Here is a 57,671-nt window from a genome sequence, read left to right on the forward strand (position 1 = left end):
TGTGGTGGCTGGTTGCCCATTTATTTAGATAATCAGGATGTTGAGGTCATCAGTTCCAACCTTGCAAGAGATATTTTGAAGCATAACAAGCAGGGAGAACATTTATGTGGTTGGAAAGATGGCTAGAAAAAACACAAAACGATACAGAACTTATAGAAGCAGAAAAATGATGTCACGTTATACCAAACAGATTGTATTCATTATACTCTTATTAGCGCTTGATTTTTTGCATCTCATAGAGGCATTGGAAAATATTTTTACACAAAAATCAAATATCCAACTCTAAATACACTCTGGACGTGCAAAATTTTTTAGCAAATGGATTATTAATTTTGCTTGTTTTATGGATGCGACAGATAATATCCTCTCACACTTAAAAAAGCGGATAATCAAAAGCCGAATAATAGAATGCTTCACTGGTTTTCTATGATCGATGGCATAACAAATCCTGTTTAATAATATTCATAAAAGTGCTATTTCGTGATTTTGCGTTACTTAAAATAGTATGTAGAGAGATAACGTGTAAGCATTTAATGTAGGCCAATAACGTCGATAATATTTTCCTTCTGGAGAAAAAATTTTAGTGAAATTATTTGTAACAAGTAATACCTTTTCGTAAGCATCATCTACTTCAGCAATGAGATAGAGATACATTTCTTTAACACCGGTGCTTTGAAGTTTTTCGGCATAATACATTAATTGAAAAACACCTGAATTTTTGTAATCTGCTGTAGGACCTTTAAACTCTATTAAGACAGCACGGTTCCCATTCTCAGAGTCAAAATACACAGCTATATCAGGTCGACTCCGTAATTTTTTATTACTTTCCTCAGAAGTCGATAAAAGCAAATTAACCTTAGTAATAAAGGACTTTATTTCCTTTTCACTTTGTAAATAGCTGTAGCTCATTAAGTTGTCATCAAGTATCCACAAATTATTCTCTTTTAATGGTAAAGATAAGGTTTTATCAGCAGTGCATTGTTGTGGAATAAATAAATTATGAATTTCTTTCTCTAAGGTATTAGGTTTTAATAATTTAGAGAGCTCATTCAAAATATCATCTCGGAATTGAATATATTGAGTTAACTCCAGACTAGCAAAATTTCGTGCTTCTTGTAAATTCTTTTTCGGTGTTCCTTTACCTTCACGAAGAATCTTTCTAAATGTCAACTTCCTTTTTGAATATTCTCTTTCTGCTTTTTCAATAAATGAATCTTCTTTTGAGAAACCACCAATTACATACTTTGTGTCTAGAAAATCTACTAAATAAGGATATTCTTCAGAAATTTTTTTGAGAAGAGCGCTCTTTTTTTCTTTAATTTCTGGAAATCTTATATTAATTGTTTCATCCAAAATACTCTCTAGTTTTTGATTAATATCATACCAAGATAGTTGCGTTTCTAAGTCAGGATTTGTTTCATTAATCTCAAACTCATTTCGTTCATCGTTAACATATTTGTCAAAAACAGGAGATTCCAATAAAAATATCATAATCATATCGTTTATTGGATTGATATTTATAAACTTTGAAAAAGGCATGACAGTACGATTATTAGCACAATAGAAAGCTTCTATTTTAGCTTTAGAGTTTACGTTCTGTTCGAAATAATAAGAAAGGGTGAAGGGAATCTTTACAAAAATTTTATTTTCTAAGTAAGGTCAATCTTGCGTATTTATTGTTCTTTTCTCTAAATTTTCTATGTCCTTTAAGTTATTTAAATCTTCTAAATTTTTTACATCATGTACATAAAAGTTAATTTGAATATTTTTTTACTTTCAGTAAAAAAAGTAAAGGAAGGAGATGATAATAAATTTCGTTACGGACTAAATTTATATCTAAATCAGTTTGTTCATGAGTTTCTTGTAAATGCAAATGTGTAGTCCACCATTTATAGTTTTCGCTATTTTCCTTTTTAAAAGAATCTTGTGTAAACTGCGGAGTGAAATTTAGTGAAATTTTAGTATGATGTTCATTTTTGCTAAAACTAACAATTTTAACTGCCTTGAATATTTTCAAGTAAGTAATACGTCCAATCCCTTTACATCCTTCTTGAATTTTATAATCACTTTTGTAGGTAGAGAAAGATTTGATATTTTCTTTTGTAAATCCATCTCCATTATCAAAAACACTTATAGAAAAAACTGGTTGATTCTTCCATAAATCCGTATTGCCATAAAGTTGAAATAAAATATCAATTTTTGTCGCATGAGCTTGTATAGAATTAACTATAGCTTCCTTAAGAACTGTAACGATATTCGTTTTTGGAGAAAGATCGCGAATTATAGCATTAAGCTTGACAAGCATGAGTACACCAATATATTTTATTTATATATCTCGTTGTAATATTTAAATTTTATGATGATATTAAACGCACTGTGCCTGATGAAAATTAATAACTTCTTACCATAATAGATATTGTATATGCTTGATAATGGTTTTTGTACAGTGATCGTGGAAAATATTCTACTTGTAAAAAATAATGTACCACTTTTGTCTTTTGTCGAGATTGACAAAAGACTTGTTCTTGTGGGGATGAAGGAAAAGATAACTGAACTCTATGCTTTAGATCAGAAAGCAGCAGAACATTAAGGATTTATCAGAATTCAAAAAATTATTAGAGAAAGTCGGCAAAAAAGAATGCTCTTTGTAAAAGCAAGTTTGAAAATCCTATTCCCTAACTTTTATCCACGTACCCCGTACTTTAAAAAAGATATATAAAATCGATAGATTATGTACAGTAAAAAGAAACATGGTACGCCCAAGGGGAATCGAACCCCTGTTTCCGCCGTGAAAGGGCGATGTCCTAACCGCTAGACGATGGGCGCAAACCAATTATGAGGCTTATAGAGAGGATCTTTTTACTTCGCAAGCCCTCTGTGTCATTTTTTTTGAAAAAAGTGTGTTTTCTTGAATAATTTTTGAGAGACTCTTGGTTGGATCATTTTATTTTTTAAGATTTTTTATAGAAAAAATATAGAGTTATCATGATTGATAGAAAGTTGTGATGTGAGATTTGTCCCAGTGAATGATATTTTCGTTTATTTTTGGTTTGAGGCGTAGGTAAAACGATCAAGACAACATTTTAACAGCATTTTAAATATGTTTATTTTTTGCATATTTTATTGTTTGTTATCTTATGCTTGCACATGAGAATATTATTTAACTTGCTTGAGAGAGCTTTTATACAAAACTTGCTTGCTTGAGTTTATCATAAAATAAAAACTAAAAAGTTGTATATTTTATGAAGTAGAAAGCCGATATTTATTACCAAGGTAACAAATAATACGAATCATACAAAAGTTTCTTTTGAAGCATAAGCTACAGAATCCTGTCAGTTTAGCAAAATATAAAATAAAAAAAGTCTGTATGATCAAAATGAAAATTATTAAAGTAAGTTTTACAGAATATATTAAAAATTGTTTTTTATCATCTTTAATTTTATATGGTTGTAAGAAATTTAAAATTAAAAGCTCTTTTATTTGTTTCATTCTTTTTGCGTCTCATATGAGAGAGTGTTTTTTGTTTAATGTTTGTTGATTTAGAAGAGATGTGTGTGTGTTCTTTCCAAGTTTTCAATATTTTTTCGCGTGTTATTGATTGTTTTTTGAGAGATTTTTTTACTTTTGAAAAAGCAAAGCAATTTTTTATGGTAACTTGCATTTATGAGTTTTGCAGGTTTTCATTCTGAATTAGATATTTTATAAAGATTCTGAAATCTTTGAAGACAATAAATATTATATTTTTAGGAATGTTGATTGAACAAGCGGGGATAATTCTATTAGAAAAAATGAAATGAATAGAGCAGGGTATTTCTTTTGTTTTTATGAACATAAGTACTTTTTGTGTTGATTGGCACATCATTTAAACGATTTTTCAATGAAGATAGGGATCAGTGGTTAATAATGGCAGAAGCTTTAAAAGTTGGTGTTGCGGGACTTGGTACAGTTGGTACTTCAGTTGTTCGAACTCTATGTGAAAAAGCGAATAGTTTAGCTTGTCAATGTGGACGATTCATCAAAGTTGTTGCTGTTAGTGCGCGTGATAAAGGCCGCAATCGTGGAATTGATCTCAGTAATATAAAATGGTTTGATTCACCTGTGGAGTTGGCTGCTTCTGATGAGATTGATGTTTTTGTAGAGTTAATTGGTGGTGAATTGGATGTGGTGTATACCGCTGTTAAGAGAGCGCTTGAGGCGGGACATCATGTTGTAACAGCCAATAAAGCTCTTCTTGCTCAACATGGAGTAGAGCTCGCTATAATTGCAGAAAAAAAAGGTGTTTTTCTTCATTTTGAAGCAGCTGTTGCTGGGGGAATTCCTGTTATCAAAGCGATGAGAGAATCACTTGTTAGTAATCGCATATCGCGAATTTATGGTATTCTCAATGGAACCTGTAATTATATATTAACACGTATGTTTACGGAAGGTCTTTCATTTAAAGATTGTTTAGCAGATGCACAGAGACTTGGGTATGCTGAAGCAGATCCAAGTTTTGATATTGAGGGAAATGATACTGCTCATAAATTAGCTTTGTTGACAAGCTTGGCATTTGGAACTGCTGTTTCGTTAGATAATGTTTATGTTGAAGGAATTCATAATATTTCGCAAATTGATATTCGAGCAGCTGATGAATTGGGGTATCGGATTAAGCTTTTAGGGGTTGCATTAAAAACGGATTCTGGAATAGAGCAACGCGTTCATCCAACAATGGTACCAACATCCTCGATGATTGCACAGATAAATGGTGTAACCAATGCTCTTTCTATTCAAAGTGATTTATTAGGTGAATTACTGTTTTCTGGTCCCGGTGCCGGAGGAAAGGCAACAGCATCAGCCGTTATTGGTGATTTGGCTGATATAGCAAAAGCACGTTCTGGTTTTCAGTATGCACCTGTTTTAAGACGCCCAGCATTAGAACTTGCTCCTCATAAAAAAGCACGTATTTCGCATCATGCAGGTGGTTATTTTATTCGTTTAAATGTTCATGATCGTACTGGTGTTTTTGCCGCGGTCGCAAGGCATATGGCTGATAATCACATCTCATTGGAGTCGATTGTTCAAAGATCTTTTGTAGAAGATCAAATTGAAAAAACAATTATTTTAATTACGCATGAAACAACAGAGGTGAATGTACGACAGGCACTTGCAGAAATTGAAAAAGATGGACATCTTGTTGCAAAATCTCAATTTATTCGTATTGAACCTATGGCAGAGAATTGATAACTTTCTTGATAATGACAAAAAGGTAAGCTTGAGTTCTTTTGTCTCTTGTGGAAAATTTTCATCTTTGCCAAAAACTTTATTCTTAGTATTTAATAAGGACTCATATTTTTTCTGGTATTCATTCGGTAGGATTTTTTCATATGCCCACAACTCAGAAGATTTTAAATGGACTTGATCGTATTTTGACACTTGAATTGGTACGTGTTACTGAACGTGCTGCTGTTGCTGCTGCACGCTGGCGCGGACGTGGCGATGAAAAGGCTGCGGATCAAGCTGCTGTAGATGCAATGCGGCAGGAACTTAATCGATTGCCTATTGATGGTACAGTGGTGATTGGTGAAGGTGAGCGGGATGAAGCGCCTATGCTTTATATTGGAGAAAAAGTAGGTCTTCAAAGTGGATTGGCGATCGATATTGCACTTGATCCACTAGAGGGAACAACACTTTGTGCTAAAAATATTGCCAATTCTTTGGCTGTGGTTGCAATTGCTGAAAAGGGTAACCTCCTTTATGCTCCTGATGTTTATATGAAAAAAATTGCTATTGGTCCTGGTTATCCAAAGGGAATAGTAGATATAGATGCTTGTCCTGCCGATAATATCCATGCTCTTGCAAAGGCTAAAGGAGTAGCCGTTAATCAGATTACTGTTTGTATTATGGATAGACCTCGTCACGAAAAATTGATTGATGAAGTACGAGCAACAGGAGCAGCGATTCGCTTGATTGGGGATGGAGATGTGGCTGCTGTTATTGATACAACTGATCCAGAAGAAACAGGTATTGATATCTATATGGGGATTGGTGGAGCTCCAGAGGGGGTCTTAGCTTCTGCTGCTTTGCGCTGCATTGGGGGACAGATGCAAGGTCGTTTGCTGCTTGATACAGAAGAGAAAATTGCTCGTGCAGCTAAAATGGGGATTAGTGATCCCAATAAGGTTTATACAATGGAAGAAATGGCAAAGGGTGATGTTTTGTTTTCAGCAACAGGGGTGACAGATGGTAATATGCTTTCTGGCGTTAAATTCACGCCTCGCTATATTCAAACAGAAACTCTCGTAATGCGTTCCCATACGGGAACAGTCCGCAATATTAAAGCACAGCATAAAGATTATTCAAAATTTGATTAATATTTTTTGTAGTCGCTAAAAAATAGAGAAACTTTTTAGTGAGCACGTACGCTTCCATGAAGGTAGATATGTATTCATGGAAGCGTTATAAATATAAAAATATCTCATTATTATGAGAGCTGGATAGAATGTACCCAGCCGTTTTTGTCTTCTATGTCCCCTTTTTGAAGGCCAACCAATTGTGTACGAAGCTGCTTTGTAATTTCTCCAACTGTTTCATTTCCAATAATAAACTCTCCCCCTTTATATTTAAAACGACCAATTGATGTGACAACGGCAGCTGTACCACAAGCAAAGACTTCTTTAAGATGTCCACTCTTTGCATCTTCTTGGAGAGATTTAAAGGAATAAGGACGCTCTTCTATCTCTAATCCTATTTGTTTTGCCAATTCTAAGAGCGAATGACGTGTTATTCCTGGAAGGATTGTTCCATTAAGTGGAGGAGTTACGAGTGTATTATTGTCCATAATAAAGCAGACATTCATACCACCAAGTTCTTCAATCCATTCATGTTCAACCATATCGAGAAAGAGCACTTGGCTACAATTGTTTTCAGTTGCATTTTTTTGTGCAAGTAAGCTCGCTGCATAGTTTCCACCACATTTGGCAGCCCCTGTCCCCCCTGGACCGGCTCGACTATAATCTGTTTCAATCCAAACGCTGACAGATTTTTCTTCTCCTTTGAAATAGGATTCAACTGGAGAGGCTATGATACAAAAAAGATATTCTTGAGAAGAGCGAACACCCAAAAAGCTTTCATTGCCAAACATAAATGGACGTATATAGAGGCTAGCATTGGGATGGTCGGAAACCCATTTTTGATCAATTTTTACTAATTGATGAACGGCATCTAGAAAAATATTTTTTGGTAATTCTGGCATCGCTAACCGTTGTGCTGATTCTATAAAGCGTTGTGCATTGGCATCAGGACGGAAGAGCAAGATGCGTCCATCTTTTGCACGATATGCTTTTAAGCCCTCAAAAATTTCTTGTCCGTAATGCAAAACGGTACTTGCAGGATTAATTTCTAAAGCTTTGTATTGAGAAATGATGGCATTATGCCAGCCTTTGTCTTCAGTCCATTGAATAGTACACATGTGATCTGTAAAAAACTGACCAAAACCGGGACTTTGTAGAATTTTTTCACGTTTTTCTTCTGACAGAGGAGATGGGTGTTTTTCTATTTTAAAGGGAAGCGATGATATGGGAGATTTCATAAAAAACCTTCTGAGTATGTTTCATTTTTATTAATAAAAATAATGAAATATTTTAATTATAACTCTATTATTAACAAAACCTTTGTGTCAATGTTTTATTATAGAATACAAAGGGGTTTATTATAGAATTCAAAGGCTAGGGTAGGGTGGATATTTTAATTCTATCCCTGCCTCTTCTCCTCAACTTTATGAAGTAAGCTGGAACTTTTGTCTATAATTATCGTTTTCTCACAATAAGTATCTGAATAATTTCATATATGCATATTTTCTAGAAATTTAAAGGTAAGGGAATTGAGAAAAGGAATCCACTATGATTGATAAAAATTATCACACATATGAAGAACGTATGGCCGCAGAAAGAAGAGGTCGTGAACAACCTGTTTCAATCGCTAAGGGTATTTTTGCTATTCTTCTTGCGATGGTTATTATCTGGTTTATTTTTGGTTTTTTAGGATCTTTTTTTGCAAAATCTCCTGAACATAGTTCGCGTTATAATACCCCAGAAACAAGCCAAAGCGTAACAACGCCCAAAAAAGATTTAAATTCGCCTCCCCTTGTACCTTATACTTATAAGGGTACGGAGTGATTTTTTCATAAATATAATCTTTTAGATAGAGCAAAAATCGACGTAGATTAAGGAATAAAGTCAGCACAAAGACATAAGCGAAAAAGATTGAGGGAATTGTAATTTCTAACGTTTTCGATAAGTAATGAGCTGGTATGGAAATAAATAATGCAACGGTTGTTAAAACCGCTGCATTATTGGTTTAGCGTGTGATGAAGCAGCTTCCACCAGAACTTTTAATGGATTCACAAAGGATTATGGCTTCATTACGGTCTTGCGCTTGAATCCGAACACGGTAATAAGTGCCTTTTCCTGGTATAAAAGCGGATTGAATATTTAAAGGACGGGCACCGATAAGGAACCCAAATTTAGATTTCATATTTTTTAAAGAATCTCTAGCTAGCTCATGCGTTGGTTGAGATGCAAGTTGTACATAATAACTTTCTGAATTTTGTGGTGCAACTCTGTTTGATGAGGTGGGGCGAGATGCAGTCTCTGTTTCGACTTGTGCATTTCTCTCTGCATGAGAAGGAATTGGGATAAATTTTTCTTCAATATTTGAGCTAGAATTATTTTCTGCGATTATTTTATCAATATTATTTTTGAGATCATGATCTCTTTCTTGGTCGTTTATATCAGAATCATGGGACGAATCTTGAAGTTCATTAGAAGCTTGATCAATGCTTTCTTCAGATTGAGCAGCAGTTTTGCTGTTTGTTTGATGCGCGGGGGCTAGTGTAACTGTACCATCTTGATTGACAATAACAGTTTGTACTTCTCGCATTGGAATAGTATGATTTATGGCTTCTGTGACTGCATCTTCAACATCAGATTCATTTAAAGACGATAAGGAAACGCTTGAAGATTCTTCAGGGTTTAATTCTTTTAAATTTTCAGGTTGTTCAGAGTTATCAATAAGAAATTGTTGTGTATTTTCTTGTTTCTCATTTTGTTCAGTTGTTTGTTTATAGATATCTAAATTATGTGCAACATCATTTTTCGTTTCAGTTGTTTCTGGTTTGAATTTAAAAGGCGTATTATCAGCGTGGATAATGACCGTTTCTTGATTTTTTTGTGATGGCATAAAAAAGTGAGAATAACCAGCAAACCCAATTCCTATTAAAATAAGTATAAAAAAACCTTTAATGAAAGTTTTACCAAAAATAAAACTTTTTAAGGGAGGAGGAGCTGATGGATGCGTGGGAACCTCATCTGAGCTTGTGTATGATGAATTCTCGCTAAAAGAGGGAAAATTATATTCCATATTGGCAGAAGAAAAATAGTCGGAGTTTTGTTCTTTAGAGTTTATATAAACACCTTCTTTTGAATTTTGCATAGACTGATGAAAAATTTCACTAAAAACCTCATTTTTCTGTTGTTTTTGAGAAAAATTATCCGTTGGGACATTCCCTACATTGAGTACATCAGCAAATTCTTCTTCTAAACCACCATTAGTTGGCACATCATATTCTGGCGCTTCATACGGAACTTCTGGAACCATAATAGGGCCAGTTTTTTCTACGATTTCCTCTGAAAATTTATAAGTATCAACATTGGGAGGGGGAGTATCTCTGTGCGTATAGTTATGGGTAAAAAAGTCATCCGTTTGTTTTGTATTTAAAGAGGGGGATGAGGAAAGAAACTCATCTAAATTATTTTCATTATATGAAATTTCTCTATTTGGGTTAGACGCACCTTCGGCGTTATTGATGTATTGGGCTCGAGCCTCATCATATATCGGAACTTTTTCGCTATAAGTTTCTTGTTGTGAGGGGTTTTCTTCAAAAAAATGGGGATAATTGGTTTTATGATCTTCTTGTGAAGCTCCCTTTAAATAAGATTGTCTATCAACTGGTGGAGAATCTAAAGGTGAGGAGAAGGTACTTGTTGTTTGATTTCTTGTAGTGTTTTGTCTTTCTGACACAAGATTAGAAGATGAGAAAAACTCATTTTCCTCTGTAGAAGAGGAGGAATCAGGATAATCTTTTTTAATCCAATTTTCTTGATCAGCTGAAATTTTATAGGGATGGTTTATAGGAGTGTCATAGAGGTTTTGATTGTCATCATAAGTTTTTTGTATATTCGTAGCCTCAGGTTGTTGTGAATTTATTTGTGAAAAACGATTGGTTTGTTCAACATCTTCTGGTGTCTCTCTCTTATTTTCACGCCTTTCAGATTTATCAAAAAAGAAATTTTCTGATTCTGATTGTGACATAAGATTACTTTTTTCAAGAAAAGGATCAGCACTGGTTGCTGTTGTTTTCTGTTGATGTGATTGATTTTTGGGGATTGGTAATGGAGAAAGCGCATCTAAAATTTGTTCTTCATCATGATTGTTAGATGAAGAATATTTCTCTTCAGATAAATTATTTTGTTTTGAATGGTTGAAAGAAGCAGCTTGTGCAATATCTGAGGCTTTTGCGTTGCTGGTTGCATGCAAGCCCCATTGTTTTTTTTGATCATCAAACGGTAAGTCATGTGCTAAATTATTTTCAAGTTCCTCTTCTAGAAAGGACAAATCAAAATCATCATCATGGGATGATATTTCGGGGTGAGATGTTGATCGATCTGTTTTTAAAGAAGATTGCCCATTTTGGTTTCCGCTTTGTTTGTGCGGATTAAAAATGCGCGTAAGCCTTTCTAAAGGATCATGGTGTTCATGATCGTGTTTTGTTTCGTGTAGATTTTTGCGATCGTTATCGCTCATAGCTTTTCTCACATGATGGTTTGCACTTACGTGCAATCAATGGTTGATTTTGATTTGTTATATTAAAATTATAAATTTTCCCCCTCTCATGCAAGGATACATGAAAAAGTTTATCAATAGAGTACCTATTGTATGTATTTATAGAACTTTTTCAACGCATTTCTATGGGTGCTTCGACTCCTATGATGGTAAGCCCTGATGATAAAATATTGATAACAGCTTGTATCAATCCTAATCTTGCAAAGGATAACTCTTTATCATCGGGTTGAATAAAGCGTAAATTGAGATTTTCACTCCCTTTATTCCAATGGGTGTGAAAGCTGGAGGCAAGGTCATAAAGATAAAACGCTAATCGATGCGGTTCCTTATGAACTACGGCCTGTTCAATGATACGTGGATATTCAGAAAGTTTGCGTATTAACAATATTTCATGGTCATCTGTTAATCGATGAAGATAGGTAATCAATGTATCATTTGAAAAGCTTTTAATATGAAGCGCTTCTTGTGCTTGACGAAAGACTGAGTGACAACGTGCACTTGCATATTGTACGTAAAAGATGGGGTTATCTTTTGATTGTTCTGTTACTTTTGCAAAATCAAAATCAAGAGGCGCTTCACACTTACGGTATAACATCATAAAACGCACAGGATCACGACCAACTTCTTCGACAACATCCCGTAGAGTGACAAATGATCCTGCTCTTTTTGACATGCGGACAGGTTGACCGTTGCGAAAGAGTTTTACCAATTGACATAAGAAAACACTTAATTTGGCTTTATCACCAGAAATCGCTTTTGCCATTGCCTCTAGTCGTTTTACATAGCCAGCATGGTCTGCGCCTAGAATATAAATCATTTCATCAAAATGACGATTAAATTTATCCCGAAAATAAGCAACATCAGCAGCAAAATAAGTGTAAGAACCGTCAGATTTGACTAAAACACGGTCTTGGTCATCACCGACATTTGTTGAACGGAACAAAGTTTGTTCGCTTGGTTCCCAGTCTTCTGTGTTTTGTCCTTTGGGAGGGGGGAGTTTTCCTTTGTAGATATAACCATTTAAAGTGAGGTCGTTGATAGTGTTACGAATGGCACGTGCATTATCTGCATAAAGCATTCGCTCAGAGAAAAAGATATCATGATAAATATTAAGAGCAGCCAAATCTTCGCGAATCATGGACATCATTGCATGAATTGCACGTTCTTTCACAAGAGATAAGGCTTCATCTTTATCCATTGTGAGGAGTTGGTCACCAAACTCTTGAGCAAGCGATTGACCCAATGGTATCAAGTATTCTCCAGGATAGAGTCCTTCTGGAATTTCATTAATTTTTTGCCCAAGAGCTTCACGATAGCGCAATAGTACCGAATGGGCGAGGACTTCGATTTGTTGACCCGCATCATTGATATAATACTCTTTTGTAATGTTATAGCCCGTAAATTGTAGCAAATTGGAGAGAACATCCCCAACAACCGCTCCGCGGCAATGTCCTACATGCATTGGTCCTGTCGGATTTGCTGAGACATATTCAACATTGACGCATTTTCCTTGTCCCATTGGAATACGACCATAAGAAGTGCCTAATTCAAGCATAGATTTTATAGCATCTTGCCAAAATAATTTTGTAAGCTTTATGTTTATAAAACCAGGACCGGCAACATCTATATTTTCGATAGAGGAATCATTTTTAAGAAGTTCTATGATTTTATCTGCAAGTGCACGTGGATTGATTCCAATAGATTTTGCAAGCACCATAGCAGCATTGGTTGATAAATGACCATGGGAGGAATCACGCGGAGGATCAACAGTGATTTTTGATAAATCTAGATCTTCTCCATTTTTTCCTTTTATATCAGATAATTCAATTGATCTCTTAATTTTTTTTTCGAAGTTTTTAAAGATATTCATATTTAGCTTCCATGATGATGCCAAAAGCCATTAAACGAAATTATCTGTATGGTCAAATAAACGCTGATATTCACGTAGAGCGTAGTGATCCGTCATGCCTGAAAGAAAGTCAGCAATCAAACGTGCTAACTCTTGATTTTTTAAGTGCACTGCTTTGCTCTGCCAACTTTCAGGCATTGTATTTGGATTTTCATAATAACAATTGAATAATTTTTGTACAATGCATTTTGCTGCATTGCGACGACTAAGAACCTGTTCATGGTAGTAAAGATTTTTAAATAAAAAGTTTTTTAGTTCTTTTTCATAAACGGTCATTGTCGGTGAAAAGGTAACAATGGTTTGTTTTGCTTGGTGAATATCGTTTATGCTTGTTGGTTTGATGCGTGCTAAATTTTTTTGTGACTGTTTGATAACATCTTCAACCATGGTTGTTATTTGTCTTCGTACAAGTGTGTAACCGCGACGCGTTTGGTCGAGGTGGGGATGCTCATCTGTTATATCTTTTAATATTGCTGCTGTTAGTGAAACATGTTCAAATTGATCGAGTGTTAAAAATTGCGAACGTAGACCATCATCAATATCATGCGCATTGTATGCGATATCATCTGCAATAGCAGCACATTGCGCTTCTAATCCTGCAAAACAATCGAGTGCAAGATCTTGCTTTACATTGTATTGTAAAATATCGATAGGAACCTCCTTATTCTTCGCGTAAGGCCCTAAAAGGGGACCATTGTGCTTTACAAGTCCTTCGAGGGTTTCCCATGTAAGGTTAAGTCCATCAAAATTTGCATAGCGCTGTTCTAGTTTTGTTACAATGCGTAATGCTTGTGCATTATGATCAAAGCCGCCATAATATACCATGGCTTCATTAAGAGCATCTTCTCCAGCATGGCCAAAGGGTGTGTGTCCAAAGTCGTGAACAAGGGCAATGGCTTCGGCAAGGTCTTCATCAAGACACAGGGCACGGGCTAATGTTCTTGCAATTTGAGAAACCTCTATGGAATGGGTTAGGCGAGTACGATAATGATCGCTTTCATCAGCAATAAACACTTGCGTTTTATGTTTAAGACGTCGAAATGCATTAGAATGGATAATACGATCTCTATCTCGTTGAAAAGGTGAGCGTGTGGTGCTCATCGTTTCATGGTATAATCGACCACGGCTTGTTTGTGGATGAGCACTGTATACTGCTCGAGATTGGTAATTGAAGTCGATATTTCCTATATCCATTGCAAGCTGTCTATTATCATCTTAAAATTGAGAGTGGTTTATGACAAATAAACTGCTCTTTGAGTGTAGGATACTCTTTCTTGATGGTTTAATGCAAGGATATATAAAATGAATGTGAAAATTTCAGATGTTGCTGCCAAAAAAATTGCACAGATACTTTTGCGTGAACCCGATAAAATAGCATTACGTATTTCTGTTGAAGGTGGTGGGTGTTCTGGTTTTTCTTATAAATATGACTTGGTTTCTGAAATGTGTGAAGATGACCTCGTTCTCAAAAAAGACGGGGCAGTTGTGTTTATTGATTTACTATCACTTCCTTTTATGGAAGGAGCTGAGATTGATTTTGTTGATGATCTTATGGGGCAGTCTTTTCAAGTCCACAATCCCAATGCTGTTTCATCATGTGGTTGTGGTGTAAGTTTCTCAATTTAAAATGATGGCTGTGTGATATTGTTTCTTGAAAAAAAGATCATGTTGGTCAACAATGCAAAAATGGGTATTCTTATAAAAATAGTGCACCGATGTGTATGGTTGTGCGTGGTGCTTGCTTTATTGACTTGGAGTCACTGTGCTTTTTCTGAAGCAGGAGAAGGGCAAGATCAGCAGCAGAGACAATCAAGGAGTTTTATTGTAAAGACTCAAGAGCAGGAAAATGAAAACTTAGCATCTCAAACACAACTCATTTTGAATGCTCGATTAACAAATAGTCATCCGGATATTGAAAAAGGGCTTGTCTGGCGGGTTTATGCCCCTATTCTAGGGATTGATAATAAATTACCATTAGTGGCAACCTATAAGGGGGGAAGTGCACGTTTTAATCTCGAACCAGGAAATTATCTTGTTCATGTCTCATTTGGTCACACGAGTGCTGTGCGCCATATTCGTTTAGAAAATGGGCAAAGTCTTGTAAAAAACTTTAATCTTAAGGCTGGTGGTGTTATTTTAAATGCAACACTGCTCAATGGCGTAATGAATGAAAAGGAACTCCGTTTTACCATTTATGAGGATGAAAAAGAAAATGATGATACGGGAGTGATTATATCAAATGTTAAACCCCACTCAGTTGTGCGTTTAAAAGCTGGCCGCTACCATGTTGCTTCCCATTATGGTTCTATTAATGCGACGGCTCGTTCGGATATTCAAGTGGATGCTGGTAAAATAACAGAAGCTACTCTTGAACATCAGGCCGCTCAAATTGTCTTAAAGCTGGTCCGACAAGAAGGAGGAGAAGCACTTGCAGATACAAGTTGGTCTCTTGCCAATGATTCTGGTGATATCGTTTATGAAACAGTTGGTGCGTATGTTTCACTCGTGTTAGCGGAGGGAGAGTATATTGCAATTGCTAAAAATAAAGATAAAATTTATCAAAAAGTTTTTTCAGTTGTTTCTGGTCATGATGAAGATATAAGTGTGGTGGCGAATGAACAAAATATGCAACGAATTGATGAAGATGTGGATTGATCGTTGTTCATGGGGGTAAACTATGATGAGAGATGGGGTATGAATTTTGATTGAAGTTTCAACAGTTGGTGTGTTTTTTGCTGGGGCACTCTCTTTTTTGTCACCATGCGTTTTGCCGTTAGTTCCTCCCTATTTGTGTTATATGGCAGGGATTGGTATTGATGATTTTCGTTCAGAAAATCGTGATGAGAAAGTCTTTATACGGTGGACTTTATTGTCTTCTGTTATTGCTTTTGTTCTTGGGTTTACGACTGTTTTTGTTGCTTTAGGTGCCAGTGCTAGCACAATTGGGAAATTCATCGGTTATTATCGTGATTGGTTTGCACTTGCTGCTGGAATTGTCATTATTATTTTTGGTTTAAATTTTTTGGGGATTTTCAAGATCGCTTTTTTATTTCGTGAAGCGCGTTTTCAGACCCATAAAACACCTGCTGGTCCTTTAGGCGCGTATATTATTGGTTTAGCTTTTGCCTTTGGTTGGACACCGTGTATTGGCCCCATTTTAGGGCCTATTATAACGCTTGCTGGAACAAAAGAGACGGTGGGCGAGGGAGCTATTCTCTTAGCAGTTTATGCATTAGGTCTTGCTGTCCCTTTTGTGTTGGCAGCTTTATTTTCGAGCAGTTTTATGCGATTTTTAGGCGCTTTTCGTATTCATTTAGGAAAAGTTGAAAAAATTATTGGTATTTTTCTTCTTCTTACAGGGATTTTGTTTTTAACAGGTTCTATGCAGGATATTTCATTTTGGCTTTTAGAACATTATCCTTCGTTGAGTTATATTGAAGATATTCGTTGGCACAATATTATGAATTTTTTTGGATTTTCTCGTTAGTCTTATGTGTTTTTATGGTTAGAAGTTGTCTTTCTATTGTTCTTGCTGCAGGTGAGGGGACGCGCATGAAATCGCCTCTGCCTAAGGTACTTCATAAAATTGCTGGATTGCCTCTTATATGCCATGTTTTAAAACAAATAGAATTGGCTGGCTCTTCGCAATTAGCCGTTGTTGTGGGATGTGGTGCTAAGGAGGTTACGCACGTTGTTCAGTCATTTGTAAAAGATGTAATGATTTTTGAACAAAAAGAGCGTTTAGGAACTGCCCATGCTGTTTTGTCTGCTCGTTTAGCTTTGCAAAAGGAAGTGGATGATGTTCTCATTGTTTTTGGGGATACGCCTCTCATTCAGCAAGATTCATTGCACCAAATGCGTGCACAGCTTGTTGATGGAGCAGATGTTGTTTTTGCAGGTTTTCATACCCAAAACCCAACAGGTTATGGGCGTCTTCTCGAGAAAAATGGTAAATTGATCGCAATTGTAGAAGAAAAAGACGCTAGCGATAGAGAAAAAAAGATTTCTTTTTGTAATGGTGGAATACTCGCTATGCGCGGAAAACATGCGCTTTCTCTTTTAGAGAAGGTTGATAATAACAATATAAAAAAAGAATATTACTTAACAGATGTTGCTTCTCTTGCAACACGTGAAGGATTAGATGTACGCGTTGTTGAAGTTCCTTTTGAAGATATTGTAGGAATTAATAATTGTTTTGAGCTATCGAGGGCTGATTCTTTATGGCAGAAACGTAAAGCATACGATTTAATGTTATCAGGTGTTACACTCTTAAAACCAGAAACAGTCTATTTTTCTTATGATACAGAAATTGAACCAGGCGTGGTGATAGAGCCAAATATTTATTTTGGGTTAGGCGTAAAAATACACTCTGGTGCGGTTATTCATGCATTTAGTTATCTCGAAGGTGCTGTGGTTGGTAGAGATGCACAGATTGGTCCCTATGCACGTTTGCGTCCTGGAACAGAGTTGGCGAAGGCTGTAAAGGTTGGAAATTTTTGTGAAGTTAAACAAGCTAAGGTAGGAGAAGCTTCTAAAATTAATCATTTGAGTTATATTGGTGATGCCGAAATTGGTGCACATACCAATATTGGAGCCGGTACGATTACGTGCAATTATGATGGATTTAACAAATATAAAACGATGATTGGTGATCATGCTTTTGTTGGATCTAATACGGCGCTTGTTTCTCCATTGGTGATAGGGGATGGTTCTTATGTTGCTTCAGGAAGTGTTATTACTGAAAATATTCCTATGAACAGTATGGCTTTTGGGCGTGCACGACAGGTTATAAAAGAGGGCTATGCGACAAAATTTCGTGCGCGCTTGTTAGAGAAAAAATTGTCAGAAAACAAACAAAAAAAATGATCATTTTCAGTCTATTTCTTTGTTTAGTGCTGATCGAACGATGGAGAGGCGATTTATTTTTAAAGATTGCCGTACTCCATGTTTGAATTATTTTATTATTTACAGTTTTAAATAAAGGTTGTTGGATTGTTTTATAAGATTTAAATCTTAAGATGTGGGTTGGAGCTTTTTAATGTGTGGAATTATTGGAATTCTTGGAAAGAGGTGTGTTACGTCTTCTTTGGTTGAGGGTTTAAAACGTCTTGAATATAGAGGGTATGATTCATCTGGGGTGGCGACAGTCCATAATGGGCATCTTTATCGTGTACGTGCTGAAGGAAAACTTGTTCGTTTAGAAGAAAAATTAAAAAAAATACCTCTGGAGGGAAGTTTAGGGATTGGCCATACCCGTTGGGCTACGCATGGAATTGCTGTTGAACGCAATGCGCATCCCCATGTAACTAAAAAGCTTGCAGTTGTTCATAATGGTATTATTGAAAATTTTATAGAATTACGAAAGGAACTCATTGAGGATGGTTATATCTTTGAAACAGAGACAGATACAGAAGTTATTGCACATTTAATAACGCGTGCATTAAAAAGTGGTCTTTCTCCGCAAGAAGCCATGCGTACAAGTTGGAAACGGTTGCAGGGGGCTTTTGCTATTGCTCTTATTTTTGAAGGTGAAGATAATCTTATGATTGCGGCTTGTTCTGGTCCACCGCTGGCAATCGGTTATGGAAAAGATGAATTTTTTGTGGGATCAGATGTCATTGCTTTAGCGCCATTCGTTGATCATATTAGCTATATGGAAGATGGGGATTGGGCTGTTATCACACGGGAGGGTGTCACAATTTACGATGCCAACAACCAACTGATAAAACGTCCTGTGACACCATTACTTGAAGGGGCTTTATTGATCTCTAAGGGTAATCATCGTCATTTTATGCACAAGGAAATGTTTGAACAACCTGAAGTGATCTCTCATAATTTGGCGCATTATCTTGATCTTGGGAATTATGCAGTTCGACCACTTGAGAATTTGATTGATTGGAAAAATATTCATCGGCTTCTTTTTGCGAGTTGTGGAACGGCTTATTACTCAACCTTAGTTGCGCGCTATTGGTTTGAAAAATTTGCCGCTTTAAGTGTTGATAATGATGTGGCTTCGGAATTTCGTTATCGCGAACCTCCTATAACGTCTGATGCGTTATCATTGTTTGTTTCTCAATCTGGTGAAACAGCGGATACATTGGCTTCTTTGCGTTATTGTCGTGAACGGGGTATAAAAACAGCAACAATTGTGAATGTTGAACAATCAACAATGGCAAGGGAGGCTGATTTTATTCTCCCAACACTTGCCGGACCAGAAATTGGTGTTGCTTCAACAAAAGCCTTTACCTGTCAATTGGCAACGCTTGCTTCACTTGCTCTTAGTGCTGCTAAACAACGTGGTTATCTTACAGTTCAAATGGAACAGCAATTGGTTCAGCAGTTGGCAGAAGTTCCTCGTATTTTAAATGAGGTCTTAAAATTAGAAGGCAAAGTTGAATCTATTTGTCGTGATTTGGTGAATGCAAAAAGTGTTCTTTATTTAGGACGTGGAACTTCTTATCCGATTGCTTTGGAGGGAGCCCTTAAATTGAAAGAGCTTTCTTATATTCATGCTGAAGGTTATGCGGCGGGTGAGTTGAAGCATGGACCAATTGCGTTGGTAGATGAGACAATACCCGTTATTGTTGTGGCGCCTTATGATCGATGGTTTGAAAAGACTTTTTCTAATATGCAAGAAGTAGTAGCGCGCAATGGTCGTATTATTTTAATAACCGATAAAAAAGGAGCAGAGGTAGCGTGTCTTAAGACTTTATCAACGATTACTTTGCCAGATGTTTCAGAATTTATTGCTCCTATTATTTATGCTCTCCCCATTCAGTTAATCGCTTATCATACGGCTGTTTTATTAGGAACAGATGTTGATCAACCCCGTAATTTAGCAAAATCAGTTACGGTTGAATAAAAGTATATTTCTGAATCTTTTGGAGAATAATCAAATGTAAGAAATTGATTTATAATGAAATTTATTTTTTCATTTTTCTCTGTTGAACGAGAATACTGAAGAAAGTTTTTTCTTTCTCAATCTTTACAATAAAACAAAAAATATCTTCTTACCTATCAAAAACAGATCAGTTATGTGAATATAATAGTAAAAAAAGACGCAATATTGCTTCTACTGTTTTAATACAAGAATAATTCAGATTGAGAGAGAAGATAGTGCTGTTGATTTATTATTCCTTCATGAAGCATAAAGATGGTAAGAGACTGCGTAGATCATTTATGGGTAATTCTAAGAGAAAAAACCATATTTGAGCAGAGAGATAGTTAAGTTTTTTATTAGAGGGTCTTTGTTATCCTGCTCGTAAGAGGCGTGTAGCGTCATTGTGTCCGAAAAGATAAAGTAGCAATCGTAAAGCTTGTCCTTGCTCAGAAGAAAGATGAGGATCGCGTTGTAAAAATAAATGAGCATCTTTTCTTGCCATTGATAAAAGATCGCTATGAATTGCAAGGTTTGCTATATGAAATTCAGGGACTCCGGATTGTTTTGTACCTAAAAGCTCTCCTTCGCCTCGTAGGCGCCAATCTTCTTCAGCGATTTCAAAACCATCTTCTGTATTGCGGATAATATTAAGGCGTGTTGCTGCTGTTTTAGTCAGTGGATCTTTATAGAGCAAAATGCAGGAAGATTTTTTATTGCCTCGTCCTACACGTCCACGTAATTGGTGCAATTGAGAAAGACCAAAATGTTCCGCGTGTTCGATGATAATGATCGAAGCATCTGGAATATCTACTCCCACTTCAATGACGGTGGTTGCAACTAAAATACGTGTATTTCCACATTTAAAAGATGCCATAGCGGCTTCTTTTTCTGCTGTAGACATTTTTCCATGGATCATACCAACGTGTGCTCCAAAGCGCTCATAAAGAAATACAAAGCGGTTTTCAATTGAAGTGAGATCAAGAGCTGTCGATTCCTCCACTAAAGGACAAATCCAATAGAGCTTTTCTCCTTTTTCTAATGCAAATGCGATTCGCTCTATAAGTTCATGAAGACGTTTTAAAGAAAGGGTTGCTGTTGTAATGGGGTGTCGCCCAATTGGTTTTTCTGTAATTTTAGAGACATCCATATCACCAAAAGCTGTTAAGACAAGTGTGCGCGGAATGGGCGTGGCGGTCATAACCAGCATATCAGCTTTATTGCCTTTTTCTGTAAGAGCAATACGTTGATGGACACCAAAACGGTGTTGTTCATCGATAATGGTTAAAGCGAGATTATTATAAGTAACGCTGTTTTGTATGAGAGCATGAGTTCCGATAACAATAGAAACTTGACCTGACAGAATATCATTTAAGATATTTGTCCGCAATTTTCCTTTTTCTCGTCCTGTTAAAAGCGTTGTTTGTAATCCGATTTTTTCGGCAAGAGGGGCAATAGTGGCAAAATGTTGCCTGGCAAGCACTTCGGTTGGTGCCATTAAAGCTGATTGTCCTGAATTTTCAGCAATTTGTGCCATTGCCATTAATGCAACGACAGTTTTTCCTGCGCCTACATCACCTTGGAGTAGTCTTAGCATCGGTTCTGGTGAAGCAAGATCATTTGCGATATCTTCTACTGCTTTTTTTTGTCCGGTTGTGAGTTGAAAGGGGAGGATATTGAGTAATTTGTTAGTATAAATTCCTGTTGCTGGTCGAGAAGTGCCAACAAGAGATTTAGTTTTCAAACGCACGAGTCCTAGCGCCAATTGACAAGCAAACAATTCATCATAGGCAAGGCGTTTGCGTGCTGTACTTTCTAAGGATAGATCATCGGGGTTAATGGGCGCATGGATACGGCGTAAAGAAACAGAAAAAGAAGGAAAATTTTGCTGCTTTTTTACATTTTCATCTATCCATTCCGGTAGAAGAGGAATAAAATCAAGAGCGTTTTGTATGGCGCGTCTTAGTGTCTTGGCCGCTAGTCCTGCAGTAGATGGATAAATCGGTTCGATGAGAGGTATCTGATTTGATTGTTCGCTTGGGGCAATATAGTCTGGATGCGCCATTGAAAGCTGTCCATTAAACCATTCAACTTTTCCTGATATAATGACTTTTTTTCCTTCGGGAAGTTGTTTTTTTAGCCAAAGAGGTTGAGCATGAAAAAAGACTAAATTTATTTTTCCTGTTTGATCATGCGCAATAACACGATAGGGAATTCGGTTATGACCACGTGGGGGTGGTTGATGTTGATCGATGACAATTTCAAGCGTAATAGTATCTCCTTCTTTTGCACAAGCAATGCTGGGACGCATTCTGCGGTCTATAACGGAATGGGGCATTAATTTAAGGAGATCAATAAGGGTTGCTTCCCGTTGTGTAGGATTAACATTTAAGAGTTTGGTCAGTAAGCCATAGACTTTAGGTGTAATACCAGAAAGGGTTCGAATAGAGTTGAAAAGAGGGGCAAGAAGACTTGGAGGCATGAGAAAATTTAACCTGCTCTTTTTGTTTTTTCTAGACCTTTAGAAGAGCTTTTTGGGGATAAAGTCATTAAAGAAGATGATATTTTATTTACACATTGCGTTGTAAAAAGAGAAATTGTCTTTAAAAGAGAAATAAAATAAAAAAATGAAAGTACTTATGGCATATTTTGCTTCTTTTTATTTTAGGCGTTTATTTGCTGTGAATAGAGGCACTTTCTTGATAGAACTCTCTTATAAATATCAATAAAATTAGGATATTTTTTCTATGTGGGATGATAAAATTTATAGCTTTAAAGTTATGCTAGCCTGAATTTTTTTCTTTAAGGGGGCTGTTTGGCATTTAGTTTATAGTAGGAAATTGTGAGAGTGGTTAAAGATAAAAATAAAATGCAAGAGTACAAAAATTCTCTTCCTCGCTTTATTCATTTGAGAGTGCATTCAGCTTATTCCTTGCTCGAAGGAGCTTTAAAAATCCCACAAATTATTCAACAGACGATTGTAGATCATGCTCCAGCGGTTGCTATTACCGATACCAATAATTTATTTGGTGCTTTGGAGTTTTCGCAGTATTGTCTTTCTCATGGGGTTCAACCCATTATTGGTTGTCAGCTTACCGTTGATTTTTGTGATGAAAATGATCATTCACATTTGGTTAAAGGACGTAATGCTTCTGATTTCTGCTCTATTGTTCTGTTCGCTTCTAGCGAAACCGGTTATGCTCATTTGGTTCGTCTTGTAAGCCGTGCTTATCTTGATAAATGTGATACTGATCCTCCTCATATTAAAGCTGATTGGTTGTCAGAATACAGTGAAGGTATAATCGCTTTAACGGGTGGAAAGGGAGGACCTATTAATTGTTCTTTGTTAGAAGAAAAAAAAGAACGCGCTGTTGAGCGCTTAATTTATTTAAAAAAAATTTTTTCTGATCGTCTTTATGTGGAATTACAGCGACATGGCTCTTATGACCGAAGAGTAGAAGCAGACCTTATTGAATTGGCTTATGCACATGAAATTCCTCTTGTTGCAACGAATGAAGCCTTTTTTCTGAAGAGAGAGGGGTATGAAGCGCATGATGCATTGATGGCTGTTTCAGAAGGACAAATCGTCTCTAATCCAGATCGCAAGCGAGTGACGCCAGATCATTACTTGAAGTCACAAGATGAAATGGTTGCGCTGTTTTTTGATCTTCCAGAAGCTTTAGAAAATAGTGTTGAAATTGCATTGCGTTGTCATATTGCCACGCCTCTTCGAAAACCGATATTGCCTCGTTTTATAGAACAATCTTCTAATTCAGAAAATACTTTAGAAGCAGAAGATAGTGAATTGTTAAATCAAGCTAAAGCTGGTTTGAAGATGCGCCTTGAAACAATTGGATTGGCTGAAGGGTATACGATTGCAGATTATGAGCAGCGGCTAGATTATGAGATTTCAGTTATTACGCGTATGCAATTTTCTGGATATTTTCTTATCGTTTCAGATTTCATAAAATGGGCGAAGATTCATGATATTCCTGTTGGTCCAGGGCGGGGATCTGGTGCTGGTTCACTTGTTGCTTATGCATTAACGATTACCGATGTTGATCCATTGCGTTTTTCCCTTCTTTTTGAACGTTTTCTCAATCCAGATCGTGTTTCGATGCCAGATTTTGATATCGATTTTTGTCAGGAGCGGCGTGAAGAAGTTATTCAATATGTTCAAAAAAAATATGGACGTGATCAAGTTGCTCAAATTATTACCTTTGGTAAGTTACAGGCACGTGCAGTTTTGCGTGATGTGGGGCGTGTTTTAGAAGTTCCTTATCGTCAGGTGGATTATCTTACAAAATTAATTCCTGCTACGCCAGGAAGTCAGGTAGAATTAGCGGATGCTATTAAGGATGAATCCAAATTTGAAGAGGAAAAGAAAAAAGATCCCGTCATTGGACGCGCATTAGATATAGCACTTCAGTTGGAAGGACTTTATCGTCATGCTTCAACGCATGCTGCTGGGATTGTTATCGGAGATCGGCCGCTTTGGGAGCTTGTCCCGATGTATCGTGATCCTCGTTCTGATATGCCTGTTACACAATTTAACATGAAATATGTAGAACAGGCAGGGTTGGTAAAATTTGATTTTCTTGGACTAAAAACACTGACTGTTTTGAAAATGGCTGTTGATTTTGTTGCCAGAAAGAAGATCAAAATAGATTTGTCAAATATCCCTCTAAATGATGAAGCAACCTACGCTATGATGGCATGTGGTGAAACGGTTGGTGTGTTTCAGGTGGAAAGTTCTGGTATGCGCAAGGCGCTGATTGGAATGAAGCCAGACCGTATTGAAGATATTATTGCGCTGGTTGCGCTTTATCGTCCTGGTCCAATGGAGAATATACCAACCTATAATGCACGTAAACACGGGGAAGAGGATATAGCTTCTATTCATCCTAAAATAGATCATCTGATTAAAGAAACACAAGGTGTTATAGTCTATCAAGAACAGGTGATGCAGATTGCTCAGGTGCTGGCTGGTTACTCGCTTGGAGAAGCTGATTTATTACGGCGCGCTATGGGGAAAAAAATTCATGCAGAAATGCAAAAACAGCGTACGCGTTTTGTCAATGGCGCTGTTGCTGGTGGTGTTGATAAAGAGCAAGCTGATATTATATTTGATCTTTTAGCAAAATTTGCCGATTATGGTTTTAATAAATCACACGCTGCTGCTTATGCGATTGTTTCTTATCAAACAGCGTATATGAAAGCCAATTATCCCGTTGAGTTTTTAGCTGCTTCAATGACGTATGATATGACGAATACCGATAAGCTCAATGATTTTCGGCGTGAAGCGTTAAGGCTGGGTATTGAAGTTATTGCACCTTCTATACAAACATCTCATCGTATTTTTGAGGTTGGTGATAACTGTATTTATTATTCTCTTGCGGCCATTAAAGGTGTGGGAGAAACGGTTGTAGATCATATTGTCACTTGTCGTGGAAATGAGATTTTTAAGGATTTGGAAGATTTTTGTGCGCGTGTTGATCCTCGTATTGTTAATAAGCGTGCGATGGAAAGTTTAGTTTGTGCTGGCGCTTTTGATTGTTTTAACATTGCACGCGAAGTTTTATTAGCGAATCTTGGAACCCTTCATGCGCGAGCGCTTCGTATTCTCGATGACAATTCTAGCGGGCAGGTTGACATATTTGGAATGGCAGGCGGATTAAAAGAGCCCTTGATTTTATCGCAAACGACTCCTTGGTTGTTGGCTGAAAAACTTTATCGAGAATTTCAAGCTATAGGTTTTTACTTTTCAGCTCATCCATTGGATGAGTATCAAGCCATTCTCGCTAAAAAACGCGTTCAGACTTGGGGTAATTTTTCCAATGCCGTTAAAGGAGGAGCAACGGCTGCACGGCTTGCTGGAACTGTTGTGGCAAAAAACGTGCGCAAAACAAAATCTGGTAAAAAAATGGGAATTATTCATTTTTCTGATACAAGTGGACAATATGAAGCAGTTCTCTTTTCTGAGGCACTCTCGGATTATGAAGAGATGCTAGAACCCGGAAAATCTTTTATTATTACGGTGAGCGCAGAAAATCGCTCTGAAGGAGTTAGTTTGCGAATTGAGACAATTCAGTCTTTGGAAAAAGAAGCGTTACAGCAGCATAAAATGATGCGTCTTTTTATAAAAACAGTTGATATGCTTCCACAAATTGAACAAAATTTAAATCTTGGGGGAAATGGAGAGGTTGGACTTATTTTAATTCAAGAGGATGGATTGCGAGAAGTTGAAATTGCGCTTCCTAAGCGATATAAGGTAAATTCACATGTCGCAAATGCTATGAAATTAATTCAGGGTGTTGTTGATGTAGAATTGAGTTAAAGAAAGATTAAAGATGGGAGCTGATTTTGAGCGGTGTTTTTGCTTTTAGGAGAGTTAAAAATTGAGCTTTTAAAATCGGATTGTAGGTTTAGAAAAATATTGCTTTTATTTGAGTAAATTATGATATTTTTTTAGTGTCATAGAGTCAAAAAATCTCTTTCTTTCATAATATTCAAAGTACGGGAAAAATTTTATAAGTTTTTATCACGATTTTTTATAGAATTCATCGCATCATACATATAAAGCCAATTGAGATTTGACATAATACTCTCTGGTGTACGAATTTTCATCATGAGATTACGTGCAATTGCTATGGGCCCCGTTGCATGATAGGTTAATCTATTGAAATCTCCGCGTTTTTTTACTGCTGCAATACGGGTGGTACGTGTTTTTTCGTAAAGCGAAAGTGCTTTCGTTAATGAAAGATTTTTCAATGAAAGTACTTCTGCTAATGTAGCAGCATCTTCGATTGCCATAGCGGCACCTTGTGCTGCAAAAGGTAAGGCAGCGTGTGCGCAATCGCCAACAAATACTTGTCTCTCTAGGCCTAGAAAACGATTTTGTTTCATCTGAAAGAGTGGCCAATATCTCCATTCATCAATATGATCAAAGATTTGTAAGATTTTTGAATTCCAAGCTTTAAAAAGAGATTTAAGTTTTTCTTTATCTCCTTTATAGGCCCATCCCTCTTTTGAATTATCCCCATGTGTAATAGCGACAAAATTTACAATTTTTTCTGACGATTTAATGGGATAAACAACAAGATGATTTTGAGGCCCCATCCAAGCCGTAATTGTCTTCATATTTTGCAATGAAGAACGAAAGTCTTGAGGAAGATTATCAAGTACTGTTGTTGCTCGCCAAGCAATAAAACCACTAAAATTTGCTCTTTCATGAAAAGGAAATTGTTGCCGTAGTGTTGACCAAACGCCATCACATCCGATCAGGAGAGGGGTTGAATAAAGCTGTTGTTGTGTTGCTGTATCTGTTTTTATTGTGGTTATTTTAATGTTGGTTGCCGATTGGGTAGAAGATACAATCGTTTCGCCTGCTTTGTATTTGATCAAAGGATTTTCAATCACTGCATTATATAAAATTTTTTGTAAAGCCGCGCGGTGAATCGTCATATAAGGGGCTTTCCAGTATTTTTCTGTTAGAGTGATAAGATGAGCACGTAGACGTATTTTTAAAGATATTCCATCTTTTAACTCAAGAAAATGTGGGATTGTCGCAACTTCAGTGAGTTTGTTAAGAAGTTCCCAGCGAGCAAGAATAGATGTTGCATTTGGTGTCAGTTGAATACCAGCGCCTATCGTTTCAAGTTTTTTACACTTTTCAATAATGATGCTTGCAATTCCTTTATGAGCGAGTGCTAAAGCGGTACTTAAACCAGCGATTCCTCCTCCAACGATGATGGGTGATTGTTCTACAAACGATTTCATATTAAACAAGCAGAATTAAAAGAGTAGTTATTTAAGAAAGCCCTAGAACACATTATAATAGCTTGTCTGGATGATATAAACATCCTGTTGGGTTTGTTTGATCGTACGATAACGAGGGAACATAACGATAAAGGGTTGAGCAGTAAGGGCAAATTTTCTCATCAGCAGCGCCCATATCAATAAAAATATGAGGGTGATCGAATGGTTGTGTAGCGCCTACACACATAAACTCTTTCACACCAATTTCGATTGTTTTATATCCAAGGTCATTTTGAAAATGGGGAATATTGTGATCAGCCATGGCGTACAAACTCCAGAATAAATTGTCTCATTAGTTATGATAAGGCTCTTCTATTTTATAAGTGTGAGTTTGTAATAAAGCGTATCATAATGCAAGATGCTTTTTAAGACAAACTACTCCTCTTTTATGCTATAATCAGAATAATTGTCTTACTTTTAGCGCTTTGCGCATAGAACCTCGTTCCAAGTATTTTAAAATATTAAATGGAAACATGACAAGAAAAATGGGGCATTGATGTATTATTATGATGATAACATATTATAAAATATTATGTGAGATATTTCGTCAAGGATTTTAGAAAATATAAAAGAAGCTTAGTTAGAATATATGGAAAAGAGGGTGAAAGATAAAATTTCTATATCAAATATAACAATGAAAAATCCGGTACGGTTTATTAATCGAGAGTTTTCATGGCTACAATTTAATAATCGTGTTTTGATGGAAGCAGCTAATTCGAAACATCCTTTATTAGAACGTCTACAATTTCTTTCTATTTCAGCTGCAAATCTTGATGAGTTTTTTATGGTTCGTGTTGCAGGACTAGCAGCTCAAATTCGTGCTCGCGTTACAGCGTGCAGTGCAGATGGGCACACTCCACAGGAACAACTTGATATTGTGCTCGCTGAGATTTCAAAGCTGCAGGCTCACCAACTACGAGAATTGAATGTTTTACGTGATGAATTAAAAAAGAATGATATTGAAATTATTTGTTCTGATGATCTTTCAGAAATTGAAAAATCATGGCTTGAAAAATATTTTCTTGAGACAATTTTTCCTGTTTTAAAACCTTTGCCTGTTGATTCTACTCATCCTTTTCCATTTATTCCTAATTTAGGGCTTTCTATTGGGCTTCAATTGTCTGGAGAAGCTGATCAGAATTCACACACAGTGTTGTTGTCTATTTCAATGCTTTTAAGGCGTTTCATTCTTCTTCCTCAAGAAGGTAATCATTTTCGTTTTATCGCATCTGAAGATGTTATTTGCCTTTTTATTAAACATGTATTTCCTAACTATGAGATTAAAGGAATTGGTACATTTAGAATAATCCGAGATAGTGATATTGAAGTAGAAGAGGAAGCTGAAGATCTTGTTCATTTTTTTGAAACTGCTCTTAAAAGGCGGAGACGTGGACAGGTTATTCGAATTGAATTTGACGCAAAAATGCCAGAGAGTTTACGCCAATTTATAGCGAATAGTCTTGCTGTTCCTGATCATTGTATTAATGTTCTTGATGGATTTTTGGCGCTTAATATGGTATCAGAGATTGTTTCTATTCCCCGTGATGATCTCAAATTTATTCCTTATATTTCTCGTGTTCCGAAATGTATTCGTGAACATCATGGGGATTGTTTTGCAGCTATTCGTGAAAATGATATTGTGATTCATCACCCCTATGAGACATTTGATGTTGTTGTCCAATTTTTACGTCAAGCTGCTTGCGATCCTGATGTTGTAGAAATAAAACAAACACTTTATCGTACATCAAATGATAGTCCAATTGTTGGCGCTTTGATTGAGGCAGCTGAACAGGGAAAGTCTGTGACTGCTTTGGTAGAACTTAAAGCACGTTTTGATGAGGAAGCAAATATTCGTTGGGCCCGGGATCTTGAATGTGCTGGGGTTCAAGTTATTTTTGGTTTTATTGCATTAAAAACACATGCTAAGATGTCATTGGTTGTGAGACGTGAGGGAAAACGTCTTCGCTCTTATGTTCATCTTGGAACAGGAAACTACCATCCCATTAACGCTAAAACTTATACCGATCTTTCTTTTTTTTCCACAGATGATGTTATTGCTCATGATGTTGCGTTATTGTTCAATTATATTGCGCAATATGAGCGTCCAAATGAAACAATAAAGATTGCTTTTTCACCCTTAACATTGCGTGGTCGTATCTTAGAGCATATTGAGGGAGAAATTGTTCATGCACAACAGGGAAGATTTGCTGCTATTTGGATGAAAGTTAATGCATTGGTTGATCCTGAAATTATTGATGCTTTATATCGTGCCAGTCAAGCAGGGGTGCAAATTGATTTGGTTGTGCGGGGGATATGTTGTTTACGTCCTGGTATTCTAGGAATTTCGGATAATATTCGTGTAAAATCAATCGTCGGGCGTTTTCTTGAACATAGTCGCATTTTTTGTTTTGGGAATGGTCAAGATTTGCCTAATGAAAATGCACTCGTTTACTTAGGCTCTGCTGATATGATGCCTCGTAATTTGGACTATCGTATTGAAATATTGGTTCCAGTTTTTAATAAAATAGTGCGTCAAAAAATTCTTTTACAGATTATGTTAGCTAATATCATTGATAATCAACAAAGCTTTGATATACTTAAGGATGGAACATCAAAACGTATTACACCGCAGAGAGGTGAAAGTCTATTTAATGCGCAGGAGTATTTTATGGCCAATACAAGTTTTGCGGGGGAAAATGAGTCTTTTGAGTCTTCTGTTTCGCGCTTGGTTGCGTTGCATCGGCAACAAGCCGAAATACATAAAGACTAAAATCCAATGACATATAGAGATGCTCAAGGTCGGTTAAAAGGGCGTAAGCCTGTTGCTGTTATTGATATTGGCTCAAATTCTGTTCGGTTGGTTATTTATGAGGGGCTTGTTCGATCACCAACGGTTTTATTTAATGAAAAGATTCTTTGTGGTCTCGGTCATGGTGTGGCGAAAACGGGATTTTTAGAAGAAAAATCGATGAAGATGGCGTTGCAAACACTGAAACGGTTTCGTACGCTTTGTCGACAGATTGGGGCAGATGAGGTCTATACTTTAGCAACAGCAGCAGCACGAGATGCACAGAATGGCGTAGCATTTATTCAGCATGCTGAAGATATTTTGCAAAATAAAATATATCTTCTTTCAGGAAGTGAAGAAGCTATGTATTCAGCCTATGGAGTTGTGTCTACCTTTTATCAACCAAAAGGTATTTCTGGGGATCTTGGTGGTGGAAGTCTTGAGCTGATTGATATTGATCATTCTGATGTTGGTGAAGGGATAACGCTCCCATTGGGTGGTTTAAGGCTACAGTATATATCAAATAACGATAGTGCTGTAGCTACAAAAATTGTACATGAGCAATTTTATAAATCGTCTGTTGTTCGTGCTCGTAAAGGTATAGCACGTTATTTTTATGCAGTAGGGGGGACATGGCGTAATTTGGCAAAACTCCATATGGCAATGAAACACTATCGGCTTCCTGTTATGCATGGCTATGAAGTTGATGCTGTTGAAATGGAGAACTTTTTACGTCTTGTAGCGCGTGGCAATATTGATAATATGAGAGGGATTGCAGCGGTTTCTCAGAACCGTCGAAAACTTTTATCTTATGGGGCAATAGTTCTTATTGAACTCATTCAGTGTATGGAGTTTGAAAAGATAATCTTTTCTGGTGCTGGCGTTCGTGAAGGTTTTCTTTATTCACGATTGCCGCAGGCGATTCGACTTTCTGATCCTCTCATTGCAGCATGCACAGAAATGGCTATTTTACGGGCACGTTCACCAAAACAAGCAGAAGAACTCATTGATTTTACGACGAATGCTTTTGAAGTTTTTGGAATTTCAGAAACTGAAAATGAATGCCGTTATCGTCAAGCCGCTTGTCTTCTTGCGGATATTGGTTGGCGTATACATCCAGATTATCGAGGCAATGAAGCAGCAAATCAAATAGCTTTAGGATCTTATCCAGGAATTTCTCATGAAGGGCGCCTTTATGCGGCGCTTTCTGTTTTTTTTCGCAATACGAGTTTATTGGTTGATAAAGAATCTCTTCCCATTTTTCAATTAGCAACTCAAAATATAATTGATAAAGCACGTATTCTTGGTGAAACTATGCGTCTTGCTCATCTTTTTAGTGCTTCTGTTGCAGGAATTTTACCTCATTTATTGTGGCATAAAAAAGCAGATCATATTATCTTGCAGATCCCAAAGAATTACGCTGGATTATTAGGAGAACGTCCTCTTGGACGATTAAAGAAGTTATCAACAATAATAAAACAACCTCTCGCTTTTGAAATTTTTTGATTTTTTTCCTAATTTATTCGTGTTTTATGTCTTATAATAAAGCCATTGACGAGGGATAAGCTAGGTAGCCTGTCATCATGAGCTGAACAACTGGTTGTTTCATAATGCCTGATCCAGACTCTACGCAAGGCATTTTTAATGCCCTGAGCATTCATAAAAGAAAATATAATTTTTTATTCTGTTATTTGCGTCACAGGATGTGATTTGCATTTCATAAGCTTCATGTAAAAATAAAAGCCTTGTCCGTCTTTACGTGACAAGGTTTTCTTTTTATGCTGCGTCGTTATAACGTTTCTGTTTAGCTTTCTTGATTATATTGATAAGATTTGATTGTAGCCAACGCGATAAAAAAACAAATTTTAAAGATTTTTGGAGAGATCCATTGGTTATATGACGCCGGAATGTTGAACCACTTATATGAAGTAATTTTGCACTTTCACGGTTTGGCAAAAGAATATCATTTTCTGACTTTATAAAATCCTTTCACTATAAAAAATAGAAACAAATCATAACTATTTATTAATCATATTTTTGAATCCTTTGTAAGATGCTTAATCTATAAAAAACAGCGCTTTATCATATAATTTCTTATGTGATACTTTATGAGTCTTATTGAGATAAAATGAGAGAATCCTACGATATTCGGAGTTCTAATTCAATATAAATAACGCTAGATTATCTTTATAAATCAATATATTGCCTTTGTTAGGTATTTTAGTTGTTATGCTGGCTCGTTTTTGATTGTTAGATTGCAATCTCGGTAGTTTTTTTATACGATATGGTGACGTGAGGCATTATATCTTTGTTTTTTTCTATTGCTAGGCTGCTATTTTTGTAATGAATGCGCTTTTATTATCAGAGCTTTTTCTTTTTAAAGCTTTTAAATAAGGAGCGGTCTGTTTTTTTAGATTATTTTTAATAGGATTGCTATTTGATTGACCTGATAAAGATTTAGCTGTCATTTTTAATAAGAGTTCACTATTTAATTTTTTAACTTTATCAGAAGTAGGCTTTATTTATCCTGTTTGCATTGGCCTATAAGGCATACCAATTGATGTAGATAATGAGTAGCGTAATGGATTTTTTAAAATAAAAATGTAAATGTAAATTAAAGCTGTTTTGTGCTTATTTTCCCATCGTGAAAGTAAAAACCTATCTGGCCCTTTAGCAGTTGTTCGGCTTTTTGACCAAATATTTCATAGCGCCAGCCATTCATAGCGGGAATATTTTTCTTTATTCCTCCATTGGCAATTTTTTCTAAATCATTAGATGTTGCAATAATTTTAGGGGCAATGCTGTTTTCATTTGCAACAATTTTTAATAACACTTTGAGCAGATCGATAACAGCGGCTGTCGTATCATTGAGTGGATTATGTTTAGGAATGGGGGGTAAAGTGGAAAGATCCACCTCTAATCCTTCGTGGACAGCTTTGATTAATGATTGAGCAATTGAGAATTTATCCCAATTCTTATTAAGACTGCGCAACCGTTTTAATGCAGATTCATCTTTTGGTTGTTGGATTGCTATTTCTATAAGACATTCATCTTTTATAATATGACGACGTGGCATATTGTATTTTCGTGCTTCACGTTCACGCCAAGCTGCTATCTTTTGTAATACAGCAAGTTCACGTGGCTTTTTAATTTGTCCTTTCACTTTTTTCCATGCTTCATCTTCTGGCATGTCATAGGTTTTAGGATTTAAAAGGATTGTTATTTCATCGTCCATCCAGTGAGCACGTTGATTTTTTTCTAACCGTTTTTTCAATAACAGGTAAACATCTCTTAAGTAAGTTACATCGGCAAGTGCGTAGAGCAGTTGTTTTTCAGATAAAGGTCGGCAACTCCAGTCTGTAAAGCGGGAGGATTTATCAAGATGATGCCCTGTGCAGCGTTGTACAATTTGATCATAGGAGATAGAATCACCAAATCCACAAATTGATCCTGCTATTTGCGTATCAAAGAGAGGGGAGGGAATAACACCTCCAAGGTGATAAATTGTTTCAATATCTTGGCGCGCAGCATGAAAAACTTTTACAACTTTTTTATCGACCATAAGGTCAAAAAATGGTTGTAAATCAATATCTGGTGCTATGGGATCAATCAAAACTGTGACATCTGGTGATGCGAGCTGGATTAAACACAGTTGAGGCCAAAAAGTTGTTTCGCGGATAAACTCAGTATCGACAGTTACAAAATCAGAGGTACGTAGAGCGTTAAGTGCAATTTTAAGATCTGTTGTTTTTGTAATAAGATTCATCATTTTATTATAATTCGATAAATTAAATTTGTGCTTTATTGACTTTATTTCTGAGTTTTTATTCTCATATCTTGACAAATGGTTATTAAAAAGCGTTTGTAGCGCATGTGAATATTATAATCAAAGGCAAAAAACATGCACCGTTATCGCAGTCATCATTGTGCGGCTCTTCGTAGATGTGATGTAGGAACACAAGTTCGTCTTTCAGGATGGGTTCATCGTGTTCGTGATCATGGAGGGATTCTTTTTGTGGATTTACGTGATCATTTTGGAATCACACAAATTGTTGCTGACCCTGCTTCACCAGCTTTTAAAGTTATTGAAAAAGTGCGTTCTGAATGGGTTATTCGTGTGGATGGGGAGGTATGTGCTCGTTCTGATGAGGTTATTAATGCAACGCTTCCAACAGGTGAGATTGAAATTTTTGCACAAGAGGTAGAAATTCTTTCAAAATCTGATGAGCTTCCTTTACCGGTTTTTGGTGAGCCTGATTATCCAGAAGATATTCGATTAAAATATCGTTTTCTTGATTTGCGTCGGGAGACTATGCACAAAAATATCATGCGTCGGACTGAAATTATTGCAGCTATGAGACGGGCTATGCAAAATAATGGTTTTACGGAATTTACGACGCCACTTTTGACAGCTTCATCGCCGGAAGGGGCGCGTGATTTTTTAGTTCCAAGTCGTGTTCATCAGGGAAAATTTTATGCGTTACCGCAAGCGCCACAGCAATATAAACAATTGTTGATGATGTCAGGTTTTGATCGTTATTTTCAGATTGCTCCATGTTTTAGAGATGAAGATCCAAGGGCCGACCGTCTTCCTGGTGAATTTTATCAATTAGATGTTGAAATGAGTTTTGTTGAGCAAGAAGATGTTTTAGCAACTATGGAACCTATTATGCGTTCTATTTTTGAAGAATTTGCGGATGGAAAAACTGTGACACAAAGCTTTCCTCGCATTTCTTATGATGAAGCAATGCGAAAATATGGTTCTGATAAGCCTGATTTGCGTAATCCGATCATTATGGAAGATGTTTCTCAGCATTTTTATAATTCTGGTTTCAAAGTCTTTGCTCAAATTTTAGCGAATGATGAGAATGCACAAGTGTGGGCTATTCCAGCTAAAACGGGTGGAAGTCGTGCTTTTTGTGATCGTATGAATGTATGGGCACAAGGCGAGGGGCAACCAGGACTTGGCTATATTTTCTGGCGTGAAGAAGAAGGAAAATTTGAAGGAGCAGGGCCTATCGCCAAAAATATTGGTGAACAGAGGACTGAAGCAATCCGTATACAGCTTGGGCTTGAAAGTGGGGATGCCTGTTTTTTTGTAGCTGGAGACCCTAAAAAATTCGCATCTTTTGCTGGAGCAGCACGCACAAAGGTAGGGGAAGAATTAGATCTTCTTGATAGAGATAGTTTCTCTTTGGCGTGGATTGTTGATTTTCCATTTTTTGAATGGAATGAAGATGAAAAAAAGATTGATTTTGGACATAATCCTTTTTCCATGCCTCAAGGGGGAGAAAATGCCCTTGCCTGTCAAGATCCTCTTACTATTAAAGCTTTTCAATATGATCTTGTTTGCAATGGTTATGAAATTGCATCAGGTGGAATTCGTAATCACTTACCAGAAATGATGCTTAAAGTTTTTGAACTTGTAGGACTTTCTAAGGAAGTTGTGAAAGATCGTTTCGGTGGTCTTTATCGTGCATTCCATTATGGGGCTCCGCCACATGGTGGCATGGCTGCGGGAATCGACCGCATCATTATGCTGTTGCAAGGTGTTAAAAATTTGCGTGAAGTTGCTTTATTCCCTATGAATCAACAAGCACTTGATCTTTTGATGAGTGCTCCGTCTGAGGTTTCTCCTACACAATTACGTGATTTAGGAATCCGCATGGCTCCTACTCATAAAAATAGTTCATAAAGTTGGTTGTGGATTGTTGTCATCTTTCTACATAAAGTGAAGCGTTGATGCTTCTCTATGGGGTCAGTGTGTGTACTATTTGTAAAAATTGAGATAAACAAAAAATGCTGTTGTTTTGATTTTTTATGAGGGTATTATTTTTAAAAAAATATCTCTCAATGCTGTCAATTGTGTTTTACGATGCTTTTTCGTATGAAAGGTATAACTATAAAAGCCTCATGAGTGATATAAAAATCGTTGTGTAGCACTATCTTTACTAATAATCACCGTTTTACTTTCTAGATTTCAATTATTGATAGTTCTTGTAAGCAAATGGGTTTATAAGAGGTATTTTTCTTCCTTTCTTCATATAGAAGCTTTTCCGCTTATGATAAGCGGGGAAATGTTTGTGATTGATTGATTGTAAGAAATGAGAGAATTCTACAATATTCTGGAGTTTCATTTAAGTTGTAAAAAAATTAATTATCTTTATATATCAATATATTATTTATTTTGAAAATGTCAGTTTCTCTATTTAACACTGAAAAAATGATTTACTTTCTTTGTTATTTATCACTTAAAGAGGATATTTAAAAAGTTTTCGATAATGTATGAAGTATTTTCATATACTGCTTAGGACAAGAGGGAAGAACATGTATAAATTTTTCAAATTGATATAATTTTCTGTTCATGTTTTAATTGCAGCACTTATTTTTATGTCGTTGACTTTTAATAAAAAAGTCGACTCATAAAGGGTTGTTTTAAATAAATCCTATAAAATAACTTTTTATTATTGTGGGAACTTTTGTTCTAATATTATGTCTGATAAAATGAATTTACCTTTTGATAAAGAACATATTGAGCCAATAGAATTACGTTCTGCTTTACAGGAACGTTATTTGGCTTATGCGCTTTCTACGATTACGCACCGTGCATTGCCTGATGTGCGTGATGGGTTGAAGCCTGTCCATCGGCGGATTGTTCACGCGATGCGGCTTCTCAAACTAAATCCTGGACAGTCTTATGCGAAATGTGCGCGGATTGTCGGTGATGTCATGGGAAAATTTCATCCTCATGGGGATGCATCTATTTATGATGCTTTGGTGCGCTTGGCTCAAAGTTTTGCAGTTCGTTATCCGTTGGTTGATGGACAAGGCAATTTTGGCAATATTGATGGTGATAATGCTGCTGCCATGCGTTATACGGAAGCACGGATGACTGAAGTGGCAGCATTGTTGCTTGAAGGTATTAATGAAAACGCCATTGATTTTCGTTTAACTTATAATGAGGAAGATGAAGAGCCCGTTGTTTTGCCTGGGGCTTTTCCTAATCTTTTAGCAAATGGTTCATCAGGGATTGCTGTTGGTATGGCAACATCTATTCCACCCCATAATGTTGCTGAGCTTTGTGATGCGGCGCTCCATTTAATTGCACATCCCGATGCACATGATGAGGAATTAAATCAGTTCGTTCTTGGTCCTGATTTTCCAACTGGTGGCATTTTAGTTGAGCCTAAAAAGAGTATTGAGGAATCTTATCGTATTGGTCGGGGTTTTTTTCGCTTGCGTTCACGTTGGCATCAGGAATCTGGTAGCCGTGGTTCTTATGTGATTGTGGTGACTGAAATTCCCTATCAGATTCAAAAGTCACGTCTTATTGAAAAAACAGCAGAGTTACTGCTTGCTCGGCGATTACCAATGCTTGAGGATATCCAAGATGAATCAGCAGAAGATATCAGAATCGTGCTGGTTCCTAAAAATCGGTCGGTTGATCCGGAGCTCCTTATGGAGTCTCTTTTTAAATTGACTGACTTTGAAGTAAGATTTCCCCTTAATCTGAATGTTTTGTCTTTGGGAAAAATACCCAATGTCCTTTCTTTGCGAGAAAGTTTGCATCAATGGCTTGAACATCGTCAAGAAGTGCTTATTCGTCGCTCTCATTATCGGCTTGATCAAATTGATAGCCGATTGGAAATTCTCCATGGATATCTTATTGCCTATTTAAATCTCGATGAGGTCATTAAGATTATTCGTGAAGAGGATGAACCTAAAAAGCAGCTTATCAGTCGTTTTGAATTAACAGAAAATCAAGCAGAAGCTATTCTTAATATGCGCTTGCGCTCTTTACGTAAGCTTGAGGAATTTGAAATTCGTAAGGAATTTGAAAGTTTGAAAGCTGAAAAAGAAAAGCTAAAGAATTTGTTAGCTTCTCCTATAAAACAGTGGAAAATAATTTCAGAAGAAATCAAAAAAGTTCGAAACACTTTTGGTCCTGAAACACTCTTGGGGAAAAGACGTACGACGTTTGAAGAGGCACCAAGACATGATCTTGATGATATTCAACAAGCAATGATCGAAAAAGAACCGGTTACTATTGTTATTTCTGAAAAGGGGTGGGTGCGTGCTTTAAAGGGGCATTTAAACGATTATAAAGCACTTTCTTTTAAAGAAGGAGACAGTTTAAAGTTAGCCTTTCCAGCATTTACGACCGACAAGATTGTGCTGATCAGTACGGGGGGAAAGTTTTTTGCTATTGGTGCAAATAGTTTACCTGGAGGGCGGGGACATGGTGAACCTATTCGTCTTTTAGTTGATATGGACGATGAGCACGATATTTTTACAGCTTTTGTGCATCATGCAGAGGGAAAATTGCTCTTGGTTTCGTCTCATGGAAATGGCTTTATTGTCCTTGCTTCAGAAGTGATCGCCAATACACGAAAAGGAAAGCAAGTGATGAATGTCAAATCTCCTGATAAGGTGAAACTTTGTGTTCCGGTAAATGGTGATCATGTTGCTGTGGTCGGTGAAAACCGTAAAATGCTTATTTTTTCTATTGAACAAATACCAGAAATGAATCGCGGTAAAGGTGTTCGTTTACAGCGTTACAAAGAGGGTGGCATTGTTGATGCCAAAACTTTTAATTTATCAGAAGGTTTAAGTTGGCAAGATACAGCTGATCGAATCTTTAACCGCCAAGCTGATGATCTCATTGAATGGATGGGAACGCGTGCGGGCGTCGGGCGTTTGGTTCCAAGGGGATTTCCAAAATCGGGAAAATTTATCAATTAAATTTATTTTATAAACGGGAAAGTGCCGTATGACTTTATGATATGCAATATATTGATTTATAAAGATAACGTATCACTTTTATAGTGAAAGAAAGGCCTAAAGTGTGAGTTTTTTTCTTAATTTTTGTCTTGTTTAGGTTAAAGCAGTAAAAAATATTTGCATGTCATAAGATGAGGGGGGATTGTGTGCATAAAAACTATTGAGGAAAAGAATAAAAATATTTCTTATAGACTGTTTGAAATATAAGAGCTGTTGCAACAATAGGTATGTTTGTTTTTTGTCAGTGATTATATTTTTAAAAACTGGGAATAGTATTATGATGACGATTTGCGTCTTTATTAAGTAAAGATACTGCTATTCAATGATTTTTATACAGTTCACTGTTTTTTTAACCTTATATCATTCATGAATGTTGTCGTGAAATGATTTGAGAAGTTTATTTTTAAAACAAACATGTGAATGTTCAGCACAAGAATGTCCTATTTTATATTATAGGCATTTCCTTATTGTTCAAGAGAGATATTATTAATTGTCTCATAAAGCAGTCTTTATTCGTTAGGGTTATTATGATATTGCCTAAAAAGATGACCACGTTCAGCCCATAAAACAAGAAGTATGGCAGTGAGGCTCAGAAAGAAAAATCCTGCTGAGTTTGGGATGGTTGTTTCATCAAATTGTTGGGCAATAAAAAAGCTAAGTCCTGCACCGATAGATGTTTGAAGAAAGCCGGATACAGAAGATGCTGTTCCAGCAATTTCGCCTACAGATTCGAGAGCAAGTGTATTGAAATTGGCCATAATGCCACCACAGGTAAACATTAATATACAATATAACGTCATATAAAAAGGAAAAGGGATAACACCACCTGCTAAGATGGAGCCAATAAACCAAATGCATGAAGTGGCACAAAAGAGCAAAAGCATAGTATGAGCAATACGTCTCATTCCAAGATGTCCGACAAGTCGAGAATTCATGAATGATGAGAAAGCCTGAAATGCAGCACCGATGGCAAATGCGATAGGAAACCAAAAGCCTAAGTTATAAATTCCTTCATAGGTTTGTTGTGATGTATTAACAGCAATAAAAATGCACCCTAAAATGATAGAAGTTGCAAGTGTATAGCAAAGTGTTGTACGATTTGTCACAACAATCCATAAATTGTGTTTGACTGAAGAAAAGGAAAGAGGGCGTTGTTCATGAAGTGTTTCAGGCAAGCGGAATTGAATCCAAATCATCAGCCCGAAACCAATCATTGCCATGAAAATAAAAATATATTGCCAATGTCCGAGTAGTAAAATGACCTGTCCTGTTGCGGGACCAACCATTGGTGCAACAAGAAAAACCATCATAACAATAGACATAACTTCTGCCATTTTTCGACCACTGTAAAGATCACGTACGACGGAAACTGTAAGAACCCGCATAGCAGCTCCTCCAATACCTTGCAAGATACGCAAAATAAGTAAGAGAGAAAAATCAGTTACAAAGGCACAGCCAATCGCCGTAAATGAATAAAAAGCAAGACCAATAAGGATAAGTTTACGTCGTCCATACCGATCGCTTATGGGACCGAAAAATATTTGAGCAATACCATAGCTAATAAGATAACTCGAAATGATATAATGTTGATCATTTTCATTAAGAACATTTAAGCCGTCTAAAATGTTGGGCATAGCTGGCAGCATAATATCAACAGCTATAGCGTTAATAGCCATGAGAGAAGCAATAAGAACAACAAATTCTTTATAGCCAATTTTTTTTCTAATCGCATCACTATGTGTTTGTTCATTGAGTGAATATGACATATGGCATCCTTGAAATAAAAATTTCGTCTGAAAACAGCTCTTTTTAAGAGTCTGAATAAAATGAAAGATACCTATGATTGATTACAGGGAATATTTTTTTCTTTCAAAAGTTCCTGTAACTCATTGTTTTGAAACATCTCTTTAACAATATCACAGCCTCCGATAAATTCACCTTTGATATAAAGCTGTGGAATTGTTGGCCAATTCGAGTAATCTTTAATCCCTTGACGCAATTCGTTAGAAGTTAAGATATTAATCCCTTTATAATTCAATCCTAAATAATCAAGGATTTGAACAACTTGTCCTGAAAACCCGCATTGCGGAGCGTCAGGTGTTCCTTTCATGAATAAAATGACGTCGTTTGTTTTAATCTCGTTGTCAATAAAATCATGAACAGTGGTCATTTTTATCCCTCGATATTTCAGATTTTTATCAGTGTGTAATTTATATTCATACTGTTTTTAATCGTATTAAATGTGTGAATGCAAGAAGAAATTTTAGATTATTTTGGAATATTTGTTTGCAACATTAAGGCATGAAGGTCATTTCCCATATTGCCTTTAAGGGCATCATAAACCATTTTATGTTGTTGAACACGGGTTTTACCACGAAAACTTTCAGAAATAACTTCTGCAGCATAATGTTCTCCATCTCCAGCAAGATCACGAACTATTACAATAGCATCAGGAATACTTTCACGAATAAGCGTTTCAATTGCATGGGCACTCATCGCCATCATTATTCTCCTATGTTATTCATTTTTTTATAAGAGTAGCTATAGCCAAAAGAAACGAAAAAGTCTTTATTTTTCATCCATAAATTGTGGAAACCAGTTTTCATAGGCTTTTGTGAGTTTGTCTATAGAAAGTTTTAGTATTCCATCTATATCAAGTGCATCACCTGCAACGTTACCTAGCTCTATTAAAGAAACTGCACTTATTTGTGCGAGCTCTTTAAGGCTATTGAGTGCTTCAGGTTTGACTGCTAAAAGATAACGTCCTTGGTCTTCTCCAAAAAGTTCTGCATGTTCTGGTGATTGGTTGCTTAATTTTGTTTTGATCCCTTTACCTGCTTTAATGACCATTTCTGCAAGCGCAATCGCTAATCCTCCATCAGAAAGATCATGGGCGGCGTGAACAAAACCACGATGTATGACATCTCGAACAAATTGACCATGCTTTTTTTCAAGTTGTAAATCTACGTGAGGGGGGGCACCTGCATCGATATTTAAAATGTTTCGCGCATAGATTGATTGTCCTAAATGAGAACCGCAATCTCCCACTAAAACAATATAATCTCCATTTTGCATCCCCTTTATTGTTACCATTTTAGACCAATCACCAAGAAGTCCTACACCAGCAATTGTAGGGGTTGGAAGAATAGCTTCTCCATTTGTTTCGTTGTAAAGAGAAACATTGCCTGAAACGATAGGGAAATCGAGGATTCTACAAGCTTCCCCTATCCCTTTAATAGCCAAGACCAGTTGTCCCATAATTTCAGGTTTTTCAGGGTTACCAAAATTGAGATTATCTGTAGCAGCCAACGGCGTTGCACCTGTCGTACTAATATTTCGCCAACATTCTGCGACAGCTTGTTTTCCTCCCTCATAAGGGTCTGCTTCACAATAGCGAGGTGTTACATCAGAAGAAAAAGCAAGAGCACGTTTGCTATTGTTGCCTACACGGATAACGCCTGCATCGCCTCCTGGGCGGATAAGGCTATTTCCTTGGATAAGGGTATCATATTGTTCATAAATCCATCGTCGTGAACTTTGATCAGCAGAATTCAATAAGCTCAAAAGCGCATCACCAAGATTGTTAACTTTTTTGACGTCTTCTGTTTTCAGGAGTGTTTTTTTTGCAGGTTCACTCCAAGGACGGTCATAAACAGGTGCTTCATCACCAAGCTCTTTGATGGGAAGATTAACAACTTCTTTCCCTTGATGAAATACACGGAAACGTAGATCATTGGTTGTTTTTCCAATAATGGAAAAATGGAGCCCCCATTTATGAAAAATTGCTGCTGCTTGCTTTTCTAACTCTGGTTTAAGAACCATGAGCATACGCTCTTGGCTTTCAGAAAGCATCATTTCATAGGCTGTCATGTTTTCTTCACGAACGGGAACTGCATCAAGATTAAGCTGTATTCCTAGATTGCCTTTTGCACCCATTTCAACGGCAGAAGAGGTGAGACCTGCAGCTCCCATATCTTGAATAGCAACCACAGCTCCAAGTTCCATGAGCTCTAAACATGCTTCAAGAAGACACTTTTCTGTAAAAGGATCACCGACTTGAACGGTTGGACGTTTTTCACTGATTGAATCATCGAATTCAGCAGAAGCCATTGTTGCTCCACCGACACCATCTCGCCCTGTTTTTGCCCCAAGATAAACAACAGGGAGTCCGATGCCTTGCGCTTTAGAATAAAAAAGGGCGTCTGTCTTTGCAATACCGGCTACAAAAGCGTTAACAAGGATATTGCCATTATAACGCTCATCAAAATTTACTTCTCCACCAACCGTTGGAACGCCAAAAGCATTGCTGTAACCACCAATACCAGAAACAACACCGGAAACAAGATGGCGTGTTCGTGGATGATCAGGAGCGCCAAATCGCAATGCATTCATAGCGGCGACAGGACGGGCTCCCATTGTGAAGACATCACGTAAAATACCACCAACACCTGTTGCTGCACCTTGATAAGGTTCAATATAAGAAGGATGGTTATGGCTTTCCATTTTAAAAACCACACATTCCCCTTCACCAATATCAACAACGCCAGCATTTTCACCAGGCCCTTGAATGACACACTTTCCTTCTGTTGGAAGAGTTTTTAGCCATTTTTTAGAGGATTTATAAGAACAATGTTCGTTCCACATTGCAGAAAAAATTCCTAGTTCAGTAAATGTTGGCTCTCTACCGATTAACGTCAGGATACGTTGATATTCATCTTCTTTTAGCCCGTGTTGTGCAATGAGCTCTGGTGTAATAGTGATGTTATCGCAAGGCTTCATGAGTATTTATCCGTTAAATTAACTGAAATTTAGCATTTTAGTTTCTATCTAGCAGCTATTATAAGCAATAATGTTGTTTAATAATAAAAATATTCATAGACCGTAAGCTGAAGATTTTATTCGTTTGTTTGATGGGATTTAAGACCAAAAACGATCTTAAATAATTATGTATTTAGAAAATAATATCCATTGTTGTTTGTGAATAATTCCGTTCATGGATTTACGACGCAAGATATAGACCTTTGTTTTTTATAATTATGGAGCACAAGAATTTTGCGGCATCATCCATTTGCTAACTCTAAAGCACTTTGAAAAAGTAAACGACCGTCAACACCTCCATGAGCGGGTTCAATAAAGTTTTCAGGATGAGGCATCATACCAAGAATATTACCAGCTTTATTAACAATACCAGCAATATCTTTCATTGAGCCATTAGGATTTGTATTTTCTGCATAACGAAAAACAATTTGTTGATTATCTTCCATTTTTTTTAATGTTTCACTATCAACAAAATAATTCCCATCGTGATGGGCAACGGGACAACGAATAATTTGTCCTTTAGAATAATATCGAGAAAATTTTGTCTTGGCGTTGACGACTTCAAGTTTGATTTCACGACAAACAAATTTTAAAGAAGCGTTACGCATTAAAGTACCGGGTAATAATCCAGCTTCCAACAAAATTTGAAATCCATTACAGATCCCTATTATTGTAGTCCCTTCTTGTGCTTTTTCACGAATGGCCTTTAAGATAGGGGTTCGCGCTCCAATAGCGCCACACCTTAAGTAGTCGCCATAAGAAAAACCACCAGGAATAATAATAACATCTACATCTGGAATTGTTGTTTCTGTTTGCCAAATTTTTAGTGGTTCAACTCCCGTTATATGATGTAATGCTGCAATCATATCTCGGTCACGATTTAATCCAGGAAGTTGAATGATAGCAGTTTTCATGAGCGTTCCACTTAAAGAAGTTCGATTGTATAATTTTCGATGACAGTATTTACGAGTAACTCTTCACACATCTGGTTAAGTTTTTTCTTTGCGCTTTCAGAAGGTAGATCATCAAGAACAATATCAAAAACCTTTCCTTGACGAATGGAATGAATGCCCTCGAAAGCTAAACTTTTTAAAGCACCAACAATTGCTTCTCCTTGTGGATCAAGAACGCTTTCTCTTAAAGTAACTGTAATGCGTGCTTTCATTTTTTGCTTCCTGTTGTTAAAAGAACCTCTCCTTTGAAGAGGGGGTATTTATATAAGGTGATAATATTTTACCTTGTTTTTATTTTACGAGAACGGGACCACTTGGTCGTGTAGGTTCATTTTCATTCATAATACCAAGACGTTTGGCAACTTCTTGATAGGCATTAATAAGCCCACCCATATCACGACGAAAACGGTCTTTATCCATTTTTTCTTGTGTGTGCATATCCCATAGTCGTGCAGAATCAGGAGAGATTTCATCAGCAAGAACAATGCGCATTGTTTCATCTTCCCACAGGCGACCAAATTCCATTTTAAAATCAATTAATTGGATGTTAACACCGGCAAAAAGCCCAGAAAGAAAATCATTAATACGAATTGAAAGTTGCATGATATCTTCTATCTCTTGTGGGACAGCCCACCCAAAAGTTGTGATATGTTCTTCCGTTACCATAGGATCATCGAGAGAATCATTTTTATAGTAGAATTCAATGATGGATTGCGGAAGCGGGGTTCCTTCTTCCAGTCCTAAACGCTTAGCAAGAGAGCCGGCAGCAACATTGCGAACAACAACTTCCAACGGAATGATTTCCACCGCTTTAATAAGCTGTTCGCGCATGTTTATACGTTTGATAAAATGTGTTGGGATGCCCAAACGTCCAAGATGGCTAAAAATATGTTCCGAAATTCGGTTGTTTAAAACCCCCTTTCCATCGATAATTTCATGTTTTTTTGCATTAAAGGCAGTTGCATCATCTTTAAAAAACTGAATATAAGTCCCTGGTTCAGGTCCTTCATATAAAATTTTAGCCTTGCCTTCATAAATACGGTGGCGACGATTCATCATGATTCTCTATTTATCTTGAGAGGTTTTTAATAACATTGATAAATGATACTATCCTAATTGATAGAATTTCTCAATGATATTGCTATGATACTTTTATAATTTTTGTCATTACACGTTTATCCAAAGGTGAAGATACATAAGCGGTGAGAAAGAAGATCATCTCTTTTGGATCAAATTTTTGCAAGAAAGTGAGAGAGGACCATAAGCCCTTCAGGCCAAGGTCCGTGTCCGGATTCTGCGTTAATATGGCCAGAATACCCAGCATCAACAAAGAGTGATCCCCAATCATTGGCAATTTTTTCTGCTACTGAAAATTGACAAAACTCATCGTTGCGACTGGCTATGACAATAGAAGGAAAAGAAAGCTTTTGGCGATGATAGGGGCCAAATGTCATTAAATGTTTGGGACGTATTTTTTCATTGGCGACATCTGGAGGTGCAACAAAGAAAGCGCCACAAATTTTTTCTGTATTTTGTACAGTTGCATGAATAACACTGGGAACTCCTAATGAATGAGCAATAAGCATAACAGGCCTTTGAGCTTTTGCGATGGCGGTTTTAACTTTGTTAACCCACTCTTCACAAACAGGCTTTGACCAATGGAGTTGTTCAATGCGGCGGGCTGTCGACAATTTTTTTTCCCAGCGTGTTTGCCAATGATCTGGACCAGATCCTTTGTAGCCAGGAACAATAAGAATATCGAGTTGATTTGCTTTCATAAATTGTTTTCTTTGTTACAACAGATTTTTGATCATAGGTGGAATGGATTTTGGTTTTCTATGTCGCTTTATTGTTCTTCAAAAACACGTTTAAAAATCGTATTTATATGTTTGGTGTGGTAAGAAAGATCAAATTTTTCGCGAAGTTCTTCTTCACTTAAAGCTTTGGTAACATCTTTGTCGTTGAGGAGTTCTTCTAAAAAATCTTTTCCTTGTTCCCAAACTTTCATCGCATTTCGTTGTACAATCCGATAAGAATCTTCACGACTAATCCCTGCTTGTGTGAGTGCTAAAAGAACCCGTTGTGAGTGAACAAGACCGCGGAATTTATTGAGATTTTTTTGCATATTTTCTGGATAGACAATGAGATTTTCAATGACAGATGTGAGGCGAGAAAGAGCAAAATCAAGTGTAATCGTCGCATCTGGAGCAATATAACGCTCAACAGATGAATGGGAAATATCACGTTCATGCCAAAGAGCTACATTTTCCATGGCGGGGAGTGCAAATGCACGTACCATACGGGCTAGTCCAGTTAAATTTTCTGTTAAAACTGGATTACGTTTATGAGGCATTGCCGATGAACCTTTTTGCCCAGGTGAGAAATGTTCCTCTGCTTCAAGAACTTCTGTTCGTTGTAAATGGCGTATTTCTATTGCTAGCCTTTCAATAGAGGAAGCAATAACACCAAGTGTTGCAAAAAACATAGCATGACGATCTCTTGGTATTACTTGGGTGGAAACCGGTTCAGCACGCATCCTCAAGGCTTTTGCTACATGTTCTTCAACGCGTGGATCGATATTAGCAAAAGTTCCTACAGCTCCTGAAATCGCGCAAGTAGAAATTTCTTCTCGTGCGGCAAGAAGACGTTTGCGACAACGGGAAAATTCAGCGTATGCAAGAGCAAACTTGATTCCAAAAGTTGTCGGTTCAGCATGAATGCCATGACTCCGCCCAATGGTGATTGTTTCTTTATGCTCAAAAGCACGTCTTTTTAATGCTTCAAGAAGTTGATCTATATCCTCTAGCAAAATATCACTCGCACGCATCAATTGAATGTTCAGCGTTGTATCGAGAACATCAGATGATGTCATACCTTGGTGGATAAAACGTGCTTCTGGTCCAATGAATTCAGCGAGGTGGGTTAGAAATGCGATAACATCATGTTTGGTAATTGCTTCAATTTCATCAATGCGATTGACATCAAATTTAGCTGCTGCCCCTTTTTCCCAAATGACTTTGGCGGCTTCTTTCGGAATAATCCCTAAGTGAGCAAGGGCATCACAGGCATGGGCTTCTATTTCAAACCAAATACGATATTTTGTTTCGGGAGACCAAATTGTTACCATTGCAGGGCGAGAATAACGTGCGATCATCATTTTTTTCCTTGTTGTGAGAGGATTGCGGCTTGGCGCAATGCACTAATACGTGTTTTGTAAAGCTCTTTATTTCCATCTTTATAAATTGCAGAGCCTGCGACAAATACATTTGCACCAGCTTTTGCAGCTATCCCAATTGTATCAACGGTGATACCACCATCAACTTCAAGGTCAATAGGGCGGTTTGCAATCATGCTTTTAACGCGCTTAATTTTATCTTTTATTTCTGGAATAAAACTTTGTCCACCAAAACCGGGATTGACCGTCATGATGAGAATGAGATCTAATTGATCAAGCAAATATTCAAGCATATGTTCAGGGGTGCTTGGATTGAGTGCGATTCCTGCTTTTTTCCCCATTTTTTTGATTGTTTGGAGTGAACGATGAAGATGTGGACCTGCTTCAGCATGAATAGTTATAATATCTGAACCTGCTTTTGCAAAAGCTTCTAAATAAGGGTCTACTGGTGCGATCATCAGGTGGACATCAAATATTGCTTTTGTTAATGGGCGCAGAGCTTTGACGATTTCAGGACCAAAGGTGATGTTAGGAACAAAGTGCCCATCCATAATATCAAGATGAAGCCAATCTGCACCAGCATCAACAACATCTAACATTTCTTGTCCAAGTTTAGAAAAATCAGAAGCCAAGAGAGAAGGTGAAATGAGATGAGCATGGGGCATTAAAATCTCCTTAGATTGGCAGTTTTTATCATATCGCTGTGTATACACAAATATTTTTTGTGTTATGACGGAAAAGAAAAAATATGTATTATAGGTCTTTTTATGGAAAGATCGCTTGAAATTTTAAAGCTTTATAAGTGAAAGATATGTCGAATCATAAAACATATTTGATGCCTGAACTTCAACATAAACATACTATTGCGGTTTCTTCCCAAGAATATCGAGATGCCATGAGTCTTTTTGCAGGAGCTGTGCATATTGTGACAACAAATGGTATTAAGGGAAGACGCGGGGTGACTGTTTCGGCGTGTTGTTCTTTATCTGATAATCCTCCAACCCTTCTTGTTTGTCTTATGCGTCATAATTTAAAGAATCAGGTGTTTATGGAGAATGGAAATTTTTGTGTTAATAGCTTGGCAGGAAAACATCGCTCATTAGCGGATGTTTTTTCGAGGCGTTGCAATTCTACACAAAATGAGCGTTTTGATGTTGCTCAATGGGGAGCTTTGCAAACGGGGGCGCCTAGTCTTTCAGACGCTCTAGCGTCGTTTGATTGTCGTTTGATTTGTTGGCACGAACACGCAACTCATTGTGTTTTGATTGGTGAGGTTGTTGCAATTAACTGTAATAAAGAAAAAGATGCTCTGATGTATTTGAAACGTGAATATCACACTTTGCCTTTATAAAGATTTTATTTTTTTGCATTGATGAAATGATTTATTGTTGCTTCATTTAGATTTTAAACAATGTAGAGAGTAGGGGAGAGATGGCTCTGATATCTGATTTCCTTCTTTTTAAGGTTTTTCAATAAGCGAGAAAAATGATTCTGGATGAGATTTAATCAAGAGTTCAATCTACATAAAAAAGCGATAAAACCTAAACAGTGCATTTAGATATATTCGTTGATTGTTATGAAAAAACATTTTACTCTTGTGTTGATGGGTATTGCACAATATATAGACCGCACATAGCATATGTGGAGGTTTTTTATTGCATGAGCGAAGAGATTGATGGTCAATATCGCCCTAGTGAAGATGAGCCTTTTATGAATGAGCGGCAAAAGGCGTATTTTCGTGCTAAATTGGTTTCTTGGAAGAATGATATATTAAAAGAAGCTCGTGAGACTTTGGAAAATTTGCAGGAAGAGAATGTTGGTCAACCCGATTTGACTGATCGGGCTTCTTGTGAAACTGATCGTACAATCGAATTACGTGCTCGTGATCGTCAGAGGAAACTTATTTCAAAAATAGATGCTGCTTTAGAGCGCATTGATAATGGGACATACGGTTTTTGTGAAGAAACCGGCGAACCCATTAGTATAAAGCGTCTTGAGGCTCGGCCGATAGCCGTTTTGTCATTGGAAGCGCAAGAACGTCACGAACGACGTGAAAGAGTTTATCGCGATGATTAAGGTAAGGTTATTAAGATGATAAACAAACGAAATTCGTGGTGATAAAATTGTATATTTTTATTTTTGAGGGGTAGGAATGAATAAAGATGGTTCTTGCCGCCCCTCAATTTCGGCGGTGATGGCTGAATCTTTTACCGCTTGATTCGTAAAAGGAGAGGGACTTTTATCCGATATATCGTTTCTTTCTGTAGGGGTGGAATTTAGATGTGTGTGTGTTTCTCTCTTTTGTATTTTGGATGTACCGGTAATATCGGATTCTACAACCATATCTGTTAATCCACCAATAAGGAGCAAATGTTCTTTATTATCGCAACGGATTAAAACAAGGCGGCGTGCTCGATCTATAGAAATTACTTCACATAATGCTAATCGCGATAGGCTTTTTTTTCTATTAATGTTGAATCTTCTTGTATTTAAACGGCGTAAAAATACGATAATTATGGTAATAGCTGCGATTGTTATTAAAAAAATCAAAAAGCTTATCGTTATGTTTGCCGCAGATACACCTATTTGCTCTGATAACCAGATATACATAGATTTTCTCCCATTTTGTATGGAAATATTATTTTTTATTGAGATAAATTTATAAACATACCCTCAAAAGGTTCACTTATAACGTAAGAAATAAACTTTTGAATATTAAGCGATCTTATCTTAGATAATATCATAGTATATACTTTATAACAACATAACAACGAATATAAAGGAAGTTTTGTGACATAAGAAATAGCTATAAGCTAAGGCAAAGAGAGATGGATAAAGATTTTGAGAATAATGAAAGATCAGCGTCTTCGTTTCATCGGAGAGTTGTTATTTTTGGTGTTGTTTTTGTATTAGGTTTTCTTTTCATTGTGGGTATTTTAGGTTTTTTTTATACACAAAACTATTTGCAACAGGCGATATCAATATCTTTTTTGATTCTAGCAATGATCGGTGTTGCAACACTCGTTTTGTGTGGAATGGGAATTTTAAGATATCATGTATGGTCGCATGAAGATTTTGATTTTAGCATCTTTAATAGGAGCGATGATGCAATTGTAATCTCTGATCTTTCTGGTTTTGTTTATTATTCTAATCAAAACTATCGAAAAATTCTGACCTATAGGCCTGAAGTGTCTTGTTATAGGGTTATTGCGGATCTTCCAGGAGCTGGTGCCCTCTCGTACCGCTTAAAGGTTGCAGCCTGTAATAATCTTGCAGCGCAAGAGGAATTAAGAGTAGAACAGCCAATTTTTACCGATTCTACACCAAAAAAGTCTGTTTGGTATAATATTTCCATTCAACCTATCACAAAACAGAAAAAAAAGCTTTTATTTTGGCGTATTACTGATATTTCGCACTTACAACAAACGCGAGAAGTTTTTTTCTCGAACCTTCAAGAGGCTATCAATCACTTGGATCAAGCTTCTATTGGTTTTGTATCCGTTAATAGACAAGGAACTATTCTTTATGCCAATGCGACTTTTGCAGAATGGTTTTCAATTGATTTAGCTAATTTCTCAATTGGTCAATATAATTTTGATTTGTTATTTGATAGCGTTGGCGCTAAGAGCTCATGGAGTGATATCTGTTTACAAACCAACAGATATCAAAGTTCAGGTTACTCTTTACCTTATAGGCTTTCGTTATGTTTAAATTCACACACGACTTGTGAGAAAATATTCCATTGTCTTATATCTGTTTCTTCTCTCTTAGAAGAGGAGGCTATTTATCGTATTGTGATCATTCCACAACAAATACAAAAAGAAGAGGACGATCAATTAAAATTACCCCGTATATTAGGAGAATATTTTGATGCGAGTCCTTTTGCAATAGCCGTGGTGGATCATGCAGGGCAATTGGTTCATATGAATAAAGCTTTTTCATTACTCACGGGATGTATGGACAAAGCTGTCAATTTTTATGATGTTATTTCTCGTCGTGATTGTGTGCAGTTAGAGCGTTCTTTTCAGAGAATTGCAACAAATAAAAATTATTTTGTTTCTCTAGAAACTGTTTTAGAAAAAAATGAAGAATGCCATTTACGGCTCCATATTATGTCTGTACCGCCCTATCATGGTGATGTATTGCAAGATTTGCTTATTATCTCTGTGATTGAAACAACCGAACAAAAAACTCTTGAAGATAAAATGATGCAAAGTCAGAAGATGCAAGCTGTAGGACAATTAGCTGGCGGCATTGCTCATGATTTTAATAATGTTTTAACAGCAATTTTAATGTCGTGTGATCTTCTTTTAAATACGCATCGTAGTTCTGATCCTGCTCATGCTGATCTGATCAATATTAAAAATAATGCTAATCGTGCAGCTGCTCTTGTACAGCAATTATTAGCTTTTTCTAGAAAGCAAACACTTCGACCTGAAGAAGTTGATTTTACAGAGTTTTTATCAGACATTCGCAATCTTATTTTACCACTTTTGGGTAATAATATTCAGTTAAAAATTATTCATGGAAGAGATTTGTGGAGCGTTGAAGTTGATCAAGCATCTTTTCAGCGTGTTATTATGAATTTGGTTATTAATGCGCGTGATGCCATGTTAGATGGAGGTATTGTTACGATTGCGACAAATAATATTACAAAGCAACAAAGTGCTGAATTTAATCATCTTGGATTAGCAATTGGCGAGTATGTGCAATTGATTATTTCAGATACAGGAGCTGGTATATCTGCTGCTATACAAGAAAAAATGTTTGAGCCATTTTTTACAACAAAAGAAGTTGGAAAAGGAACAGGACTTGGTTTATCAATGGTTTATGGAATTATCAAGCAGAGCGGTGGGTATATTTATTGTGAAAGTAAAGAAGGTGAAGGAGCAACATTTCATATTTTTCTTCCCCGTTATATCCCCAATATAAAAGGAGAAATTTCTCAAAAGGTTGAAAAAGATGAAGAGAAAGATAAAAATATAGACTTAACAGGATCTGCGACTGTTTTATTGGTTGAAGATGAAGATGCGGTCAGAATGGGGGGGGTAAGAGCTCTTCAAATGAGAGGATATACGGTTTTAGAGGCTGCAAGTGGGGTGGAAGCACTCTCTATTCTTGAGGAACAAAAAGGAGATGTTGATATTATTGTTTCCGATGTGGTGATGCCAGAAATGGATGGGCCCACTTTATTGAAGGAAGTCCGTAAAAACTATCCTGGTATCAAATTTCTTTTCGTTTCTGGATATGCAAAAGATGCTTTTGCTAAAAATCTTCCACAAGATGCTGTTTTTGGTTTTTTATCTAAACCTTTTACACTCAAACAGTTAGCTGTAATAGTTAAAGAAACACTTTCGTCATGAGCAAAAATTTATGCAATAGAAAAAGTGCGTATTTTAAGATTTTTTAGGCTAAATACGAGAGCATTTTGATAAATAGAGCTTATGATAATGTCATAGAATTAAATAAAGAAGAAGAATTTTGAAAATGAAATAAAATTCAAAAAAATCACATGTTTTGTGCAAAAATTTATTGAAGAGATGGGCTCTATTATGTCAACATTTCATAGAGATTTTCAATTGTAGATACTGAGCAGAAACTATGTGTAAAGCATTGAAATATGCTGATTAATAGATTGTTGATACACTCAAAAAGATAAAAGCTGTTGTTGCGTATCTATCATTTTGCTCTTTCCTTCAATAAATGCTTTTAAGGCTTCGGGGTAGAGTTTATGCTCTACTTTAAGAACTCTTTCTGCTAAGCGCTCAGCAGTATCATGGGGATAGACTGGAACGGCTGCTTGGGCAAGGATTTTTCCTGCATCCACGTCTTCTGTAACAAGATGAACAGTGCAACCCGTAATTTTTACACCTGCTTGTAAAGCTTTTTCATGTGTGTTTAAGCCTTTAAATGAAGGCAAAAGAGAAGGATGAATGTTTAAAATTCGTCCTTCATAAAGTTTTACAAAACGTGGTGAGATAAGGCGCATATACCCTGCAAAGCAGAGAAAATCTGGTTTATATTGATCTAAAATCGTAAAAATATTTTCTTCATGCTCTTCTTTTGTTTTGTAAACTTTACGATCAACAATATGAATGGGTAAGTTATGATTTTGTGCCTTTTCAATACCATTTGCACGCGGATTATCGCAAATAACAGCGACAATTTCAGCAGGATATTCCGTTTGTTGGCTTGCTTGAGCAAGGGCGACCATATTCGAACCATTACCAGAAATAAAAACGACAATTTTTTTTTTCATAAATTCAGTACCCCTTTATAAAGTATTCCTTTATTTTGATCTTGGCGTTTTATTAAAATGCCAAGTGGAGTTACAGTTTCTCCTTTTCTTTCAAGAGCTTGTGTAATTGCTTCAGCTGCATGCTGTGCTACGATAATGATCATGCCAATACCACAATTGAATGTTCTTAACATTTCTGTTTCTTCTATTTTACCTTGTTTGGCAATCCATGAAAATACTGCTGGAACATTGATGGTAGAAAGATTAATTTCAGCGCAGAGAGAAGATGGAAGGACACGTGGAATATTTTCAGGAAAGCCTCCACCCGTAATATGAGCAAGAGCTTTAATCCCTTCATATTTTCGCATGATGGGAAGAAGCGATTTTACATAAATGCGTGTTGGTGTAAGAAGTGCTATACCAAGGCTGTTTTCAGGGGAAAAAGGGGCAGGGTCATTCCATTTGAGATAATTTTGCTGGATGATTCGTCGAACAAGCGAAAAGCCATTGGAATGAATTCCAGAGGAGCTTAGACCTAATATAACATCACCTTCTATCAAATCTTTTGAAGGGAGTAGCTTGCTGCGTTCGCATGCTCCTACAGCAAAACCGGCTAGATCATAATCTCCCTCTGCATACATTCCTGGCATTTCTGCAGTTTCTCCTCCAATAAGAGCAGCACCGGCTTGTTTACATCCTTCTGCAATACCAGAAACAATCGCAGCCCCTTGTTCAGGGTCGAGCTTTCCAGTTGCAAAATAATCCAGAAAAAAAAGCGGTTCAGCTCCTTGTACAAGTAAATCATTGACACACATAGCAACGAGATCAATACCTACAGTATTATGGTGACCTACTTCGATAGCAATTTTTAATTTTGTTCCCACTCCATCATTGGCTGCTACGAGGATAGGATCTGTAAAGCCAGCGGCTTTTAAATCAAAAAGGCCACCAAACCCACCAATTTCTGCATCTGCTCCGGCTCGTTTTGTAGCGCGTATAAAGGGTTTGATTTTTTCTACCATGGCATTACCCATATCGATGTTTACACCGGCTTTTGCGTAGGTAAGGCCGACTTTGGATTTATTCTTTATAAGATCTTGATTGCTCATTGGAGCCTTCCTTTAATGGAAAATCAGGTTTTGATATTATGCAATGCCATGATAGAGTTCTCTCTGCAAGAGATATTGATAAGAAAATAAGCAACTTTTCTTGTAGCTTATTTTGAAGTTGTTTATAATTCTTTGTGAAGTTTTTTTTAGGATATTTTATGAGCAAGATATCAGATAATCACGGACAGTCTTCTTGGAAACTTATGAGAAAGAAAGTGAGTGAGAATACATCTCGTGATCGTTATAAGACTTATGTGCCAGCGTATACTCAATTACCGTTGCCGAATAATATGAAAAGACAAATCTTTTTTTGGCTGGGTACGCTGATTTTTTTCATTCTTTTTATGTTTGTTTTTGGATCGATTTTGCTTCCTTTTGTGGCAGGGATTGTGTTGGCTTATTTTCTCAATCCCATTGTTCAATTACTTGAAAAATTTGGTATTCGTCGTGTGTTTGGGACTGTCCTTATTACCTTATTTATTGTTATTATCTTTGTTGCTGCTTTAGTTATTTTGATTCCTGTTATTAGTTGGCAAATACAGCAGTTTATGAGTGATGGTTTACCTGTTTATATTAATCGTATTCAAACCTTTTTTGTTGAGCATGATTTTGATTGGTTAAGGCGCTATTTTGGAAGTGATCCAAATGAATTACGGAATAATATTAAAGGATTTTTGGGCGAAGGTTCGGATTTTATTACGTCTCTTTTGAATTCACTTTTAAAGTCAGGAAAATCTATCGTTAATATCGTTAGCCTATTTGTTGTGGCACCTGTGGTGGCATTTTATATGTTATTAGATTGGCCACGTATGGTAACAGCAATCGATTCGTTAATACCGCGTGATCATCTTGAAACCGTCCGTAGTATTTTTCATGAAATGGATAGAGCTATTGCAGGCTTTGTTCGTGGACAAGGAACAGTTTGTCTCATATTGGGAGGCTATTATGCTATTGGTTTAACGATTGCAGGACTCAATTTTAGTCTTTTGATTGGTATGTTTATTGGTCTTATTAGCTTTGTTCCTTATATTGGCACAATGAGTGGTTTGCTCCTTTCTGTTGGTATTGCATGGGTCCAGTTTTATCCCAATAATTGGGGGGGAATCATTGTTGTGATGGCACTTTTTTTAATTGGTCAATTTATTGAAGGGTATATTCTTCAACCCAAGCTTGTAGGTTCATCAGTGGGATTACATCCCGTATGGTTGATGTTTTCACTTTTTGCTTTTTCTTCACTCTTTGGTTTTACTGGTATGCTTGTTGCTGTTCCAGCGGCAGCGGCTGTTGGCGTTTTAGTTCGTTTTGCTCTTCATACTTATCTGAGTTCTCAGATGTATTCGCGAAGCGGAAATTCGGAGCCGCTAAAATGAATGGGCGTGAAACGCAATTATCTTTAAATTTTCCTTATGATCCGATTTTTCAATTTGAGGATTTAGTGGTAACGGAAAGTAATCGTATGGCTTTTCAGCTTATTGATCACTGGCCCAATTGGAGCTTACCTATTGCAGTTTTAGTTGGTAAAGAAGGATCTGGAAAAACGCACTTTTCTAATATATGGCTCCAAAAAGCAGATGCTTTCAGGATTCAGTACAATGAACTTGATCAGGCTGTTACTATGGCTTCTTTAGGAAGATCATTTTTAATAGAGGATATTGATACAGGTGAAATCAATGAGACAGAACTTTTTCATTTAATTAACAGTATTAAGCAAACAAATCTTGATGCACGACAAGCTACTTTATTGATGACGGCACGAACACTTCCTTCCGCTTGGAATTTAACGTTAAATGATCTAAAAAGTCGTCTTAATTCGGTGATGTTCGTTGAAATTAATCAGCCTGATGATGCATTGTTAACAGCTGTTGCTTTTAAGCTTTTTTCCGATAGGCAACTTATTGTACATCCAGATACGGTTTATTACCTTGTAAGTCGTTGTGAACGTTCTTTATTTTCATTGAAGCGTGTTATTGATTCTGTTGATCAGTTGGCATTACAAAGAAAAAGAAAAATAACACGTGCTGTTATTGCTGAAGTTTTGAATAGAAGAAATCCGTAAATACTCTTTATCGCGGCTTACCTATTCTGACCTTTTATTATCGTTTCAATATGTGAAAAGACAAGTCATTTAAATTTTTTCTTTTTTGGATATCTATATAAGAGAGAAAAATAGTGTTTTTTACTTTTGTCATGTGATTATTTTAAATAACTTTGAGATTTTATTGTATGATATTGAATTTTTTTCATCTTCGCATTTGAAAATTTTTCTAAAAAGAGCGCTTTATTTTATTTATAATGAAACCTTTGTGCTTTGAAAAAATGTTTGTTGT

Annotated in this window: 44 protein-coding genes and 1 tRNA gene; 19 read left to right on the forward strand and 26 right to left on the reverse strand. The window is 36.6% G+C overall.

The window, feature by feature from the left end:
• Nucleotides 1–495: 495 nt before the first annotated feature.
• Both ACFIMW_RS03780 and ACFIMW_RS03785 read right to left on the reverse strand, forming a co-directional pair.
• Nucleotides 496–1,539 carry a hypothetical protein gene (locus tag ACFIMW_RS03780; protein WP_375608332.1) on the reverse strand — a complete coding sequence of 348 codons (1,044 nt, stop codon included), beginning with the start codon at nt 1,537–1,539 and terminating at the stop codon, nt 496–498.
• A 214-nt stretch (nt 1,540–1,753) separates the two neighbouring features.
• The gene (locus ACFIMW_RS03785) at nt 1,754–2,305 is read right to left on the reverse strand and encodes an ATP-binding protein (protein ID WP_375608331.1); all 552 of its coding nucleotides are present in this window, start codon (nt 2,303–2,305) and stop codon (nt 1,754–1,756) included.
• Between the two features lie 117 nt (nt 2,306–2,422).
• Between ACFIMW_RS03785 and ACFIMW_RS03790 the strand changes: the two genes are divergently transcribed.
• Complete coding sequence (locus ACFIMW_RS03790) at nt 2,423–2,590, forward strand: hypothetical protein (RefSeq protein ID WP_375608330.1); 168 nt, start codon at nt 2,423–2,425, stop codon at nt 2,588–2,590.
• Between the two features lie 161 nt (nt 2,591–2,751).
• Here the strand turns inward: ACFIMW_RS03790 and ACFIMW_RS03795 are convergent.
• A tRNA-Glu gene (locus ACFIMW_RS03795) sits at nt 2,752–2,826 on the reverse strand.
• 1,077 nt (nt 2,827–3,903) lie between these two features.
• Here ACFIMW_RS03795 and ACFIMW_RS03800 point away from each other — a divergent pair.
• Both ACFIMW_RS03800 and glpX read left to right on the forward strand, forming a co-directional pair.
• Entirely contained in the window at nt 3,904–5,220 is a 1,317-nt protein-coding gene (locus ACFIMW_RS03800; RefSeq protein WP_375608329.1) for a homoserine dehydrogenase, read from the forward strand.
• Between the two features lie 143 nt (nt 5,221–5,363).
• Nucleotides 5,364–6,350 (forward strand): class II fructose-bisphosphatase, encoded by a 987-nt coding sequence (gene glpX, locus ACFIMW_RS03805; RefSeq protein ID WP_375606658.1) that lies wholly within the window; start codon nt 5,364–5,366, stop codon nt 6,348–6,350.
• Nucleotides 6,351–6,460: 110 nt separating this feature from the next.
• Here the strand turns inward: glpX and ACFIMW_RS03810 are convergent, their stop codons facing one another.
• Nucleotides 6,461–7,567: a branched-chain amino acid aminotransferase gene (locus ACFIMW_RS03810; RefSeq protein ID WP_375608328.1), complete on the reverse strand. Its 1,107-nt coding sequence runs from the start codon at nt 7,565–7,567 to the stop codon at nt 6,461–6,463.
• A gap of 310 nt (nt 7,568–7,877) precedes the next feature.
• Here ACFIMW_RS03810 and ACFIMW_RS03815 point away from each other — a divergent pair, with 310 nt between their 5' ends.
• A complete protein-coding gene (locus ACFIMW_RS03815) occupies nt 7,878–8,153 on the forward strand; it encodes a hypothetical protein (RefSeq protein WP_375606656.1) in 276 nt (91 codons plus the stop codon).
• A 181-nt stretch (nt 8,154–8,334) separates the two neighbouring features.
• Here ACFIMW_RS03815 and ACFIMW_RS03820 read toward each other — a convergent pair whose 3' ends face one another.
• From ACFIMW_RS03820 to ACFIMW_RS03830, 3 genes are all read right to left on the reverse strand, one after another.
• Complete coding sequence (locus tag ACFIMW_RS03820) at nt 8,335–10,839, reverse strand: SPOR domain-containing protein (protein WP_375608327.1); 2,505 nt, start codon at nt 10,837–10,839, stop codon at nt 8,335–8,337.
• Between the two features lie 151 nt (nt 10,840–10,990).
• The gene (gene argS, locus ACFIMW_RS03825) at nt 10,991–12,748 is read right to left on the reverse strand and encodes an arginine--tRNA ligase (RefSeq protein WP_375608326.1); all 1,758 of its coding nucleotides are present in this window, start codon (nt 12,746–12,748) and stop codon (nt 10,991–10,993) included.
• Nucleotides 12,749–12,778: 30 nt separating this feature from the next.
• Nucleotides 12,779–13,981 carry a deoxyguanosinetriphosphate triphosphohydrolase gene (locus ACFIMW_RS03830; protein WP_375608325.1) on the reverse strand — a complete coding sequence of 401 codons (1,203 nt, stop codon included), beginning with the start codon at nt 13,979–13,981 and terminating at the stop codon, nt 12,779–12,781.
• 108 nt (nt 13,982–14,089) lie between these two features.
• Between ACFIMW_RS03830 and ACFIMW_RS03835 the strand changes: the two genes are divergently transcribed.
• The 5 genes from ACFIMW_RS03835 (at nt 14,090) to glmS (ending at nt 19,649) form a co-directional block, all read left to right on the forward strand.
• Nucleotides 14,090–14,413, forward strand: a complete 324-nt coding sequence (locus ACFIMW_RS03835) for a HesB/IscA family protein (protein WP_375606652.1) — start codon at nt 14,090–14,092, stop codon at nt 14,411–14,413.
• A 39-nt stretch (nt 14,414–14,452) separates the two neighbouring features.
• Nucleotides 14,453–15,442 carry a carboxypeptidase regulatory-like domain-containing protein gene (locus tag ACFIMW_RS03840; RefSeq protein WP_375608338.1) on the forward strand — a complete coding sequence of 330 codons (990 nt, stop codon included), beginning with the start codon at nt 14,453–14,455 and terminating at the stop codon, nt 15,440–15,442.
• A 43-nt stretch (nt 15,443–15,485) separates the two neighbouring features.
• A complete protein-coding gene (locus ACFIMW_RS03845) occupies nt 15,486–16,274 on the forward strand; it encodes a cytochrome c biogenesis CcdA family protein (RefSeq protein WP_375606726.1) in 789 nt (262 codons plus the stop codon).
• 14 nt (nt 16,275–16,288) lie between these two features.
• The gene (glmU, locus tag ACFIMW_RS03850) at nt 16,289–17,653 is read left to right on the forward strand and encodes a bifunctional UDP-N-acetylglucosamine diphosphorylase/glucosamine-1-phosphate N-acetyltransferase GlmU (protein ID WP_375608324.1); all 1,365 of its coding nucleotides are present in this window, start codon (nt 16,289–16,291) and stop codon (nt 17,651–17,653) included.
• 172 nt (nt 17,654–17,825) lie between these two features.
• Nucleotides 17,826–19,649 carry a glutamine--fructose-6-phosphate transaminase (isomerizing) gene (glmS, locus tag ACFIMW_RS03855; RefSeq protein WP_375608323.1) on the forward strand — a complete coding sequence of 608 codons (1,824 nt, stop codon included), beginning with the start codon at nt 17,826–17,828 and terminating at the stop codon, nt 19,647–19,649.
• Between the two features lie 388 nt (nt 19,650–20,037).
• Here glmS and recG read toward each other — a convergent pair whose 3' ends face one another.
• Nucleotides 20,038–22,146 carry an ATP-dependent DNA helicase RecG gene (recG, locus tag ACFIMW_RS03860; protein ID WP_375608322.1) on the reverse strand — a complete coding sequence of 703 codons (2,109 nt, stop codon included), beginning with the start codon at nt 22,144–22,146 and terminating at the stop codon, nt 20,038–20,040.
• A gap of 366 nt (nt 22,147–22,512) precedes the next feature.
• Here recG and dnaE point away from each other — a divergent pair, with 366 nt between their 5' ends.
• On the forward strand, nt 22,513–26,001 hold the full coding sequence (gene dnaE / locus ACFIMW_RS03865) for a DNA polymerase III subunit alpha (RefSeq protein WP_375608321.1): 3,489 nt from the start codon (nt 22,513–22,515) through the stop codon (nt 25,999–26,001).
• 191 nt (nt 26,002–26,192) lie between these two features.
• Here dnaE and ACFIMW_RS03870 read toward each other — a convergent pair whose 3' ends face one another.
• Together ACFIMW_RS03870 and ACFIMW_RS03875 are read right to left on the reverse strand one after the other, a co-directional pair.
• A complete protein-coding gene (locus ACFIMW_RS03870; RefSeq protein ID WP_375608320.1) occupies nt 26,193–27,443 on the reverse strand; it encodes an FAD-binding protein in 1,251 nt (416 codons plus the stop codon).
• A gap of 52 nt (nt 27,444–27,495) precedes the next feature.
• A complete protein-coding gene (locus ACFIMW_RS03875; protein ID WP_375606646.1) occupies nt 27,496–27,744 on the reverse strand; it encodes a zinc-finger domain-containing protein in 249 nt (82 codons plus the stop codon).
• A 327-nt stretch (nt 27,745–28,071) separates the two neighbouring features.
• On the opposite strand from ACFIMW_RS03875, the gene ACFIMW_RS03880 reads away from it, so the two are divergent.
• Both ACFIMW_RS03880 and ppx read left to right on the forward strand, forming a co-directional pair.
• Complete coding sequence (locus tag ACFIMW_RS03880) at nt 28,072–30,252, forward strand: RNA degradosome polyphosphate kinase (protein WP_375614108.1); 2,181 nt, start codon at nt 28,072–28,074, stop codon at nt 30,250–30,252.
• 6 nt (nt 30,253–30,258) lie between these two features.
• Nucleotides 30,259–31,776 (forward strand): exopolyphosphatase, encoded by a 1,518-nt coding sequence (ppx, locus tag ACFIMW_RS03885; RefSeq protein ID WP_375606644.1) that lies wholly within the window; start codon nt 30,259–30,261, stop codon nt 31,774–31,776.
• A 270-nt stretch (nt 31,777–32,046) separates the two neighbouring features.
• Here the strand turns inward: ppx and ACFIMW_RS03890 are convergent, their stop codons facing one another.
• The 3 genes from ACFIMW_RS03890 to rnd form a co-directional block, all read right to left on the reverse strand.
• On the reverse strand, nt 32,047–32,250 hold the full coding sequence (locus ACFIMW_RS03890) for a DNA-binding protein (protein ID WP_375608337.1): 204 nt from the start codon (nt 32,248–32,250) through the stop codon (nt 32,047–32,049).
• Between the two features lie 344 nt (nt 32,251–32,594).
• On the reverse strand, nt 32,595–32,738 hold the full coding sequence (locus ACFIMW_RS03895) for a hypothetical protein (RefSeq protein ID WP_375608318.1): 144 nt from the start codon (nt 32,736–32,738) through the stop codon (nt 32,595–32,597).
• A 146-nt stretch (nt 32,739–32,884) separates the two neighbouring features.
• Nucleotides 32,885–34,039: a ribonuclease D gene (gene rnd, locus ACFIMW_RS03900; protein ID WP_375606642.1), complete on the reverse strand. Its 1,155-nt coding sequence runs from the start codon at nt 34,037–34,039 to the stop codon at nt 32,885–32,887.
• A gap of 132 nt (nt 34,040–34,171) precedes the next feature.
• Here rnd and aspS point away from each other — a divergent pair, with 132 nt between their 5' ends.
• Both aspS and parC read left to right on the forward strand, forming a co-directional pair.
• On the forward strand, nt 34,172–35,965 hold the full coding sequence (gene aspS, locus ACFIMW_RS03905; protein WP_375608317.1) for an aspartate--tRNA ligase: 1,794 nt from the start codon (nt 34,172–34,174) through the stop codon (nt 35,963–35,965).
• 797 nt (nt 35,966–36,762) lie between these two features.
• The gene (parC, locus tag ACFIMW_RS03910; RefSeq protein ID WP_375608316.1) at nt 36,763–39,012 is read left to right on the forward strand and encodes a DNA topoisomerase IV subunit A; all 2,250 of its coding nucleotides are present in this window, start codon (nt 36,763–36,765) and stop codon (nt 39,010–39,012) included.
• A 548-nt stretch (nt 39,013–39,560) separates the two neighbouring features.
• Here the strand turns inward: parC and ACFIMW_RS03915 are convergent.
• From ACFIMW_RS03915 to rpe, 10 genes are all read right to left on the reverse strand, one after another.
• Nucleotides 39,561–40,817 (reverse strand): multidrug effflux MFS transporter, encoded by a 1,257-nt coding sequence (locus tag ACFIMW_RS03915; protein WP_375608315.1) that lies wholly within the window; start codon nt 40,815–40,817, stop codon nt 39,561–39,563.
• A gap of 71 nt (nt 40,818–40,888) precedes the next feature.
• Complete coding sequence (gene grxD, locus ACFIMW_RS03920; RefSeq protein ID WP_375606638.1) at nt 40,889–41,221, reverse strand: Grx4 family monothiol glutaredoxin; 333 nt, start codon at nt 41,219–41,221, stop codon at nt 40,889–40,891.
• 98 nt (nt 41,222–41,319) lie between these two features.
• Nucleotides 41,320–41,553 carry a BolA/IbaG family iron-sulfur metabolism protein gene (locus tag ACFIMW_RS03925; RefSeq protein WP_375606724.1) on the reverse strand — a complete coding sequence of 78 codons (234 nt, stop codon included), beginning with the start codon at nt 41,551–41,553 and terminating at the stop codon, nt 41,320–41,322.
• Between the two features lie 66 nt (nt 41,554–41,619).
• Nucleotides 41,620–43,830: a phosphoribosylformylglycinamidine synthase subunit PurL gene (gene purL, locus ACFIMW_RS03930; protein ID WP_375608314.1), complete on the reverse strand. Its 2,211-nt coding sequence runs from the start codon at nt 43,828–43,830 to the stop codon at nt 41,620–41,622.
• Between the two features lie 281 nt (nt 43,831–44,111).
• Nucleotides 44,112–44,783: a phosphoribosylformylglycinamidine synthase subunit PurQ gene (gene purQ, locus ACFIMW_RS03935; RefSeq protein ID WP_375608313.1), complete on the reverse strand. Its 672-nt coding sequence runs from the start codon at nt 44,781–44,783 to the stop codon at nt 44,112–44,114.
• An 11-nt stretch (nt 44,784–44,794) separates the two neighbouring features.
• Complete coding sequence (purS, locus tag ACFIMW_RS03940; protein WP_375606635.1) at nt 44,795–45,034, reverse strand: phosphoribosylformylglycinamidine synthase subunit PurS; 240 nt, start codon at nt 45,032–45,034, stop codon at nt 44,795–44,797.
• Nucleotides 45,035–45,113: 79 nt separating this feature from the next.
• The gene (gene purC, locus ACFIMW_RS03945; RefSeq protein ID WP_375606723.1) at nt 45,114–45,878 is read right to left on the reverse strand and encodes a phosphoribosylaminoimidazolesuccinocarboxamide synthase; all 765 of its coding nucleotides are present in this window, start codon (nt 45,876–45,878) and stop codon (nt 45,114–45,116) included.
• Nucleotides 45,879–46,051: 173 nt separating this feature from the next.
• Nucleotides 46,052–46,600, reverse strand: coding sequence for an RBBP9/YdeN family alpha/beta hydrolase (locus ACFIMW_RS03950; protein ID WP_375606634.1), 549 nt, complete (start codon nt 46,598–46,600; stop codon nt 46,052–46,054).
• Nucleotides 46,601–46,668: 68 nt separating this feature from the next.
• Nucleotides 46,669–47,976, reverse strand: coding sequence for an adenylosuccinate lyase (gene purB, locus ACFIMW_RS03955; protein WP_375606722.1), 1,308 nt, complete (start codon nt 47,974–47,976; stop codon nt 46,669–46,671).
• Nucleotides 47,976–48,662 carry a ribulose-phosphate 3-epimerase gene (gene rpe, locus ACFIMW_RS03960; RefSeq protein ID WP_375608312.1) on the reverse strand — a complete coding sequence of 229 codons (687 nt, stop codon included), beginning with the start codon at nt 48,660–48,662 and terminating at the stop codon, nt 47,976–47,978. The genes purB and rpe overlap by 1 nt, the downstream gene beginning before the upstream one ends.
• Before the next feature lie 146 nt (nt 48,663–48,808).
• Between rpe and ACFIMW_RS03965 the strand changes: the two genes are divergently transcribed.
• A complete protein-coding gene (locus ACFIMW_RS03965) occupies nt 48,809–49,348 on the forward strand; it encodes a flavin reductase (protein ID WP_375606632.1) in 540 nt (179 codons plus the stop codon).
• Between the two features lie 308 nt (nt 49,349–49,656).
• The gene (gene dksA, locus ACFIMW_RS03970) at nt 49,657–50,073 is read left to right on the forward strand and encodes an RNA polymerase-binding protein DksA (protein WP_015856486.1); all 417 of its coding nucleotides are present in this window, start codon (nt 49,657–49,659) and stop codon (nt 50,071–50,073) included.
• A 57-nt stretch (nt 50,074–50,130) separates the two neighbouring features.
• Here the strand turns inward: dksA and ACFIMW_RS03975 are convergent, their stop codons facing one another.
• The gene (locus ACFIMW_RS03975; RefSeq protein ID WP_375608311.1) at nt 50,131–50,607 is read right to left on the reverse strand and encodes a hypothetical protein; all 477 of its coding nucleotides are present in this window, start codon (nt 50,605–50,607) and stop codon (nt 50,131–50,133) included.
• A gap of 218 nt (nt 50,608–50,825) precedes the next feature.
• On the opposite strand from ACFIMW_RS03975, the gene ACFIMW_RS03980 reads away from it, so the two are divergent.
• Nucleotides 50,826–53,360 (forward strand): response regulator, encoded by a 2,535-nt coding sequence (locus tag ACFIMW_RS03980; RefSeq protein ID WP_375608310.1) that lies wholly within the window; start codon nt 50,826–50,828, stop codon nt 53,358–53,360.
• Nucleotides 53,361–53,644: 284 nt separating this feature from the next.
• Here ACFIMW_RS03980 and purN read toward each other — a convergent pair whose 3' ends face one another.
• Both purN and purM read right to left on the reverse strand, forming a co-directional pair.
• Nucleotides 53,645–54,256 (reverse strand): phosphoribosylglycinamide formyltransferase, encoded by a 612-nt coding sequence (gene purN / locus ACFIMW_RS03985; RefSeq protein ID WP_375606628.1) that lies wholly within the window; start codon nt 54,254–54,256, stop codon nt 53,645–53,647.
• On the reverse strand, nt 54,253–55,344 hold the full coding sequence (purM, locus tag ACFIMW_RS03990; RefSeq protein ID WP_375606627.1) for a phosphoribosylformylglycinamidine cyclo-ligase: 1,092 nt from the start codon (nt 55,342–55,344) through the stop codon (nt 54,253–54,255). The genes purN and purM overlap by 4 nt, the downstream gene beginning before the upstream one ends.
• 158 nt (nt 55,345–55,502) lie before the next feature.
• On the opposite strand from purM, the gene ACFIMW_RS03995 reads away from it, so the two are divergent.
• Together ACFIMW_RS03995 and hdaA are read left to right on the forward strand one after the other, a co-directional pair.
• Nucleotides 55,503–56,714 (forward strand): AI-2E family transporter, encoded by a 1,212-nt coding sequence (locus ACFIMW_RS03995; RefSeq protein ID WP_375606626.1) that lies wholly within the window; start codon nt 55,503–55,505, stop codon nt 56,712–56,714.
• Nucleotides 56,711–57,400, forward strand: a complete 690-nt coding sequence (hdaA, locus tag ACFIMW_RS04000) for a DnaA regulatory inactivator HdaA (protein ID WP_375608309.1) — start codon at nt 56,711–56,713, stop codon at nt 57,398–57,400. Before ACFIMW_RS03995 ends, hdaA begins: the two co-directional genes overlap by 4 nt.
• Nucleotides 57,401–57,671: the final 271 nt, after the last annotated feature.

This window comes from Bartonella sp. AC329YNZD (assembly GCF_042196685.1).
Lineage (GTDB): Bacteria > Pseudomonadota > Alphaproteobacteria > Rhizobiales > Rhizobiaceae > Bartonella.

Bases quoted from the DNA above. Each gene is read 5' to 3' on its own strand.
- ACFIMW_RS03995 (WP_375606626.1), top strand. From the start codon at position 55,503: ATGAGCAAGATATCAGATAATCACGGACAGTCTTCTTGGAAACTTATG.
- purB (WP_375606722.1), bottom strand. From the start codon at position 47,976: ATGATCGCACGTTATTCTCGCCCTGCAATGGTAACAATTTGGTCTCCC.
- ACFIMW_RS03840 (WP_375608338.1), top strand. From the start codon at position 14,453: ATGTTGGTCAACAATGCAAAAATGGGTATTCTTATAAAAATAGTGCAC.
- aspS (WP_375608317.1), top strand. From the start codon at position 34,172: ATGCACCGTTATCGCAGTCATCATTGTGCGGCTCTTCGTAGATGTGAT.
- ACFIMW_RS03800 (WP_375608329.1), top strand. From the start codon at position 3,904: ATGGCAGAAGCTTTAAAAGTTGGTGTTGCGGGACTTGGTACAGTTGGT.
- ACFIMW_RS03915 (WP_375608315.1), bottom strand. From the start codon at position 40,817: ATGTCATATTCACTCAATGAACAAACACATAGTGATGCGATTAGAAAA.
- grxD (WP_375606638.1), bottom strand. From the start codon at position 41,221: ATGACCACTGTTCATGATTTTATTGACAACGAGATTAAAACAAACGAC.
- dksA (WP_015856486.1), top strand. From the start codon at position 49,657: ATGAGCGAAGAGATTGATGGTCAATATCGCCCTAGTGAAGATGAGCCT.
- ACFIMW_RS03895 (WP_375608318.1), bottom strand. From the start codon at position 32,738: ATGACAGCTAAATCTTTATCAGGTCAATCAAATAGCAATCCTATTAAA.
- glpX (WP_375606658.1), top strand. From the start codon at position 5,364: ATGCCCACAACTCAGAAGATTTTAAATGGACTTGATCGTATTTTGACA.
- purM (WP_375606627.1), bottom strand. From the start codon at position 55,344: ATGAGCAATCAAGATCTTATAAAGAATAAATCCAAAGTCGGCCTTACC.
- ppx (WP_375606644.1), top strand. From the start codon at position 30,259: ATGACATATAGAGATGCTCAAGGTCGGTTAAAAGGGCGTAAGCCTGTT.
- ACFIMW_RS03815 (WP_375606656.1), top strand. From the start codon at position 7,878: ATGATTGATAAAAATTATCACACATATGAAGAACGTATGGCCGCAGAA.
- purQ (WP_375608313.1), bottom strand. From the start codon at position 44,783: ATGAAAACTGCTATCATTCAACTTCCTGGATTAAATCGTGACCGAGAT.
- ACFIMW_RS03780 (WP_375608332.1), bottom strand. From the start codon at position 1,539: ATGCCTTTTTCAAAGTTTATAAATATCAATCCAATAAACGATATGATT.
- ACFIMW_RS03950 (WP_375606634.1), bottom strand. From the start codon at position 46,600: ATGAAAGCAAATCAACTCGATATTCTTATTGTTCCTGGCTACAAAGGA.
- purS (WP_375606635.1), bottom strand. From the start codon at position 45,034: ATGAAAGCACGCATTACAGTTACTTTAAGAGAAAGCGTTCTTGATCCA.
- glmS (WP_375608323.1), top strand. From the start codon at position 17,826: ATGTGTGGAATTATTGGAATTCTTGGAAAGAGGTGTGTTACGTCTTCT.
- hdaA (WP_375608309.1), top strand. From the start codon at position 56,711: ATGAATGGGCGTGAAACGCAATTATCTTTAAATTTTCCTTATGATCCG.
- argS (WP_375608326.1), bottom strand. From the start codon at position 12,748: ATGAATATCTTTAAAAACTTCGAAAAAAAAATTAAGAGATCAATTGAA.
- ACFIMW_RS03810 (WP_375608328.1), bottom strand. From the start codon at position 7,567: ATGAAATCTCCCATATCATCGCTTCCCTTTAAAATAGAAAAACACCCA.
- glmU (WP_375608324.1), top strand. From the start codon at position 16,289: ATGGTTAGAAGTTGTCTTTCTATTGTTCTTGCTGCAGGTGAGGGGACG.
- ACFIMW_RS03790 (WP_375608330.1), top strand. From the start codon at position 2,423: ATGCTTGATAATGGTTTTTGTACAGTGATCGTGGAAAATATTCTACTT.
- ACFIMW_RS03880 (WP_375614108.1), top strand. From the start codon at position 28,072: ATGGAAAAGAGGGTGAAAGATAAAATTTCTATATCAAATATAACAATG.
- recG (WP_375608322.1), bottom strand. From the start codon at position 22,146: ATGCCTCCAAGTCTTCTTGCCCCTCTTTTCAACTCTATTCGAACCCTT.
- ACFIMW_RS03820 (WP_375608327.1), bottom strand. From the start codon at position 10,839: ATGAGCGATAACGATCGCAAAAATCTACACGAAACAAAACACGATCAT.
- purN (WP_375606628.1), bottom strand. From the start codon at position 54,256: ATGAAAAAAAAAATTGTCGTTTTTATTTCTGGTAATGGTTCGAATATG.
- purC (WP_375606723.1), bottom strand. From the start codon at position 45,878: ATGAATCGTCGCCACCGTATTTATGAAGGCAAGGCTAAAATTTTATAT.
- ACFIMW_RS03925 (WP_375606724.1), bottom strand. From the start codon at position 41,553: ATGGCGATGAGTGCCCATGCAATTGAAACGCTTATTCGTGAAAGTATT.
- parC (WP_375608316.1), top strand. From the start codon at position 36,763: ATGTCTGATAAAATGAATTTACCTTTTGATAAAGAACATATTGAGCCA.
- ACFIMW_RS03830 (WP_375608325.1), bottom strand. From the start codon at position 13,981: ATGGATATAGGAAATATCGACTTCAATTACCAATCTCGAGCAGTATAC.
- ACFIMW_RS03835 (WP_375606652.1), top strand. From the start codon at position 14,090: ATGAATGTGAAAATTTCAGATGTTGCTGCCAAAAAAATTGCACAGATA.
- rpe (WP_375608312.1), bottom strand. From the start codon at position 48,662: ATGCCCCATGCTCATCTCATTTCACCTTCTCTCTTGGCTTCTGATTTT.
- ACFIMW_RS03870 (WP_375608320.1), bottom strand. From the start codon at position 27,443: ATGAAATCGTTTGTAGAACAATCACCCATCATCGTTGGAGGAGGAATC.
- ACFIMW_RS03875 (WP_375606646.1), bottom strand. From the start codon at position 27,744: ATGGCTGATCACAATATTCCCCATTTTCAAAATGACCTTGGATATAAA.
- rnd (WP_375606642.1), bottom strand. From the start codon at position 34,039: ATGATGAATCTTATTACAAAAACAACAGATCTTAAAATTGCACTTAAC.
- purL (WP_375608314.1), bottom strand. From the start codon at position 43,830: ATGAAGCCTTGCGATAACATCACTATTACACCAGAGCTCATTGCACAA.
- ACFIMW_RS03785 (WP_375608331.1), bottom strand. From the start codon at position 2,305: ATGCTTGTCAAGCTTAATGCTATAATTCGCGATCTTTCTCCAAAAACG.
- ACFIMW_RS03965 (WP_375606632.1), top strand. From the start codon at position 48,809: ATGTCGAATCATAAAACATATTTGATGCCTGAACTTCAACATAAACAT.
- ACFIMW_RS03975 (WP_375608311.1), bottom strand. From the start codon at position 50,607: ATGTATATCTGGTTATCAGAGCAAATAGGTGTATCTGCGGCAAACATA.
- ACFIMW_RS03980 (WP_375608310.1), top strand. From the start codon at position 50,826: ATGGATAAAGATTTTGAGAATAATGAAAGATCAGCGTCTTCGTTTCAT.